This window comes from Marinicella meishanensis, assembly GCF_019931145.1.
GTDB lineage: Bacteria > Pseudomonadota > Gammaproteobacteria > Xanthomonadales > Marinicellaceae > Marinicella > Marinicella meishanensis.
The window spans coordinates 519,043-563,430 of the sequence record NZ_JAIOUV010000001.1 but is presented as its reverse complement, the minus strand read 5'-3'; the positions used below and the strand labels follow the sequence as shown (position 1 = coordinate 563,430).

31 protein-coding genes and 1 pseudogene (1 of these 32 only partly in view) are annotated in these 44,388 nt (G+C 51.9%); 19 read left to right on the top strand and 13 right to left on the bottom strand.

What is annotated here, in order from left to right; translation table 11 throughout:
• Positions 1-741: 741 nt before the first annotated feature.
• The 3 genes from K7G70_RS02430 to K7G70_RS02420 form a co-directional block, all read right to left on the bottom strand.
• Entirely contained in the window at positions 742-1,224 is a 483-nt protein-coding gene (locus tag K7G70_RS02430) for a DUF2947 family protein (protein WP_223787002.1), read from the bottom strand.
• Positions 1,211-13,936, bottom strand: a complete 12,726-nt coding sequence (locus tag K7G70_RS02425) for an RHS repeat-associated core domain-containing protein (protein ID WP_223787001.1) — start codon at positions 13,934-13,936, stop codon at positions 1,211-1,213. Before K7G70_RS02425 ends, K7G70_RS02430 begins: the two co-directional genes overlap by 14 nt.
• Positions 13,937-14,285: 349 nt before the next feature.
• Entirely contained in the window at positions 14,286-15,428 is a 1,143-nt protein-coding gene (locus tag K7G70_RS02420; protein ID WP_223787000.1) for a glycosyltransferase family 4 protein, read from the bottom strand.
• A 59-nt stretch (positions 15,429-15,487) separates the two neighbouring features.
• Here K7G70_RS02420 and K7G70_RS02415 point away from each other — a divergent pair, with 59 nt between their 5' ends.
• A complete protein-coding gene (locus K7G70_RS02415; protein ID WP_223786999.1) occupies positions 15,488-15,919 on the top strand; it encodes a VOC family protein in 432 nt (143 codons plus the stop codon).
• Here the strand turns inward: K7G70_RS02415 and K7G70_RS02410 are convergent.
• Positions 15,885-17,402 (bottom strand): Ppx/GppA phosphatase family protein, encoded by a 1,518-nt coding sequence (locus K7G70_RS02410; RefSeq protein WP_223786998.1) that lies wholly within the window; start codon positions 17,400-17,402, stop codon positions 15,885-15,887. The two genes, K7G70_RS02415 and K7G70_RS02410, sit on opposite strands and share 35 nt — an antisense overlap.
• A 365-nt stretch (positions 17,403-17,767) precedes the next feature.
• Here K7G70_RS02410 and K7G70_RS02405 point away from each other — a divergent pair, with 365 nt between their 5' ends.
• Positions 17,768-17,935: a hypothetical protein gene (locus K7G70_RS02405; RefSeq protein WP_223786997.1), complete on the top strand. Its 168-nt coding sequence runs from the start codon at positions 17,768-17,770 to the stop codon at positions 17,933-17,935.
• Between the two features lie 19 nt (positions 17,936-17,954).
• On the opposite strand, the gene K7G70_RS18135 is transcribed toward K7G70_RS02405, so the two are convergent.
• From K7G70_RS18135 to K7G70_RS02390, 4 genes and pseudogenes are all read right to left on the bottom strand, one after another.
• Entirely contained in the window at positions 17,955-18,095 is a 141-nt protein-coding gene (locus K7G70_RS18135) for a hypothetical protein (protein WP_488801365.1), read from the bottom strand.
• A gap of 609 nt (positions 18,096-18,704) precedes the next feature.
• Positions 18,705-19,958 (bottom strand): annotated as a pseudogene (rho, locus tag K7G70_RS02400) (transcription termination factor Rho); the annotation flags it as partial.
• 253 nt (positions 19,959-20,211) lie between these two features.
• Positions 20,212-20,538: a thioredoxin TrxA gene (gene trxA / locus K7G70_RS02395; RefSeq protein ID WP_223786995.1), complete on the bottom strand. Its 327-nt coding sequence runs from the start codon at positions 20,536-20,538 to the stop codon at positions 20,212-20,214.
• A gap of 170 nt (positions 20,539-20,708) precedes the next feature.
• Positions 20,709-21,431 carry a helix-turn-helix domain-containing protein gene (locus K7G70_RS02390; protein ID WP_223786994.1) on the bottom strand — a complete coding sequence of 241 codons (723 nt, stop codon included), beginning with the start codon at positions 21,429-21,431 and terminating at the stop codon, positions 20,709-20,711.
• A gap of 124 nt (positions 21,432-21,555) precedes the next feature.
• Here K7G70_RS02390 and ccoN point away from each other — a divergent pair, with 124 nt between their 5' ends.
• From ccoN to K7G70_RS02315, 15 genes are all read left to right on the top strand, one after another.
• The gene (gene ccoN / locus K7G70_RS02385; protein ID WP_223786993.1) at positions 21,556-22,989 is read left to right on the top strand and encodes a cytochrome-c oxidase, cbb3-type subunit I; all 1,434 of its coding nucleotides are present in this window, start codon (positions 21,556-21,558) and stop codon (positions 22,987-22,989) included.
• Entirely contained in the window at positions 22,986-23,600 is a 615-nt protein-coding gene (gene ccoO, locus K7G70_RS02380; protein WP_223786992.1) for a cytochrome-c oxidase, cbb3-type subunit II, read from the top strand. Before ccoN ends, ccoO begins: the two co-directional genes overlap by 4 nt.
• A 10-nt stretch (positions 23,601-23,610) precedes the next feature.
• Positions 23,611-23,775, top strand: coding sequence for a cbb3-type cytochrome oxidase subunit 3 (locus tag K7G70_RS02375; protein ID WP_223786991.1), 165 nt, complete (start codon positions 23,611-23,613; stop codon positions 23,773-23,775).
• Positions 23,768-24,652: a cytochrome-c oxidase, cbb3-type subunit III gene (gene ccoP, locus K7G70_RS02370; RefSeq protein WP_223786990.1), complete on the top strand. Its 885-nt coding sequence runs from the start codon at positions 23,768-23,770 to the stop codon at positions 24,650-24,652. The genes K7G70_RS02375 and ccoP overlap by 8 nt, the downstream gene beginning before the upstream one ends.
• A gap of 17 nt (positions 24,653-24,669) precedes the next feature.
• Positions 24,670-24,984: a hypothetical protein gene (locus K7G70_RS02365; RefSeq protein ID WP_223786989.1), complete on the top strand. Its 315-nt coding sequence runs from the start codon at positions 24,670-24,672 to the stop codon at positions 24,982-24,984.
• 3 nt (positions 24,985-24,987) lie between these two features.
• Positions 24,988-26,391 carry a cytochrome c oxidase accessory protein CcoG gene (ccoG, locus tag K7G70_RS02360; protein WP_223786988.1) on the top strand — a complete coding sequence of 468 codons (1,404 nt, stop codon included), beginning with the start codon at positions 24,988-24,990 and terminating at the stop codon, positions 26,389-26,391.
• Positions 26,388-26,579 carry a FixH family protein gene (locus tag K7G70_RS02355; protein ID WP_223786987.1) on the top strand — a complete coding sequence of 64 codons (192 nt, stop codon included), beginning with the start codon at positions 26,388-26,390 and terminating at the stop codon, positions 26,577-26,579. The genes ccoG and K7G70_RS02355 overlap by 4 nt, the downstream gene beginning before the upstream one ends.
• Positions 26,580-26,581: 2 nt before the next feature.
• Positions 26,582-28,960 (top strand): heavy metal translocating P-type ATPase, encoded by a 2,379-nt coding sequence (locus tag K7G70_RS02350; RefSeq protein ID WP_223786986.1) that lies wholly within the window; start codon positions 26,582-26,584, stop codon positions 28,958-28,960.
• 10 nt (positions 28,961-28,970) lie between these two features.
• Positions 28,971-29,189: a cbb3-type cytochrome oxidase assembly protein CcoS gene (gene ccoS / locus K7G70_RS02345; RefSeq protein ID WP_223786985.1), complete on the top strand. Its 219-nt coding sequence runs from the start codon at positions 28,971-28,973 to the stop codon at positions 29,187-29,189.
• A gap of 6 nt (positions 29,190-29,195) precedes the next feature.
• A complete protein-coding gene (locus K7G70_RS02340) occupies positions 29,196-29,909 on the top strand; it encodes a sulfite exporter TauE/SafE family protein (protein ID WP_223786984.1) in 714 nt (237 codons plus the stop codon).
• A gap of 235 nt (positions 29,910-30,144) precedes the next feature.
• On the top strand, positions 30,145-30,810 hold the full coding sequence (locus K7G70_RS02335) for an ABC transporter ATP-binding protein (protein WP_223786983.1): 666 nt from the start codon (positions 30,145-30,147) through the stop codon (positions 30,808-30,810).
• A complete protein-coding gene (locus K7G70_RS02330; RefSeq protein ID WP_223786982.1) occupies positions 30,807-31,745 on the top strand; it encodes an HlyD family secretion protein in 939 nt (312 codons plus the stop codon). The genes K7G70_RS02335 and K7G70_RS02330 overlap by 4 nt, the downstream gene beginning before the upstream one ends.
• Position 31,746: 1 nt before the next feature.
• Entirely contained in the window at positions 31,747-32,697 is a 951-nt protein-coding gene (locus K7G70_RS02325) for an HlyD family secretion protein (RefSeq protein ID WP_223786981.1), read from the top strand.
• A gap of 2 nt (positions 32,698-32,699) precedes the next feature.
• Complete coding sequence (locus K7G70_RS02320) at positions 32,700-33,908, top strand: efflux RND transporter periplasmic adaptor subunit (RefSeq protein WP_223786980.1); 1,209 nt, start codon at positions 32,700-32,702, stop codon at positions 33,906-33,908.
• Positions 33,905-35,143 (top strand): ABC transporter permease, encoded by a 1,239-nt coding sequence (locus K7G70_RS02315; RefSeq protein WP_223786979.1) that lies wholly within the window; start codon positions 33,905-33,907, stop codon positions 35,141-35,143. The genes K7G70_RS02320 and K7G70_RS02315 overlap by 4 nt, the downstream gene beginning before the upstream one ends.
• Positions 35,144-35,194: 51 nt before the next feature.
• On the opposite strand, the gene K7G70_RS02310 is transcribed toward K7G70_RS02315, so the two are convergent.
• On the bottom strand, positions 35,195-36,736 hold the full coding sequence (locus K7G70_RS02310) for a choice-of-anchor I family protein (protein ID WP_223786978.1): 1,542 nt from the start codon (positions 36,734-36,736) through the stop codon (positions 35,195-35,197).
• Positions 36,737-36,905: 169 nt separating this feature from the next.
• Here K7G70_RS02310 and K7G70_RS02305 point away from each other — a divergent pair, with 169 nt between their 5' ends.
• Together K7G70_RS02305 and K7G70_RS02300 are read left to right on the top strand one after the other, a co-directional pair.
• Positions 36,906-38,354: a TonB-dependent receptor domain-containing protein gene (locus tag K7G70_RS02305; protein ID WP_223786977.1), complete on the top strand. Its 1,449-nt coding sequence runs from the start codon at positions 36,906-36,908 to the stop codon at positions 38,352-38,354.
• 99 nt (positions 38,355-38,453) lie between these two features.
• Positions 38,454-40,967 carry a TonB-dependent receptor plug domain-containing protein gene (locus tag K7G70_RS02300; protein WP_223786976.1) on the top strand — a complete coding sequence of 838 codons (2,514 nt, stop codon included), beginning with the start codon at positions 38,454-38,456 and terminating at the stop codon, positions 40,965-40,967.
• A gap of 26 nt (positions 40,968-40,993) precedes the next feature.
• Here K7G70_RS02300 and bioD read toward each other — a convergent pair whose 3' ends face one another.
• The 4 genes in view from bioD to K7G70_RS02280 are tightly spaced (at most 23 nt apart) and all read right to left on the bottom strand, a layout consistent with a single transcriptional unit that may run on beyond the window.
• A complete protein-coding gene (bioD, locus tag K7G70_RS02295) occupies positions 40,994-41,593 on the bottom strand; it encodes a dethiobiotin synthase (protein WP_223786975.1) in 600 nt (199 codons plus the stop codon).
• A gap of 6 nt (positions 41,594-41,599) precedes the next feature.
• A complete protein-coding gene (gene rsmA, locus K7G70_RS02290; RefSeq protein ID WP_223786974.1) occupies positions 41,600-42,352 on the bottom strand; it encodes a 16S rRNA (adenine(1518)-N(6)/adenine(1519)-N(6))-dimethyltransferase RsmA in 753 nt (250 codons plus the stop codon).
• Positions 42,349-43,266 carry a 4-hydroxythreonine-4-phosphate dehydrogenase PdxA gene (gene pdxA, locus K7G70_RS02285; RefSeq protein WP_223786973.1) on the bottom strand — a complete coding sequence of 306 codons (918 nt, stop codon included), beginning with the start codon at positions 43,264-43,266 and terminating at the stop codon, positions 42,349-42,351. The genes rsmA and pdxA overlap by 4 nt, the downstream gene beginning before the upstream one ends.
• A 23-nt stretch (positions 43,267-43,289) precedes the next feature.
• Positions 43,290-44,388 carry the 3' portion of a peptidylprolyl isomerase gene (locus tag K7G70_RS02280; protein WP_223786972.1) on the bottom strand. The gene runs 161 nt beyond the window's last position, so the window shows 1,099 of its 1,260 coding nt (coding positions 162-1,260); its start codon lies off the right edge, out of view; it ends in the stop codon at positions 43,290-43,292.

The following is a 44,388-nucleotide window of genomic DNA, read 5'->3' as shown; positions in this document are numbered from 1 at the left end:
CCGACAAGCTCAACTTAATTCTGGTCAATCCAGCCAAATTCGACCAATCCCACTCTTACCTAAAGAAATCAAGTTTCAGATCCAGTAATTCAGGTTCAAATAGATAAAAAAACCAGCTCAATTTCTCAAGCTGGTCTTTTTGGTGAGTGCCTGTCCCTAAGTACCGACCGATACCTCTATTAACTGAAGAATTCAGGTTCCAGATCCAGAAAATCCGCTTCAAATATATGAAAAAACCAGCTCAATTTCTCAAGCTGGCTTTTCTAAGATGTGTGTGTCCTTTAGTAGTTGGGACTCAGGCTAAAACCGGCTCTGGAGTAGTTCCTTTCCATCAATCCCACACTTGCAGATTCTGTCTGCCACCGACAAGCTCAACTTAATTCTGGTCAATCCAGCCAAATTCGACCAATCCCACTCTTACCTAAAGAAATCAAGATTTAGGTCCAGTAATTCAGGTTCAAATAGATAAAAAAACCAGCTCGATTTTTCAAGCTGGTCTTTCTGTTGGGTGCCTGTCCCTTAGTACTTCTCGCTTTCGTTTCAAATCTGTCAATACCATCCAAATTCATGGAACAACTCACTGAACCGACATTTTCTGGCTCCAGCTACACAATATTCGATTCATTTGATAGTAAAGACCAGCTCGATTCCGCAAGCTGGCCTTTTTGGTGAGTGCCTGTCCTTTAGTTTTTTCTTAGTTTTTTTTTATATATGTCCCTTAGTATTAATTCTTTAGTTTCTTTAGTTTCTTTGTTCAATTAATACCATATCACCGCGAGAATAAAACATTATAGCTTGCCCAGGAACAGATTCAGACATAATAATTGGAGCATCATCTTCAATTGTTAAGAATTGATCCCATTCTTTCCAGAATACCTTCCAATCCGTATAAAAAATGAGACTTCTTGAAAGGATGAAGAAAACCTTACTTCTATCGAACCAACACACAGATTTTTTTAATTTCTTTGAAACAGAATCATACCTCTCAGAATTATATTCATCAATCCATTCACCAATAAACTTAAAAGAACCTTTATTAATCCAGCTCTCACCACCCAACTCAAAAAAGTGATCTTTCTCAGATCCTATCATTAATGTCCATACTTTATCTGCCTCTTTTTCAGACAAAAGAAATACTTTCTCACAAATCAAATTATCATCAAAATATTCCTTAAAATCAGTCTCTGATACTTTTAGAGAGGATTCATAATTAATTCGGGTCATTATAAAAAATATGTCCTGAGGATCGGCCGTCTTTCCATTTTATATGTTGCAAATCATTTCCTACAGCTAATTCTTCAACATTTTGATCATTATGAGCTTCATATCCTTTATTATATCGATCCTTTCTTGCTGTATATTCCTTTCTTCGATCCATATTGCCTCTTGACTCTTGTAAAAGTTTCTTGGCGTCAGTAGCAGTTGGAACTCTATAATTCGATTTTGATTTTCCTTGACTAGCAATAGCTTGAACAGCTTCGTCCCACTCTTTTGTTCCTGGATAGATGGTTTTCAAAGTTTTAGACTTGTTTTCAACAACAGCAACAATAACTGCCATAGCAGCTTCTTTGTAATGCCCTTGAATCAACTCTTTCCCTCCTTCAATTAGTCCCGTCACGATATCAACAACTCCAGCCAGACCAACAACCATCTCACCATTCACAAGCCCATTGGTCGCAACATCAATTTGTCTTGCTGCTTCTGCACCAGTACCATCAACCAGGTGCTCTTTAGGGTTGTCGATAATTTCTCCAAATCCTGAGAAAAATACACCGAATTTATAACCTAGTGTATTATGTTTTTTAAATTGTTGTTTCAAAAACTCTGGATCTTTAAAGTCTCCTTCGACACCGCTCTTGAATTTGCCTAATTCAGAATTATCACCATTTTCCTTTGAATTTGAATCAGTACCAGTTTCCCCATTATCCAATGAAACCCTTTTCAACCACCATTCTCTAGAGCCTGGCAAGGGACCTCCTGGCACACCATCATCCCAAGGACAATCTGCACCCACACATTTCTTCAAATACCCAGTCGGATCCACCCCACTCAAAGGATTATTCTGAATATATGAGTAAGGATTAATCGCCTGAGACGTAGTACCTTGTATGAATGGATCAACGCTCATAAACCTGCCATTATTAAAATCATACATTCGGCCATTCATATGTATCAGCTCGAAAGAATCCACGTGTTCATGCCCAGTGAACCCACGTTTGGTGATGTCGATGGCATAACTGTCATCCTGATCAAAATCCAACGCCGGGTCGTTCATGGGGAGCCAGTCGCCGCCATTTCTGGGTTTACCAAATGCGTCATAACTCTTTTCTGCCACCACGCCGCCTTGGGGATGGTTGTCAAAAATCAAGGTGGTTGAGCCCAGGCGGTCTTTGAGCAGGTAATGGTGCTCGAATTGGTTGATGCCAGTGCGCAAAGTGACTGACAAGTGACCGCCAATTTGTAATTTCAGTTGTCGGTTGAACAGGGTTTTGAGGTCAATCAGTTCTTCAAATTCAGGCATGCCATACAAAGTCAACTCTTCTTTGTCTTCGGCATCGTTGGCGTCTTTGGAAAACTCGTATTTGAAGTAACGGGCATTGTCCAGGCCATAGCGGTAATGCACTTCATTGTCGATGCCATTGTTGGATTTCAAGGCAAACGTCATCAAATTATTGGCATCAAATTCATAGGTGGCTATGGGTGTGCCGCCAACGACTCCCAAATAGTCATGAATGCGATTTCCTTTGAGGTCGTATTCATGATAGATGTCACCATTGGCAGTCCCCAGTGATGCATAAATGGCATTGGGTCCGGCATTTACCGTGGCATCGTGATACCTCTGATCCAATGAATAATCCGACTTCACCGTCAAATTGCCCAAACCATTGGTGCTGTATTCATAGTTAACCGCATCGATTTGAGCAAAACCATCCATGATATATGAGTCATCCAATCGTTGCAGTTTGTCGTAATTGAAGTACTCGGTGCTGATGTGCTGTGTCTGTTTGCTCAATGACTGGCGCTTGATGTTGCCCCAAGCGTCATAGGCATAATCAAAGTTTTGATGACCACTGTGGTGATCAATTTGTTGCACGGCTCCAGTACTTTCATGGTAAGCAAACTCACTGACCACGCCACCGCCCAGAACCTGCAGCTCATTGCGGCCCCAAGCATCGAACTCAATAATTTCCATCAAAGATTCCGTGGTCGGATTGCGCGTTTGTCTGTACAAGTCACCAAACACGGTGTAGTCATTGACCACTGCATAGAAGGGTGCATCCGGGTCATCTTGGATCAGCCCTGAACGGTGATAGCTGGTTTGATTGATCAGGTTATAAGTCTGATGGTAGTCATGCTTCACGGTGTACACCGGATCAGCCATGGTCAATGGCGTGATGGATTGATCTATGGGTTGGGTCAATTCCGCCCGCTGTTCCACCAGGCGACCAAACGAGTCATAAAGGTATGACTTGGTTTGATCCAAGGTGAAACTGTTGCCTTCGGCCCGTGAAGAAGCCCTGGTTTGCCCACACAAGGCCAACAAGCTGCCACAGGTGCTGCCGTCCTGCAAAGTCTCATAAAGGAAACTGTCGACATAAGCCAATGTGCCTTCACTGGGTACCAGACTGTTGGGAACATTCCAATACTGTTGGCGCAAGCGTCCCAAATCATCGTAATACATGTGATTGGCCACGCCGTCGGCAGCTTGTAGTAAATCTTGTTCAACAATCACTTCACCAAATGCATTGTACTGGAATGTTTTGGTGCCCATGTTGGGGTCGACGACCTGATTTTTGCGACCCAGTGAGTCAAATGTGGTGACAATGTCGTTGTCATCGGCATCCCTGATCACCCTTGGATTTCCGGCGGCATCATACCAATAGCTGGTGGTGTGGTTATTGGCATCCACGGTTTGGCGCAGTTGTCCATTGGCATCGTAACTGCGGTGCATGTCCAGCAGGGTGTGGTTGGTGTGATCTGCTTGATTGGCGCAATTGCCCTGAACTTGAGCGCTGACATCGGTTTGACCACGGAAGGTTTCATAACTGGTGTAGCGCCAGCAGTTGGCATCGCCAGAACTGTCCACATCACCGACCCGCATCAAACGTTCGGTCAACTGACCACGCTCGGTGTGGTTGTTGAAGGTGAAATACAGCTCACTGAACTGACTGCCATCCACAGTGAATGGATGGGTGGTCAGTTCGGTTTGACCCAATGGGTTGACCAGGTTCAACACGTAGGTGCTGCCACCGATGCTGCTTGGAAAGCCAGCGGCATGATGGGTTTGGGTTAACACCGCTTGGCCATTCTGATCCAACCAGGTGGTGACCATGGGAGCCCCTTTCTTGAAGGTTTGGGTCTGGTACATCAATTTGGGCACCCGATACCTGTAATGGGTTGGGCCATTCTCTGTGTAGAAAGTCGTATAGAAATAACCATTGCTGTCATAGACGTTGAATGGGTTGGGCACATTTTGATTCTGGATATTGGTCATGAGACCGTTCAGCAAACTTTCTTGGGTGCTGCAGTGCCTGATCGGATCACCATTCACATCCCTGCTGTAGCAGTTTTTCCAACGGGTTTGAGCCGGAATGTCCAGCTGACTACCACCGGCATCAGTGGTGGTTTGTTTTTTCAACAAACCAAACACGTCATACTCATTGCTGGTGACCACACCATTGGCATCGGTGCTGGTCAGCACTTGACCGGTTTTCGGATCATAGGTCATCTGACTGGCCAGCTCCAAACCATCGATGAGTTGTTTGATTTTGGTGGGGAAATAGCCATCGTGGTGGGTCACATCGTATTCGGTCTGGGTGACGCGGTGACTGACATTCGTGGGATCATCGGTGGTGGGGTTCCAACCAGATTGGATCAACTCAGTGATGCGGCCATGGTTATCGTAAAAGAAACTGTTTTTCACCACATCATCTCGGTCCAAAGCGGCGCCACAGTTTTGATAGTTACTGGCCAACAAACCTTGTCCCAAGGTGTACTGACACTGCAGCTTGCGGTCAGCCAACCAATTGAACACCGTGGTGGTGGTTTTGCTGTCATAAACGCCGTCAGCCAAATCACCGGTGTCTGAGGTTTTTTTCAATACCACTTGACTGTCGATGAGTTTATCGACCCACCAGGTCGATTCATCGTTGTTGTAGTTGTTGCGGGTTTCCACCTCGTTGACAGTGGTTTGAATCCCGTTAATACCAGTCTCATGATGCACCACTTGGGTGTATTGGGTGGTGGTTTCTTGGGCACACAAAATGTTGCCGTAATCGTCGATGCTGTCGACTCCTACCTGACAGTAATTTCGTTTTTCCTGCAGGGCACTCAATAAGCCATTGACTTCATCGTATTGATTTTCTGCAAAACTCCGGGTGATTTGTAAGCGCATGGGGTAGTGATACACCCCGTGATTGATCCAATTGCTCTCATTATCCTGCGACCAGTTGTATTTGGTGGTTTGGATCAAGGGCCGATCTTGGTCACTGAAGTATTGGTAAGACTTGACCGTGTCGAGTTTACCCGCTCGAGGAAACAGCTGGTGGAAGGTGGACACACTGAGAGTTTGGCCCAAGCCGGTGCTCAGACCCAGTTCTCTGCTGTGATTGGGTTCGGTCAAGACCGAAATCTTGCGGAAGCCTTGGAAGCCTCGGCCTTCGTTGTTGTAGACTGCATCTTCATAACTGTAGTGTGTGCTGTCAGTTACTGCGTATGATTCAGAGAACAAGCCACCTTCAACCAAACCCGTGGATTGGCGCATTTCTGCCACCACATACATGGAAGAGTTGAAATAAAAGTAAGATTGGATGGCTTCCAAATTACCATCAATGTAACCGTCACCACAGGTGCCAGGGTTGCTGTCACAACCATCGGCCCGCTCTGAGGTTGTGTACAAGGGAAAGTCATCTCGCCCTGGCAAGTCTGCTGAGATCGGTGTATAAATCCACTCAAACTGCTGCCCGGTGTTGGGCTTGGTGATGGCTGTGACCATGTCGGCCATGGGGTTGGTGTCTTTGATTTGGATTGATAAACCATCAGGACCTTCCAATTGGGCTTCTGAATAGCCGAATTGGCTGTTGGGGCCCAACACAGTGGTGTCCAGTATGCTGTTGTCACAACCAATCAACTCAACCCCTTCTGGTTCTCGCATACACCCCATGGGGCTGTGGAAGTCGGTCACACCATCACCGGTCAAATCACCGGGCCCACCCCAAAACAGGGTGCTGTAAAATTCGGTTTTGTCGGTTTCCTCAACGACCAATTCATTGCTGTTTTTTAAGCGGAAAGTCAACGCCGAGTAACCATACACACCCCGATCCCACAAGGCATTATAACCACCGGCTTCGTCATACATGTCGACTTCAGTGAGGCCGTTGGATACTTTTGAGCACATCAAATTGCCTGAAGTGTCCCCATAGGAAGGCGACGCGCTGAATTCTGGTTGAACATCGGGTGGGTTGACACATGACCCGGCCAAACAACTGGCACCGCCGGTTCCAAAGAACCAACTTTGGTTGGTCACAATCAATTCTATGTTCCGATTATTGACAAAGGGGTGTAAGGCACTGTGCTCCAGGGCATTGAGCATCAAGCGGTCAGTGGCCTGGATACAAGTGTCGTCATCGACGTCACACATTTCATTGCTGGGCGAGCGGTTTGATGAACTGGGGATGGTCATACAGCGGTTGAACAGCAATTGATCGTGGTCTGGATACAACAAATCCGCCACCCCATCGAAATTGATGTCACCTTGTTTCACCCCGGAACGGAACACCGGATTACACAAGCGGGCCAGTTTTTTGTACTCGGGATGATTGGTATAAGAATCCAAAGTGGAACACACATTGCCTTGTGGCAAGAAGTATGAATCGTAGGTCCCGCTGTTGCCCACTCCGGGGGTGGCCAAAGCAGAATCGATGGATGAACTTTCAAACAAATTACCCACAAACTCATTGTCGCTGGTATCGATGGGGGCACCCTGATTCAGCCGCACTTTCCAGGTTCTGATGACATCGTCATCAATGGTAAGTACATCTTGGACTTCACCACGGATACCGCGATCAAAATACAGCAGGTCTTTCAATCCATCGCCGTTGACGTCTTGAAAGTTGAAACTATTTGGTCCGAAAGCCGAACTGCTGGGGTCACTGGCTGCTTGACATGGTGTGGCCTGCAAAGCACCTTTTTTCCAGCACATGAAATTACTCAGGCCCATTTCGATGAATGATTTGGCCACCGGTGGCGTGGGTGGGTTGGTCAATTCTGTGGTGAAGTAAACGCGCTCATTGGCCACTTCTGGGATCATCGGTGCATTGGGGTCACTGCTGGGCAGGCCAAAGTTACTGATGCGCTTGACATGGACATCCAACATGCCATCGCCATTGAAGTCTTCGATGAACTCAATTTTGTCGTACACATGGGTGCGGATGCCACCAGGCTCATCTTCGCGTTCAAATTTCGGTTCCATATCACCGATCAACTCTTCTGGGTCTGCAAAACTGAGGTTGAAGTTGAATACAGGGCTTAAACTGTTGGGGTTTTCACCACCACCTGTATCTACAGTCCAGTTTGAGGTGTTTTTGAAGTAAATCAGTTTGTTTTTGACATTCCATCGATCACCTCGACTCATTGGGTTGCCTGCGGGATCAGTCCGCAACTGCACAAGAATCAGCAAATCGTCTTTGCCGTCCTGGTCATAGTCGCGGATGTAATACTCAGAGGCCAATGGATCGACTTTCATTTTGCTCAAGTCATAGATGCCCCAATCAAAATCATCATCAAGATTCACAACGCCGTTTCCATCGGTATCAAACAAGCCATTATCCAAAGTGAGATTGATTGGGTTCGATATGAAATAATCAAAAAATGAATTGGACGATCCATTCATCACGTCTTGATCGTTTTTGAGTTGATGAAAGAAAAACTGGAAGGTCTGGGCCTCATAGTCCATTTCCATGGTGATCAAGTCATTGACCCCGTCGCTGTTGATGTCGCCTGCTCCAAACTTATTGGCATATTTGAAATCGGCGTTGTCGATGTTATGAAATGCCTTTCTGACTTGTCCTAAAGCGTCAATAAACACCAGCCCAGATGCTGGAGACTGTTTGGGGTTTTTGGGTCCATATGTCAGGTCCTTGATGCCATCGCCATTGAAATCCAGACTGAGTTCCAGATTGGTGAGGTTTTCGGGTGTTGGGGTAATTTCAATTTCCAGTTTAATCCCTTCCATCAGGTCTTGATAGCTCAAAGCGGACCCGTTGGTCACCCAGTCATCATTGGACCAGGTGGCTTCGAATAAAGTGCGTGGGTTGGCACCCACCACCGATTCGGTCACACTGTTTAACAGGATTTCCTGACTGGCAATTGACACGTCGTAATTCAAATCATAGGTGCGCACCAATGAAGTGTCCACCCAGGTGCGGATTTGGTCCAGTTTGCGGGTGCTTTCACTGAATTCGCCCGCTCGGTATCCATTTGAATAGGCACTGGTGCCGTTGACTGATCGATCACCGGTGACAAATTCGACACGTCGGTTGCCCAGGGTATCACCCTCGCCCGTGTAATGAATCTCAGTCAACAACCATTCATGGGAGCCAAATTCTTGGTAGCTGTAAATGATGGAGTTGTTGTATGGGTCTTGTTCCTTCACCAACTGCCAGCTGCTTTGTTGACTGCCATGTTGTTCGTAGGTATTGGTGCGGCCTGATTTGGTTTTCACTTTAAATCCATTGGCCCCCTCTGGCGTGATCCGAGCAAATGAGTCCATCTCTGTGCGGTATTCTGCGGTTGATGACCAGTAGGCGTTGTCGGAGCTGGTATCTCCAATGTCGATGTATGGATTGCCGTTTTGTCTGACCAATACCAGGCGTTGTCCATCCAAACACAAGCGGTCTTTGTTGGAAAAATCCACGGCATGGAATTGGCCATCTTGGGCAATGGTTTTTCCACAGCGGTAAATGGCTGAGCCTGCTGAAACTGACCAACCAATGCCCATCAAGCCATTGCCGCCCTTGGATGAATAGTTGATCGACAAAGCAGGTTGCATGCCATTGCGACCCGGCGGTATGGTCAAGGGCAATTCATAAGTGGCTGCGCCGCCAGATACACCGCCTGACCCGGGTAATGGGCCAGAACCTGGTTCATGAGTCATTTCGCCGGGATAGGTACCAGCCAGCTCGGCATTCAATGTGGCAAATTGAGGGTCAGGTGTTTGGATTTGTTCTCGATCACAATCGCCCGGGATTTGACAACCGATGACTGTTAAAGGTTTGTATTGCGCGATGATCTCAGTCTCTTCGGTAGACTCGTATTGTGGCTTGTGCAATTCGAAACTGTAGGTTCCAGGTGTTTTGAAATGACACTCTAAGGTTTGTTCATAAGCCATATCCGAAGGCACTGCTCCTCCACAATAAATGTCATCGGAATTGATCAAATGAATGAGGTCTACCATACCATTGGTTGAATTGGCTGGGTCAACGGCATCCAATTGCACTTTGGGCTTCAAGTTCAAGAATTCATCACTGGTGTACCAAGTCAACAACACATCACATGGCCCTACGGAATTTTCATCACAAGTATCAACTGAAATGTCATCTACGTAGACAATGTCATAAAAGATGCCATGTAGGTTGGCCCGTTTGTTCAGATCAATCATGGAGTTTTCATCAGAACCATACAGTGAGTTGTTACCTTGCTCATCAACGGTTTTGATGAGCCTGGTATAACTACCAAGCGGGGTGCTGGTGGCCAAATTGGTATGAATTTTGACCCAGGCATTGGCCCGTTGATGGGGATCAATGTAGTTTTCCTCATCCTGTATGAAATCAAACTCAAAAGCTCGACCAAATTGGCCCACGTATTCTCTTTGTACCTCAAAAATCCACTCATTATGGGGTTGGATCAGGGGGTTGAAGCCCTGTTTAAAGGTAAATAGGGTGCTGGTTTGGGAAAAGCTTTCGGGCTCAAACTGATCAAAATAGGTGGCTGGTGGAATGGGTGACGGGTTGATCGGAGGGTTGACATCCTCATGATCAAAATGTTGATTACAAGCAGAATCTTCCTCAATTTCATCCTGCGGACAGGACTGAGAATAAGCCCAAATGGGATTGCCGGCTTGATCAAAAAAAGCAAACAATTCATTTTCCAGACCGCCTTGAATCCAAGACAAGAGACTCACTTCTGCACTGGAAATGGGTTCTGCAGGGTTTTCACCATACTGCCACAAACCTGAATAATGGTCATTGTCATTGTGTGGACTGAATCGATCCGTATCCAACATATCAAGGGCAAGGTCATTGATTTCAAGCCTCAGCATGGATGGGTTTAGCGTGTCGCGTTCATAAGGCCAGACATTTTCTGAGGTCCCCTCATCAGAAAACAGGCCATGGCTGTAATCCAAATCCAACACCAATGTGGCATGCTTGTTATCATTGCCTAACTCCAACTGGACATTACCGGTGTCAATTTCATTGATCACTGCGCCTTGTTTTTGGTGAAAATAGAGGTTGCCTTGATAATAAACACTGTTGCTGCCTTCAACTTTTTGGCTCAAACGGGCTTCATACCATGCAGGCGTCCAAATTTTTTCCTCTTTCAAATAGCGGAAAGAAAACCAGTAGCCCACCAAGTCATAAGCTTTTCCGTATCGGCCATCTTTGGCTGTTTGGCTGAGGCCATTGACCCAAAAAAAGTGCCAACCGGTGCCGCCCAAACCGGGATGCCAGAACGCGCCTGGGCTCAAAGCGCCTGGGCCTTGTGGGATTGGGGTGAATGTGGTTCCTGAGTCTGGTTCTTCCGTTTCACACATGTCACATTGAATGGATTCTGCTTCACCACAGCCCACGCCATTGATACAGGCTTTGACTTCAAACCTTCCCAGGGTTGAAGTATGGGTTGAGTCGTACCCCTCAAAAAACAAGGAGTCACATGCACCCAAAGAAGTCCACTTACTGGCATTATCCTCATCCAAACTGCTGGCATCAACCTTGAACTCTTGGTATGTGCGGGTGACGGTTTGCCATTGCACTTCCTCTCCGATTTTTTGTAATTCAACATCATTCGATTGACATGTGGGTACATTCTGTCCATAAGAGCCAGCCACTGATTCGACCAGAAAGTAGTCGGGTTTGGCTGATGTGGGATCCAATTGCCATTTGAGCTGAGAGGATTGGCTCAACTGACCTGGAGGACACCCCCTGTGATCCAAGCACTCAGTTTCCGCCGTGGATTCTAATTGTATGGGAGCTGGCAAGCTGTTTGCATTGATGTCAGTTCTGGCCAACAACAATGAGTGACCATTGGCTGCATTTGGCGGGGAGGCTTGAATACTTGAGCAAACTTCTTCTCCTGATACTTTGCGACATGACTCCAAGGTGTAATCATAATATCCCCAGGCAAATCGACTGAGCTTCAAAGTGCCATCGATTTTGTGTGTGTTGAAAGTCAACAAACTGCCTTGGGTGGGGGGGTGCCCATCGGAAATGTCCCACGATTCAATGCTTTTGGGTTGCTTTTCAGTGATCTTGATGTATTCAACCAATTCAATGTCAGCAGCTGAAGCACTGCCAAAATCCCAATTCAGAATGATTTCATCGACGCCATTGGTGGTCGCGGTGACGTTTTGCACATGGGCTATGGTTGGATCTGCTATCACGGGCTCTTCAATGATGATGGATTCATAGTGAGAACAGCCCATGTCGTCACTACAAGCCCGAACTTTGAATGCCGTTCCCATCACATTGTTGCGAGCAAGGTCAATCGTTATCCAAGGGGATTGATTGAACAGAACAGTGGCCACCAAATATGAACCATCCGCTTGCGGAAATGATGACAAAACTTCAAAGTAATCTGGATAGGCATTCACATTTGGCGGTAACTCATAATCAAATGAAATGTTGAAATACTCGTTATTGACCGACCATTGTTGATTCAAATCGTGGGGTGTCCTCAAGCCCTGGTCAAATGCTGCTGAGTCAACTTTGTTGTAGCCACAATTGTCACCAATACACGCCTGAACAAAATACTCATCAGCCTCCAGACTGTGTTCTTGCACATGTGTTGGGATGTTGCCTTGGGCGTCGTACAGCTGGGTGTGTTGATCGATCAGGGCACCATTTTTGTGGGCTTGGATCAGGTAGTGGGTGACGCCCCAGCGGTCGTAGTCATGGCTGCTGTTGGGTTGCCAGGTGATGTAGCGGCGGGCGCTGGGGATGTCTTCATAGACGGCCAGTTCTTGCACCCTGTTGGGGCGGCATTGGGTGGCGGCGGTCAATTCGGCGGCTTGGTTGATGATTGGGCATGCCGGGGCGTTGGCCACAGAACCATCAGGCATGGTGACCTGGATGCCGGTCATGTCGGTCAGGGGTGTGGCCTGGTTGTCGATGGTCTCATAATAATTGTGACACTCGACTTGATCGGAGTTGAGGAAACTGGTTTCCAAAGGGCGGTAGCTAGTGGCCGTGGTTGGCTGGATGTTTTTCAGCTCGGTGTTACTGGCCAAATTGAGGAACTGGATGGGTCGGGCCGGTTTCAACTTGGTCATTTGACTTTGTTGGATGGTCAAGGCACAAAAACCGGTGAAGTTCTCGATGTTTTGGGTGCCTGCCAGCGGCGCTCCAGACAGGTCCAGGTTGTGCAAATTGGTGACCCCGGACAGCAGGTCTATGTCGGTGGCGGCACTGTTGCGGGCACTGATGGTTTTGATTTCTCGATCAGACAGAGAGCTGAGCAAGGCGTCATTGACGGTGGGCTGACCCGCCGCTTCGTTGTCATCCAAAATCAATGAGTCAAAGGCATTGCTGATCACCGCTGGCGGCAAGGTGCCACCGGTGTTGCCAGTGATTTGGTTCAGACTCAGGTCCAGGAAATCAACGGCATCGGGCACTTCCGGGATGGCAGTCAAAGCCATGTTGGTCATGACCAGGGTTTCCAGGCTGTCAAAATGATTTTTTTGTTGTTCCAGGGCCGTGATGTCAAGCTGTGGATTCTGGCTGATGTTCAGGTATTCGAGCAAGACCAATTGCCCCAGGCCATTGATGTCGGTGACCGACGGGTTGTTGGTGATGTTTAGGGTGCTCAAGCCGGTCAGTAAATTGAGGTCATCGATGTCATCTTGGGTCATGCCACCACCGATGCAATCCACCAAATAGATGTCACTGAGGTAGGTGTTGTCAGTGGCTTTGACTTTTTGGCCATTGACCTGGGCATAACCATCGGCAATGATGCAGGCATACAAAGCGCCGTTCTGATCCAAGCCAGCCACGGTGGTGGGGTCTGGCCCGCCGATGACGCCCCCTTCACCCCCAGCCCACATGCTGCCTGAACTGGATGATTTCAGGCCAATCCCGGCTTTTTGAGCCGATTCGTTGTCACCCGTGGTTTGGTAAACAGCCCTGACTTGGACGGTGTATTGGCCGGCTTCCATGCGGCGCAGTTTGAGTTTTTGGTGTTTTCTGGGTTTGCCGTTGTTTTTGAATTTGGCTTTGACTTTGTACTTCTCAAAGGTTTGCCCGTCTTTGGACAAACTGATGCGGTAGTTTTTGAGCTTCAGGTTGGAACCATCGGGCAAGGCCTCAGGGCGCTTCCATTTGATGATCAGGTTTTGCGTGAATTGGCCCTCGTTTTGTTTGCCTTTGATTTTGACATTGCGCGGCATCGGCAAAGCGGCATCACCGCCGGTTTGTTCGCAGTTGCCACTGCAGTTACCTTGGGCGGTCAATTCGCCGGACGCTCTGGGCTGGGTCTGATCCAATTTCCACAAGCGGATTCTGGACTCGACCTCCGCTGCATCCAGGTAGCCCAACTCGGTCATCACCTGGGTGGTGATTTGGCTTTTGATGGCTTCGGGGACCACGATTTCATCAGCCTGGGTGATGAATGTGCTGAAAACCAATGTGATGATGAGGGAATAAATCAATCCGGTGCGGTGTGACATTGTGTGCTCCATGTAGGGTTCCTTGTTTACTATTTTTAATGTGGTATTTTGGCTTTTGTGTTTCTCAAATCTTGCGAAACCAAAGGCTTCATAACAGAAAACACCATCCGGCTTCAGACCTTGTCAAAAAAAATGAGATTTTTTATTTCCATGCTGATTCCATGCCATGATTGGGTCAGTGCCAAGTGAGAAGGCGGGCTCAGTCATGTGGTCCCAATGCTACCGATTCAGGCAGACAATGCAAGCTTTTGTGCATGTTTTTGCGGCAAAAATGGCGCAACTGTCATGCGTTTGTCATGAATTTTGCTGCGCAAAGGTGAATTCCTGACACACGAGCCTGATCTTTTGATCAGGATCCTGACAAACTGCGATAGGTGATTAAGGTGGCTTCCGCACAGCGCTGCCAGGTGAAGGCTTGGCTGTGTTTCAGGCCGGCTTGTTCGGCTGCCTGGCGCCAGGCGTCGTCTTCCAGCGCAGCGCGCAGGCCGACTTCGATGCTGTCGGTATCTTCGGGTTGGCACAACATGGCGTGGCCGCCGGCCACTTCTTGCATCGCTGAGTGGGCACTGGTCAGCACCGCGGTGCCCGAGGCCATGGCTTCGATGATGGGCAGGCCAAAACCTTCATACAAGGAGGGCAGGGCCAACAGCCGGGCGCCGGCGTACAGCTGTTGTAATTCGGTTTGCTTGAGGTAGCCCAGGGTCTTGATGTGGCCTTGGCTGAGGGCTTGTTTGATGGCCTGGTTGCTGGCCTGTTGTAACCACCCGGCGGCGCCGACCAACACCAGCGGATGGGCTGCACGCAGGTCAACCGGGAGCTGGGCATAGGCTTGCAGCAAGCGCGGCAGGTTTTTGCGCGGTTCGGTGGTGGCCACCGCCAACACATAACCTTTGTGGGCCAATTGATGCTGGGCCAGGGTTGGTGCAATGCTGGCCTCAGCCTGCGGTGCAAATCCGGCAGAGACGCCCAGTGGCGTGACGTGGATTTGCTCAGCCGGATAGCCGTAATGGTCAACGATTGCTTGTTTGATGAAGGCAGTGGGGGTGATCAAGGCATTGGCTTGGGCCAAAGTCTTGGGGACCTCGCGATCGAGGAACTGCAGCCGATAAGCCGGTTGGGTGTCGCGGTGGTGTACAAACGACAGGTCGTGAAAGGTGGCCACCGAGGGACCGGTGTGTGGCATCAGGATGAAATTGGGGCTGTGCAACACATGATCGCTCATGCCTTGGGTCAATTGTTTGAAACGGCGGGCGCGGCGCCGGCCATAGGCATTCAGTGCCAAAGCTTTGAACGGCACCCAGCGACGCAAACTGGCCAGCCACTGGTTGCCGGCGGCGGCCTGCTGCAGATCGCTGACCCAATGATCGGCCGAGAAAAACCGCAGTTCTTCTATGGTCTGCAGCGATTTCAAGGCATTGCCCAGGGCCAGGGTGTAGTGGCCGATGCCGGTGAGCGGGTGGGTGATGGCATCGACGTTCAAAATGACTTTCACAAGTGAATCCTGGACTGCTAAGATGGGTGTGTTGGCCATTTTAGCAAATAGAAACCACCATGACCCATCCATTTCATCTGGCGATTCCGGTGCGGAATCTGGCAGAAGCCAAAGACTTTTACCTCAACACCCTGGGCTGCCGTCCTGGGCGCAGTGCCGATCATTGGATCGACCTCGATTTATACGGCCACCAATTGGTGTGTCACGTCGACCCGTCACTGGGCGATGACGGCCAGGTGCGACAAGTCAAAAACGAGGTCGATGACCACGGCGTGCCAGTGCCGCATTTTGGGGTGGTGTTACCGATGGCCGAATGGCAGGACCTGGCCGAGCGCCTGACGGCGGCCGGAACTGAATTCGTGATTGAGCCTTATGTGCGATTCAAAGGCTTGGCCGGCGAACAAGCCACAATGTTCTTCCTCGATCCGTCAGGCAATGCACTGGAGTTCAAGGCGTTCAAAGACTTGCAACGGCTTTTTGCCGTCGATTGATCAGCAGCTCCAGATTGATCGCTTGCAGGCGTTTGACCTCGTCTTTGAGGTCGGCCTTGATCAGGGGGTGATCGACCAGCCAATCGGGATTGATGTCCAGGTGGATGGTGTCGTTGTGCCAGTGCAAGTGCTCCACCGGCACCGGTTCGAAATGGCGGTTGCGGGCAAACACCACCGACAAGCGCATCACCACCAACAAGGGAATCACCACTTCATACTGTCTCGGGGTCAAGGTGGCCAGCACCGACTTGCTGATTTTGCGGCGGTGTAAGCGCACCAAGGTGGCCATCACCAGTTTTTGTTGGTTGGAAAAGCCCGGCATATCGGCGTGGTTGATCACGTAGGCCCCGATCTTGTGGTACTGACTGTGGGCAATGGACAGTCCCAATTCATGCAGTTTGATGGCGCCATTGAGCAAGGCTTTGATGCGCTTTTTGATTTTGATGTTGAGGTGTTCCAGCAGGTCTTCGCTGTGCCGTTGTACGCTCTCTGCATGCACCGGATCAATGGTGAATTGTTCACACAGCTTGCGGATGCTGCGCTTGGTCACCGAGATGTGTTTCGGCCCATCGAGCATTTCGTACAACAAACCTTCGCGCAAGGCGCCCATCGACACGTCCATTTGTTCGATGTCAAAGGCTTTCATTAGGGCGTAGACAATGGCCAAGCCGCCAATGAACACCGGTCGGCGTTGTTCGCTGAGTCCATCGAGTTCGCTCAGTTGTTCGGTGTGGCCCAAATCCAAACAGCGCGCTTTCAATGCCTCCAAACCACTCATGGTGATGCCGGTGACCGACCAATCGTTGGCTTCCAGGATGCTGGCCGTGGCGCGCATGGTACCCGAAGCACCGACGCTGTGTTCCCAGCCTTGGTTTTTGAAGGTTTGGATGAAGGGGTTCAACTCCTGCAAGGCATGGATCACCGCTTTGTTCCAGTTGTGCTGGTCGATGATGCCGCCTTTGAAATATTTTTGCGTGTAGCTGACACAGCCCATGTACAGGCTTTCGCGTTTTTCCGGGCGCATGCCCTCGCCGATGATCAGCTCGGTGCTGCCGCCGCCAATGTCCATCACCAGTTTGCGGCTGGGGCTGTCACTGGTCGACTGGGCCACCCCCAAATACAACATCCGCGCTTCCTCGCGACCGGAGATGATCTCGATTTCGTGGTTCAGGATCTGTTCGGCCCGGGCCAGAAATTCGGCCGAGTTGCGTGCCACCCGGAGGGTGTTGGTGCCGACGATGCGGATGTGGCCATCGGGGATTTTGTCAATCCGGGCGGCCATCGATTCCAGCGATTCATAGGCTTTGTTGAGGTATTCGGGTGAGATGTTTTTCTTCTCATCCAGCCCCGCGGCCAGCCGCACCATGTGCTTGACCGAGTCAAGCGGGTAGATCTGCCCGGACTTGAACGTGGCCACCAACAAATGAAATGAGTTGGATCCCAAGTCGATGGCGGCGTATATGTTTCTCGAGGAAATGGGCATGAGATTATTGTAACCAATGGCGGGGGCTTTGTGTTCAGATTATGTGGGTGAGTCAACACTCGAGTCATTGACAAATGAGTTCTGTGTTTCACGCGCCCATGAAATACCATCGGAGCGCCGACTGCGGTCGGCGGTGGGTTGCGTGATGAGTTTGAAATTCAGACTGAAACAGCCATCAATCTTTGATTCATTGTTGATGGCTGCGACTGGCGCCTGGCCATGTCGCCGACTGAAGTCGGCGCTCCAGAGATGGCTTTTTTCGCTTATGCTCCCTGAGCTGGTCGAAGGGCTCTTGGGGTTTTTGTTGGTTCGCCAGAAAGTCAAAGGCACTTCGACAGGTTCGGTGACTATTGAGTCAGTAATTAATGACCAATCATTCAGGATTCACTGCTGAGCAGGTTTTTTGGGATGTCATCGTCTTCAGGTTTGAAGATGTACATCCTGCTGCCGTGGCTTTCGATGAATATTCGACCACACATGGGACATTGATAGATGAGCCTGCTGCCTTTGGGGTGGCTGATTGGGTTCATTAACCGGTCTATTTCGAAAACGTCAGTGGGCTTTGCCCTTCCAAATGACATCAATGGCAGCATAATACGCATCAAAACTTTGATCAGGTATGATCTCTCCTTTGTATGAAAGGTTATCGGTGCTGTCTTTAATGGTGTGTCCGCAGCGGCATCCGAATTTCATGTTTTTTATTCCTTGTGATTGTGCGAAGTTTCCATGTTATCACAGGCCGAGAATGTCGATCACTTCGACAGGCTCAGTGGGCTTGTTAGCATGGTAGCGGGGGACTGGGCACCTCGACAGGCTGACTTCGACATAATCCAGCACAGCAGCTGGGCATTAAAAACTTAAGCTCCCTGAGCTTTGCGAAGGGCACTTGGTTGATGGCGGCGACTGGCACCTGGCCATGTCGCCGACTTAAGTCGGCGCTCCAGGGGAAGCTATTATTCGCTTAAGCTGCCTGAGCCTGTCGAAAGGTGCTAGGGGGATGGGTGGTTCTATACAAGGTGAAAGGCACTTCGACAGGCTCAGTGGGCTTGTTAGCATGGTAGCGGGGGACTGGACACCACGACAGGCTGACTTCGACATAATCCAGCACAGCAGCTGGGCATTAAAAACTTAAGCTCCCTGAGCTTGTCGAAGGGCACCTGGTTGATGGCGGCGGCTTGGTGCCTGGCCATGTCGCCGACTGAAGTCGGCGCTCCAGGGGTGCTGAATGGGCTGGTGGTCCCTGGGCTTGTGGGCACAAAAAACCCCGGGCGGGCCGGGGTTTTTTTGCTTGGTGACGGGAGATCAACGCTTCATGGAGGTGAAGAATTCTTCGTTGGTCTTGGTGTCTTTGAGTTTTTCCAGCAGGAATTCGATGGCTTGGAGGTCGTCCATTGGATTCAGGATTTTGCGCAGGATGTGGGCTTTGGCCAGGAAGTCTGGATCGACGATCAGGTCTTCGCGGCGGGTGCCGGATTTGTTGATGTTCAGGGCCGGCCAGATGCGTTTCTCGGCGGCGCGGCGGTCCAAATGCACTTCCATGTTACCGGTGCCTTTGAACTCCTCAAAAATCACTTCGTCCATTTTCGAGCCGGTTTCTACCAGGCCGGTGGCGATGATGGTCAAGGATCCACCCTCTTCCACGTTTCTGGCGGCGCCGAAGAATTTCTTCGGTCGGTGCAAGGCATTGGCATCGACACCACCGGTGAGGATTTTGCCTGAGGCCGGGGTCACGGTGTTGTAGGCCCGAGCCAGGCGGGTGATCGAATCCAACAGGATGATCACGTCTTGTTTGTGTTCCACCAAACGTTTGGCCCGCTCGATCACCATGTCGGCCACTTGTACGTGGCGCGCGGCGGGTTCATCAAAGGTCGATGCGATCACTTCTCCTTTGACGGTGCGTTGCATGTCGGTCACCTCTTCGGGTCGTTCATCGATCAACAACACGAACAATTTGGCTTCCGGGTTGTTCTGCGCAATTGAAGTCGCGATGTTTTGCAGGATCATGGTTTTACCGGCTTTCGGCGGCGACACGATCAAACCCCGTTGGCCTTTACCAATTGGCGCCACCAAATCGATGATGCGGGTGGTCAAGTCTTCACGAGAACCGTCACCGCGTTCCATTTTCAGTTGCTCGGTGGCAAACAATGGAGTGAGGTTTTCGAAAATGATTTTGCCTTTGGTGTTTTCGGGCGGCTCATAGTTGATGGTGCTGACTTGCAACAAGGCAAAATAGCGTTCTGAATCTTTTGGCGGGCGGATCTTGCCGACGATGGTGTCACCGGTTTGCAGTCCAAAACGGCGGATTTGGCTGGGTGAGACATAAATGTCATCCGGCCCCGCCTGGTAGGAACCTTCCGGCGCCCGCAGGAAGCCAAAGCCATCAGGCAACACCTCCAACACCCCATCACCAAAAATGTCTTCGCCATTCTTGGCGTGCTTTTTGAGGATTGAAAAAATCATTTGTTGTTTGTGTACACGGGACCGTGTTTCGACACCAGTTTCCTTGGCGATTTCTGTCAACTTGGGCGTCGACATTTGTTTCAATTCAGATAGATTCATAAGACTTTGGTATGCGGCAGAAAGCCGCTTGGGTGATTGAGGTTTGATTTATTAAAGTTAAAAAATGCCCTTATTGAGGCCACATCAATGCATCAATGGGCATCGGTCAGTGGTTCGTTAAGGATTCAAATTTAGCGGCAAAAGACTTGCCGGAAATGATGGGGTATAAACTACCATGTCAGCGGGTGGCTGTCCAGCCTGAATATCAAAAAACGCCTGAATAGGTGTCAATTCAGGCGTTTTCTTGGGATTATGCGGTGTGTTTGCTCAAAAAGTCCATCAACTGGCCTTTGGAGACCGCGCCGACGTGTTGATCGATGACTTCACCGTTTTTGAAGACCATCAAGGTGGGGATGCCACGGATGGCCATTTTCACGGCGGTTTCTTTGTTGTCTTCGATGTTCAGTTTGGCCACTTTGACCTGGCCATCCAGTTCGGTGGCCACTTCTTCCAGGATCGGTGCAATCATGCGGCAAGGGCCACACCATTCAGCCCAGTAATCAACCAATACAGGCACGTCTGAATTGGTGATTTCGTCGAATGTGGCATCGGTTGCCTGGATTATGTTTTCGCTCATGTGTGTTCTCCATCAAGGCCTCGGTCAAAAGGCGGTCGTTAAAGCTGTCATCCCATCGGGTTGTCGGATCGGATGGTTGTAGGAATGGGTCAAGACCCTGATTGGGGTCTGAATCTTGCCTATCATTTTCAATGACACGCATTATGGGGATGAAGTTTCAAAATTCAATCTCACTCCAGCACTTGCAAGAATTTATTCATGTCCAGGATGGTGATTTGGTGATCGGCCAACACCACCACCTCACTTTTTTTCAGTTTGGCGAAAGTGCGGCTCAAGGTTTCCTCGGCCAGACCCAGATAGTTGGCCAGATCCCGTTGTGAAATCTGGAATGGGAATTGGCGCGCTGAAAAACCCCGGGAAAAATACAAATCCGACACGTCTTTGATGAAACTGACCAGTTTTTGTTTGGCGTTGTATTCACTGTGCGTGATTTCAAACTGGATGATCTTTTCGCTCATCATTTTCATCAGGCGGGACTGGATGTCGCGGTGTTTGAGGGTCAGTTCTTGTAAGGGATAAAACGGAATCACACAGTAGGACCCCGAACTGACGGCCTTCACCGTGGTTTTGTACTTGCCTTCATGGATGCCATCAAAACCCATGATCTGGCCTGGGATGAACACATCCACAACCCGCTCATCCCCTTGTGGGGTCAGGTACACCGACTTGAACATGCCGGCATGCACGGTGTACAGGTTCTGAAAAGTGGCACCGGCTTCATACACCACTTGGTTCTTTTCAATCATGATGTGCGAATCGATGATCGATTCAATGGCGTCAATTTCGCGAGACTGGATTCTGATGCGGCGGTTGTCAACGACTTTGGTACACAGTTCACAGTCTCCGCAATTGCTGCTTTTGTTTTTTTGGATGTGCGCGTTCGGGTTCAACATCTGTTGGCTTTGCTGTGCTATGTGGTGCTATGTGAATGAATCTTGACCTAGGTCAACCTTTGACCCCTGAGCCAATCATTATAATTCAAACCAATCACAAAATGGGCATCAAAGCATTGAAAATATGATTGAATTTAACGATAAAGTGGTCAAGCAATTCACCATTGCAACGATCTTTTGGGGCATCATTGGTATGCTGGTCGGCGTCATCATCGCCGTGCAACTGGCTTGGCCGGCATTCAATTTTGACATTCCTTGGCTGACTTACAGTCGCCTGCGTCCACTGCACACCAATGCGGTGATTTTCGCTTTCGGCGGCAATGCTTTGCTGGGCACCTCGTTCTACGTGGCCCAACGCACCTGTCAGGTCAAACTGTATTCCAACACCTTGGCCAGCGTGGTCTTTTGGGGCTTCCAATTGGTCATCGTTGGGGCCGCCCTGACCTTGCCGTTTGGTTTCACCCAGGGTAAGGAATACGCCGAATTGATCTGGCCGTTGGATGTGCTGCTGACCGTGGTCTGGGTGCTGTATGCCATTGTCTATTTTGGCACCATCGCCACCCGCACGGTGAAACACATCTACGTGGCCAACTGGTTCTATGCCGCGTTCATCATCACCATCGCGGTGTTGCACATCGTCAACAACCTGGCCATTCCCGTTAATTGGCATTTGTCTTATCCGGTGTTCTCCGGCGCCGTCGATGCCTTGGTTCAATGGTGGTATGGTCACAATGCGGTGGGCTTTTTCCTGACCGCAGGCTTCCTGGGCATGATGTATTATTTTGTGCCCAAACAAGCTGAACGGCCGGTGTATTCTTACCGCTTGTCCATCGTGCACTTCTGGGCCCTGGTCTCCACTTACATGTGGGCGGGTCCCCATCACTTGCAATACACCTCGCTGCCTGATTGGGCGCAATCGCTGGGCATGGTGTTCTCTTTGGTCTTGTTGGCACCCTCATGGGGCGGCATGATCAACGGCATCATGACCTTATCCGGTGCCTGGGACAAACTGCGCTCGGATCCCATCATCAAAATGATGATCGTGTCCTTGTCTTTCTACGGCATGAGCACCTTCGAAGGGCCGATGATGTCGATCAAAACCGTCAATGCCTTGTCGCATTACACCGACTGGACCATTGGTCACGTGCATTCAGGTGCCCTGGGTTGGGTGGCTTTGATGACCATGGCTTGTATGTACAGTTTGGTGCCCAGACTGTGGGGCCGTGATGGCATGTACAGCACCCACCTGATCAACGTGCATTTCTGGATCGCCACCCTCGGCATCGTTTTATACATCGCCTCGATGTGGATTGCTGGGGTGATGCAAGGCCTGATGTGGCGCGAAGTCGATGCCAATGGCTCTTTGGTTTACAGCCATGTGGAAAGCATTGAAGCCACCTTTCCATACTATGTGATTCGGATCATTGGTGGGGTGTTGTTCTTCATCGGCATCTTGATCCAGGCTTACAACACCTGGAAAACCATCAAAGGTGCGCCCAGGCCTGAGGCCCGGGCGAGCCAAGTTGACACTGCAAACGCTGTGGGAGAAGGCGCATGAGCAAGCATGAAAAAATTGAAAAGAACATCGGCCTGATGGGCGTGTTGGTGGCCATCGTCATCAGTTTCGCTGGCATCGTGGAAATCGCCCCATTGATGACCCAAGCCAGCGTGGTCGAACCGGTGCCTGGATTGGAACCGCGCAATGCTTTGGAGCTGGCCGGACAAAACATCTATGTGGCCGAAGGCTGCTACAACTGCCACTCCCAACAGGTGCGACCGTTTGTCGATGAGACTTTGCGCTATGGTCACTATTCGGTGGCCGGAGAGTCGGTTTATGACCGGCCCTTCCAGTGGGGCTCCAAACGCACCGGACCGGATTTGGCTCGGGTCGGTGGTCGCTATTCGGATGAATGGCATGAGATTCACTTGATCGATCCGCGTGCCGTGGTCCCCACCTCCAACATGCCGGGTTATCCGTGGTTGGCCGACACCCCGGTCGACATCGAAGAAACCGTGGCCAGCATGGAAGTGTTGCAAATGTTGGGTCATCCCTATTCGGATGATGAGATCGCCAACGCCGCCGCCAGTTTGACCGACAAAACCCAGCTGGATGCCTTGGTGGCGTATTTACAGGACTTGGGCACCGCCATGCCCAAGAGCTATCAGTGAGGACTGCAGCATGATCAGTGGAATATATACCGGCCTGTTGCTGGTGGTGTTTTTGGCCATCGTGGTGTGGGCCTGGAGCCGACACAACAAAAACAAGTTTGATGAAGCGTCTCGCGTCGCCTTGAAAGATGACGAGCAAATCAAAGCAGAAACCGAGGAGAAGATCCATGAGTAATTTTTGGCATTGGACAGTAATCATTGTGGTGGTCCTTCACCTGATTGCCTATTTGTGGTTGTTGTTTGCGACTTCGAAAAAGAAAACCGAAAAACGCGCCGACAACACCACCGGACATGTTTGGGACGGTGATTTGCGGGAATGGGACAACCCCATGCCCCGTTGGTGGCTGTGGTTGTTCATCCTCACCATCATATTCACCGTGGTTTATCTGTATTTGTATCCCGGTTTGGGCAACTACAAGGGCAGCAAAGAATGGACCCAAATCAATCGTTTTGAAGCCAACTATGCGGCCAACACCGAAGCGCGAAACCGGTCTTTTGCTGGCTTCATCAACAAGCCCATTGACCAGCTGATCCAAGACGAGCAGGCGATGCTGATTGGCCAGCGCATTTTTGCCAACCACTGTGCCCAGTGTCATGGCTCGGATGCCGGTGGGGCGGTGGGCTTTCCCAACCTGGCCGATGACGACTGGAACTGGGGCGGTGATTACCAAGCCATCCTGACCACTTTGAACAACGGCCGCATTGGGGTGATGCCCGCTTTCGCACCGGCTTTGGGTGAAGACGGCACCCAACAAGTCGCGGCCTATGTGCGCAGCTTGTCAGGCATTGACCACGATGCCGCTTTGGCCAGCGAAGGTGAAGCCAAATTTGGCATGTTCTGTGCCGCCTGTCATGGCCCACAAGGCCAGGGCCTGGACATGTTTGGCGCCCCCAACCTGACCGATGACATTTGGTTGCACGGTTCGTCTGACGTGATCGAGACCGCCTTGTATGAAGGTTTCAACAACCAAATGCCCGCACAACAAGACATCTTGGATGAAAACCGCATCAAGCTGGTGGCGGCTTATGTCTATTCATTGAATCAACGCTGATCGAGCAAAGCAAGCACATGAGCACCGAACCCATCAGTCATAACCGCGATTTCAACGAGCGCCAACTGAAACGAATTTTTTGGCGGCGCATTGGCATTGTGCTGTGGGTTTCATTTTTTTGTGCCGCGGTGGAGTCCATGGTGTTTTTCGCCTTGTTTGATCCGGCCTATCTGGGTCAATTGTCCAGTTTTGCCGTGGACCTCAGCCCTTGGCAGGGTTATGCCTTGGGCTTTGCCTTTTTTTGGGCTTTCACCTTCCTGGCGGCGTTGTTCGCCGGGGTGGTGCTGGCCCTGCCCCGAACCCGTTTGGCCAAACGCAACCCACACACCTGACCCATGTCCAAGCAAGCCGAAACCAACAGCCCAGACGAAACCATCGAACTGAGCTTGTACAAAGCCCATGAAAAAGTGTACCCCAGAGAAATCAAGGGCCGCTTTCAGTTCAAACGCAAACTGGCTGTGTGGGTGCTGTTGGGTCTGTTTTATGTGTTGCCCTGGATCACTTGGGGCGAGCAACAAGCCATCTTGTTCGACCTGCCGCAAAGGCGTTTTTACATCTTCGGCCTGACCCTGTGGCCACAGGATTTCATCTTCTTGGCGTTGATGCTGATCATCGCCGCCTTTGCGCTGTTTTTCTTCACCGCCCTGGCCGGCCGGCTGTGGTGTGGCTATGCCTGCCCGCAAACGGTGTGGACTGAGGTGTTCATTTGGCTGGAACAATGGACCGAAGGCAACCGCAACAAACGCATGAAGCTGGACAAAGGACCATGGACCCGGGAAAAGATCCTGCGCAAGGGCAGCAAACAATTCCTCTGGATCACCTTTGCCTTGTGGACCGGCTTCACCTTTGTTGGGTTTTTCACCCCCATCAAAGAACTGGCCGAGCACATCTGGCAATGGACCATGGGCCCGTGGGAAACGTTTTGGTTGTTTTTTTACGCCCTGGCCACCTATGGCAATGCCGGGTTTTTACGGGAACAGGTGTGCCTGTACATGTGCCCCTACGCGCGCTTCCAAAGCGCCATGTTCGACAAAGAAACGTTGATCATCTCCTATGATGAGCAACGCGGTGAACCGCGCATGCGCGGCAAAAAACGCCGCGAAAGCGAGGCCCCAGGTGACTGCATCGATTGCACGATGTGTGTGCAGGTGTGCCCCACCGGCATCGACATCCGCGATGGCCTGCAATACGAATGCATCGCTTGCGCCGCTTGCATCGACGCCTGTGATGAGGTCATGGAAAAAAGCGGCATGCCCAAGGGGCTGATCAAATACACCACCGAAAATGCCCTGCAAGGCAAGCCGACCCACATTTTGCGACCCAGAACCCTGATATATATGGTCATCTTGCTCGGCTTGGTGACTGCTTTTGGGGTGTCACTGGCCAACCGCAGCGCCATAGACATGAATGTGATCCACGATCGCAACAGCTTTTACCGGGTGGTGGATGCAAACACCATTGAAAATGTGTACACTTTAAAAGTGATGAACAAAGGCACCGAAGCCACCGAATATGCGGTCCAGGCCACTGGGCTGGACGGCCTGGAAGTGGTGTTGGGCTTGGCTGATCAAACGGTGTCTGCGGCACCGGGAGAGTTGGTCATCGTGCCGATGAAAATCCGCGCCAGCAAACAAGTGGCCAACCAACGCATTCACGGCATCACTGTGACGGTGAGTGACGTGGCAGCCAGCGGTGAAAACACCTCCGAAAACATCAAATACTTTGGGTATAAAAAATGAACCAAATCTCACCCTCAAACACCTCACCCAAAAAACCTTTGCCCTGGTACAAACACCCATGGGTTTGGTTTGTGATTTCACTGCCGGCATCGGCGGTGGTCGCTGGCTTGTACACCGTCTATGTGGCCCAACAAAACGCGCCCCAAGTCATCGTCAAACAGAATAAATTTCAAATCGAAAAAGACTGACCATGACCGCCTGTTTTCACTGCGGTGAAACGGTGCCCAAAGGCGTCCACTTAACCGCCCAAATAGCCGGTGAAGAACAACCCATGTGTTGCATCGGCTGCCAAGCCGTGGCCCAATTCCTGGCCGCCAACGACCACGACGTGTTTTACCAATACCGCGCCGATCAAACACCCGGTGAGCGGGTCCAAGACACCCGCGCCGATCAATGGCAACACCTGGATGCGCCGGAGGTGTTTGCTGCCATCACCCAAGCGGTCGATGGGCAACACCGACGGATCACCATCAAGATTGAAGGCATGTACTGCAGCGCCTGTGGCTGGCTGTTACAAAAGGTGTTGGGCAACTGGGCCGGGGTGGCGGACTTGCACATCAATGCGGTGACACAAAACATGCAGGTGGTGTTTGACCCCGAGCAGATTCAATTAAGTGAACTGTTTGCCCAAATCAGCGGCTTGGGCTACCACCCCATGCAACAACAAGCATCTGAAAACAGCGCCGATGCCGAACGCAAATCGCAATTGAAAAAAATCGCGGTGGCGGGTTTCGGCATGATGTTCATCATGACCCTGGCGGTGCCGCTGTATTCACCCGACGCCTTCACCGTGGCGCCCCACATCCAACGCTTCTTCCTGATGATCAGCCTGCTGATCGCCACCTTGGTGTATTTCTATGCCGGCAGTGGCTTCATCAACAATGCCATCCGGGATTTGAAAAACCGACATTTGGGCATGGACGTGCCGGTGGCCTTGTCCATTTCACTGGCCTACTTCGTCAGCTTGTATTTGAGTTTCAAACAACAAGGTCACGTGTATTTTGATTCGATGGCGATGTTTGTGTTTTTCTTGTTGTTGGGACGCTACATTGAATCGCAAGTGCGGCACAGGGGCATGAATGTGCGGGAGTCTTTGTTTGCCTTGGTGCCGGTCAGTGCCGAACGACTGGATGCCCAGCAACAAGTCCAAACCGTGCCTTTAAACCAAATCAACAAAGGCGATCTGCTGTGGGTCAAACCCGGGGATACGGTGCCTTGCGATGGCCTCATCACCACCGGATCAGGCCGGGTCAATGAGGCTTTGCTGACGGGCGAATCCAAAGCGCTGCACAAAAGCGTCGGTGACTTGTTGTATGCCGGTTCCGGCTGGGAAAGCGGCCACATCACACTGCGCACCACGGTCAACAACGAGGACAGTTTTTTGGCCAAACTGGCCGATCTGATGGAACAGGCCCAAAGCAAAAAACCGCGCAGTTTACAATTGGTTGATCAGATCGCCAGTTACTTTGTGGCTGGGGTGCTAGTGTTGGCCTTGGCCACCGCTCTGTGGTATGGAATCAACCAAGTGGATGGTTTGATGACCGCGCTGCTGGCGGTGCTGATCGCCACCTGCCCCTGTGCTTTGTCATTGGCCACGCCGACTGCATTGACGGCCGCCGGGGTCAATTGGCTGCACCAAGGCGTGCTGGTCAATGACACCGAAGCCATCACCCAGCTCAACCACATCGACCACTGGTTTTTTGACAAGACCGGTACCCTGTCCAGCGAACAATTAACCGTGGTCAAAATCCATGAACACCAAACCGGCCATGCACTGGCCGACATCACCCACTCCTTGCAACAAATCAGCAACCACCCCATCGCCTCGGCCTTCACCGATGGCACGGTGTTGCCGGTTACCGACGCCCTGGCGGCCACCGGTCGCGGGGTGGCTGGCACGCTGCAAGGCCGGCGCTGGATGATGGGTTCGCTGGCCTGGCTGCAGGAGTCAGGTGTGGCACTGAGCCCAGTGGCGATCGACCCGCAAAATACGGGAGTGTATCTGGCCTGTGATGACCAGCTGGTGGCGGTGTTTGAGTGTCAGGTGGCGGTGCGTGATGGGGTCAAAGCCTTGTTGCAATGGCTGCGTGAGCACAACAAAGAATTGACCATCCTCAGTGGCGATCACCCTGACACCGTGGCCCATTGGCAACAGCTGTTGGGCATTGATCGGGCCCATGGCGGCCTCAGCGCCGAAGACAAGATCAACCACCTCTCTCAACGCCAACAACAAGGCCAACGCTGTGTGATGGTCGGTGATGGGGTCAACGACGCGCCGGTGTTGTCGCAGGCCGATGTCTCCATCAGTTTGAAACAAGGCGCTTACCTGGCGCATTCGGCCGCGGACTTGATCGTGCTGGGTAAATCGTTGCAGCCCTTGATTCAGGTCGCCGAAGGCTCACGGCGGACGCAATCGATCATCAAACAGAACTTGATATGGTCCTTGGTTTATAATGTCAGTGTCACCCCGATTGCCATGATGGGGCTGTTGGCGCCCTGGATGGCGGCCATCGGCATGTCGTTGAGCTCGTTGTTGGTGGTGCTGAATTCACGGCGCTTGTTGTCTTAGGAGTTGCTTCATGAACATGGTATTTGTCTTGGTTTTGCTCAGCCTGGTGCTGGCCGGTGTGGCCGTGTGGGCCATCTTTTGGGCCATCAACAAAAACCAATTCGATGATTTGGACAGCCCGGCCTATGCCATCTTGGAAGACGACCCCAAGCCGAACCAGCCCACCGAAACGACGCCCCCAGATGAATCCAAGGTGGCCAAGACCGAAACCCAATCTGATCAGGACTGAGCCTTGATGTCGGCCATCACCCCGTTGTTGATTGGCTTTTTTTCAGGCTTTCATTGCATCGCCATGTGCGGCGGTTTGTGTGCCGCCATTTGCCAACAACAAAACACCCGCCAAACGATGTTGACCAACCTCGGCCGCGTGCTCACTTACACCCTGTTGGGAGGGCTGTTTGCCGGGGTGATCCAAGGCGCCAGTTTGCGCTTGGAGCTCGGGGTGTGGGGCACTTTTTTGCGCTTGCTGATGGGTGGCATGTTGGTGCTGTCGGCCATGGTGATCTTGTTCAAAAACAAAGCCCGATGGCTGGTGGTGCAAAAACCCCTGCCCTTCTGGCCCAAAGTGGCGGCCCGATTGCAACGCATCCAACAGGCCAACAGCCCTGGCCAAGTGCTGCTCAAAGGCATGCTGTGGGGACTGATTCCTTGTGGCTTGTTGTATGGCATGTTGATCATTGCCGCCACCACCGCCGATGTGCTTCGCGGCGCCAGCTTCATGCTGTTTTTTGGCTTGGGCACGGTGTTGCCTTTGTTGTGGTCTCGCCAGTTGCTGCAACGCTGGCTGCAAAGCCCCCAAGCCACCTGGTTGCGCGGTGCTGCCGGGCTGTTCATATTGATGTTGGGGGTGTGGATCATGCTGGCGCCCTGGTGGTCGCATGGCTTGCTGCCAAGCGACAACCGTTTTTTCACCGAATTGCAGGCGGTGTTGGCGCTGTGTATTCCCTAGGCGGTCCCTAGGGCCTGTTAACACGGTCCCTTCACAATTCATGCACAGTCTTGCCGTAGAATGAATGAACTTTGTGGCCCATTGGTGGCCCAAAGTGATGAGCGTATAGGTAGCAGAACCGGCCACCCCTGGATGAAAAATGGGATCTGGCATTCGGCCAATGCTGACTTTTGACACTGTTGATCATGGCCAGTAATGGCTAGGCTAAGCATATTTTTGAGGGGCATGTGCACGGATGTTGGAGTTAACCAAAATTTCAAAAATTTACCAAACCCAAGGAGAAACAATCACGGCTTTGGATGCCGTTGATTTGACCATCGACACCGGTGAATTTGTTGCCATCATGGGCCGTTCAGGGTCCGGCAAATCCACCATGCTCAACATCCTGGGGTGCATGGACAAACCCACCTCTGGCCACTACACCCTGGCCGGACAAGACGTCAGTTCACTGGATGACGACGCCTTGTCGAAAATCCGCAATGACCACATCGGCTTCGTGTTTCAGGGCTTTCACCTGTTGCCTCGGCTCAGTGCCCTGGAAAACGTGATGGTGCCCTTGCGCTTTGCATCGCCGGCCAAACAACGCGGCGGCGAAGAACGCGCCAAAGACCTGTTACATCAAGTCGGCTTGGGTGAACGCCTGCACCACATGCCCAATGAAATGTCCGGTGGCCAAATCCAACGGGTGGCCATTGCCCGTTCCTTAATCAACCAGCCAGCGGTGTTACTGGCCGATGAGCCCACCGGTAATCTGGACAGCGCCATATCGCAACAAATCATCGACTTATTGGTGTCGCTCAACCAAGGCGGCCAAACCATCGTGATGGTGACCCACGAACCCGACATTGCAGAAAATGCGGGGCGCACCATCCACTTTTTAGACGGGAAGATCATCGCATGAAAACTCTGTTAGCCATCAGCTTACTGATCATCAGTTGGCCCAACCAAGCGGCCATGTTCACCGGGGTGGTTGAATCCAGCCAAACCCAAATCATCAACATGCCCCAAGTCCGCTCCTGGCAAGGCAAAATCAGTGAAATGGTGGAAGAAGGCACCTTCGTCGAACCCGGCGATTTCCTGGTGCGCATCGACGGCAGTGAACTGGACAGCACCATTGAAAGCAAGGTGGAACAATTGGATGTGTTCAAAGCCAGCGCCAAACGCGACATGATCCAACTGGACATTGATCTGAACAACGCCAATCTGGCCTTCGAGAGAGCCAAAGTGGACCGCCAGGTGGCGCAGCTGAAGGCCGATGTGCCGGTCAACTTCATCGGCGAACTGGAGTACAAAGAACGGCAATTGACCTTGAAAAAATCGATCAAGGACTTGGATGATGCGGAAAATGAACTGGCTGCCACTCAACAGAAAAAACAAGAAAAGATGTTGGAATTCGAATTGGGGTTGGAACAAAAACAAAACGACCTGGCCCACTGGCAGTCCGAACTGGAGTCATTGAGCATCAAAGCCACCCAAGCCGGTTATGTGATATATGGCTCCCACCCGTTCACCGGCAGCAAATTTCAGGTCGGCGACCAAGCCAACAGCGGCATGGAAATCATGCGGGTATCCAAGAAACAAAACATGCGCGTCAAAGCCTGGGTCAATGCCATCGACCTGCCGAAAATCACCACCGGCAAAACCGTCGATGTGTCGTTTGATGCCTTACCCGATGCCCGCCTGATCGGCGAAATTTCTGACATCTCATCCGGTGGCAGGGACAAAAAAGAATGGGGTGATGGCTTGTATTATGAAATTGAAATCAGCCTCGATGGGGCCGATGACATTGGTTTGTTACCGGGCATGAGTGCCCTGATCAACCTGCAGGAGGTGTGAAATGAAAACAACCTATATGATGGGATTGTTGTTGCTGTTGGCCTGGCCTGCCGCGCAGGCGACAGACTTCAGTGCCAATGGCGAATTGAAAGCCTTGGAAACCGACAACTATTCACCCCCCAAAATTCGCCGCATTTGGCAATACACCATTGCCTTCATGGCCGAAGATGGGACCCAAGTCAATCCCGGACAACCGGTGTTGATGTTCAAAACCGATCAACTCAAAGAACGATTGTTGGACAAACAAGGTGAATTGAACATCAAACAATCGGAGTTGCGCAACACCGAGGTGGGCATGGTGGAGACCATTCAAAACAAAGACCTGGCTGTCGAAGAGAAAAAAATGCTGTTGGACAAAGCCCAGCGCAAAGCCGATTTGCCCAAAAGCGTGATTGCTTTGAATGAATACGAAGAAAACCAATTGAAGCATGAATTGGCCAAGCTGGAATTCCAACACGCCTTGGACGACCGCCGCCTGACCGAGGACAAATTGAACACCGAAATCGACATCCTCAAAGCCAACATCACCAAACTGTCGGCCGAAGTGGACGAGTTGAATGATTCCATCCAACGCATGCGCATCATGTCCAAACGCAAAGGCATTGTGATGCACAAAACCGATTGGAACAACAACAAATACGCGGTGGGTGATTCGGTCTGGGGTGGCGCCCGGGTCACCGAAGTGGCCGACTTGGAAAAAATCATTGCCCAATTGGAAATCAAGGAGAACGACATGTCGCGGGTGGCCGAAGGCCAGGCCGTGAAGTTTGTGCTGGATGCCTACCCTGACCTGGAGTTCACCGGCACCATCGAGTCCTTGTCCAAAGTGGTGCGCACCAAGTCCAAAAACCAACCTTCCAAAATCCTTGATGCGGTGGTGGCGATTGATGATCTGAACCTCGAGATCATGCGCCCTGGCATGAGCATCAAGGCAACCATAATGTCGGAGTGAACATGATCAGAACAGGCATCCTCCTCGGACTCGTCGCCCTGCTCAGTGCCTGCGGCGAAGAAACCGGCAATTCAACCCCAGTGATTCAAGTGGCGGCCAGTGAAGTGGTGTTTCAAATCCACGCCGAAGGCGAATTGGAAGCGGTCAAATCCACCCCCATCACCGCCCCGGCTGCGTCGCGCCGACCCCAAACCCTGGCCTGGATCATGCCACAGTTTTCCCAGGTCAAAGAAGGCGAAGTGGTGGCCCGCTTTGATGGCAGCAACTTCCAGTTGGAAGTGGATGAAACCAACTTTGAAATTCAAAAAATCATGTACTCCATGCTGGCCAAGGACCGCGAAATTGACAACACCCAATTCAGTTTTGATGCCGAAGCCCAGGTGATTGATTACGAATACCAACTGGCCAAACAATTCAACATCGACGACCCCTTGTTGTACACCAAAATTGAAATGATCGAAGCCGGCGACAACGAAGAATTCCTCAAAGCCAAATCGAATCACATCGAGAAAGTGGAAGAAAACTACGTGGAAAAATCGGCTTCCGAAAAAGCGGTGTTGGAAAGCTCCAAACAAAAACAAGTGGCGAAGCTGGAAATGAACAGTGCCAGTTTGAGCGCTTTGGAAATCAAGGCGCCGCATGATGGCTTGTTTGTGCTCGAACCCAGTTGGGATGGCTCGTTGCCGGAACCCGGCAAGTCAGTGTTCCCTGGTGCCAAGCTGGCCAAACTGCCAGACTTGAGTGAAATGCAGGCCAAGGTGTTTGTGCCCGAAGTGGAAGCCATTGGCATCAAAGAAGGGGTCGGGGTCAGCGTATCCTTGCACGCCTATCCAGGCAGTATGTTTGAGGGGCACGTCAAATCCATCAGCAAAACCGCCCAACCCAAGGAACGCGACAACCCCGTGAAATACTTCACCGTGACGGTGGCTTTGGATACCAAAGATCCGGACAAACTGAAGCCCGGTCAACGACTCAATGCCAGCATCCGGGTGGTGGAACAAAACCGCGGACTGGTGGTGCCGATCCAAACCGTGTTCCGGGTCGATGACAACACCTATGTGTTTTTGCAGGAAGGCGATGATTTCAAACAACAAGCGGTCAACACCGGTTTTTGCAGTTCCAGCATGTGCACCATTGAATCCGGTCTGGCCGATGGCGACGTCATCGCTTTGACCCAACCCGCGAACACCATTCTGGAGGCCAGACTTTGAACACGCTCAGCATCAACCTCAGGCACGCCATCTCCGAAATGATGCACCACAAACTGCGCACGCTGTTGACCCTGCTGGGCATGGTGTTTGGCGTCGGCGCGGTGATCGCGATGCTCAGCATCGGTGAAGGGGCCCAGGCCGAAGCCACCCGTTTGATCGAAAAAATGGGCCTGCGCAATTTGGTGATCGAAGAAAAAACCTTCGATCAGGAAACCCTCAAAGAGGTGCGTGAAGACACGCTGGGTTTGTCGATGAACGATGTGCGGGCGATCCAAACCAGCCTGCCGTTTGTGGAACAAACCTGTGGTGAAAAAACCCTCAAGACCTGGAGCCTGTTTTCGGTCAATGCCAATTCAGACGGTGCGGTCAAAGCGGTCTCGCCCAATTGTTTTGCCATGTCCAACCTGGAAGTCTCTGACGGTCGCTTGTTCAATGCCGATGACAACGACGCTTTTGCCCAAGTGGCGGTGATTGGTTCGGAGGTGGCCGACCAGCTGTTCCCGGGTGAGAACGCCATGGGCCAACGCATCAAAGTCAACCACTTGTGGGTTGAAGTGATTGGCATCCTGCGCAAAGACGAGTTGAGCAAGGATGAAATTCAAGGCATCAAACTGGGGGCCGAACACAACCAAATCTTCATCCCGGTGGAAACCGCCTTCAAGCGTTTGAAACTGGAGATGTTGGAAAGCCAGTTGGACACCATTCGGGTGGGACTGGATGAATCGATCAAGCCACAATTGGCCTCGGTGGCCATCGACCGCTTGCTCAAACGGCGCCATGGCAACATCGATGATTACCAAATTGTGGTGCCCGCCTCGTTGTTGAATCAACAAAACCAAACCCAACAAATCTTCACCATCGTGATGTCCAGCATCGCCGGCATTTCGCTGTTGGTGGGCGGTATAGGCATCATGAACATCATGTTGGCCACGGTGCTGGAACGGACCAAGGAAATCGGTTTGCTTCGGGCCCTGGGGGCGCGCAAAGCCGACATCAAAAATCAATTCTTGATCGAGAGTGCCACCATTGCCGCCTTTGGTGCAGTGCTCGGCATCATCATGGGCATCGCCTTGTCGTTCTTGATCCAATCCTTTGCCGCCTGGCCGGTGGCCTGGAGCATTTTCTCCATCATCCTGGCCGTCGGCGTGTGTCTGTTGACCGGCATCGCCTTTGGTTATTATCCGGCCAAACAAGCCGCTGATTTGGACCCGATTCAAGCCCTTCAGAAAAACTGATCTAATCCGAGCAGCCCCGCTTCCCTGCGGGGCTTGACGAGACCCGGTGGTTTATTCGAAGTTATTCTTAAAGATCACATCCAACACCCGAAACACCCCAATGGTGCCGGTGTCTTCATAACTCACCAACAACAAGTCGGTGCCGCTGCCATTGTTGGCGCCGGCAATGAACAACAAACCTTCAGGTGCCACATCGCCATCGCTGGCGGGGTGGTAACTTTCAAATTCGGCCAAAGCCGGCTCTGAAATGTCATAAACCATGACCCCACCGACCCGTTCCAAACCAATGAAGGCGATGTGTTTTTGACCCACTTGGGCGGTGGTGATGCCTTCGGGCTCGGCGCCTTTGTTGTCGCTGCGCTCATCGAAGTCACTGGGTGACGAATTGTTGGCATTGAACAGTTCGGGCGTTAATTCGGCAATCTTGAAGGCAATTTCACTGCCCGAATCAAACACCTGGGCACCGGTACTGCCATCCCAAATGGAAAAAGAACGGCCCCCATAGACAAACAATTCGGTGAAACCTGATGGCGAACCACCCAAGTTGGTTTGGGCATCCAGTCGCCCCAGCTGCTCATCCAATTGCAGGGTGGCGGCATTGGGGAAAGCGGTGGGGTCCAACAACAAATTGCCGATGCGGTCGTCTTCATCCCGGGCATCACCCTCGTTGGCAGTCAAGTAGTAATCGCTGCCGCCCACATTCACCGCCGCAATGGCATCGGGCATGTAAATGCCTTTGACTGGCCAGTTGTTGATGTTGATCGCCCCGGTACCACCCGGTCCATCGCGGTCACTGGGGTCCAGTTCATTACCCACCAAACTGTGGTCTTTGAAGCCCAAGGCCAGGATGCTGGAAATGGCCGGGGTGGTCAGATCAAGCACCGCCACCGCGTTGTTTTCTTGCAAGGTGACAAAAGCCTGACTGCCGTCTTCACTGATGGCGATGTATTCGGGTTCCAGATCTTCGGCCACCGCTTGACCCGGGGCAATGATCACCGCAGACGGCAATTCACCATGACGTGGCTGGCCCACATTGAAAGCGGTGAAGTCCAGGGTGTTGACCGTGGCCGCAGCCACGCCACTGCTCAAGTCGATCAAGCTGACCGAACCCAGTGGGTTGATGCCACCATCCGGTTCACCCTCATTGGCCACCAGCAGTTGATTGCCATCAGGGGTGAAGGTCAACATGTCAGGCAAGGCACCGACGGTTAAGCTTCTGAGGTGGTTGCCTGAGGTGTCAAAAAATTCCACGGTGCCGGCATCGGTCACGGTGTTGGCTTCCACCGCCACGGCCACCACGCCGTTGTGACTGGCGATGCTGTTGGGACCGGCGCCAAAAGAAGACAGGTCAATGCCGGTGCCGGTGCTGGCCTGGGTCGGATCGGTGAAGTCAAAAATGCTGAATGAAGCAAAGCCGGAATTGATCACAAACAGTTGCTGACTGCCGGGATCGTAACTGATGATTTCGGCCGAGCCTTCACCCAAACCGGTGCTCAGTGTGTTGATTTTTTCCAAAGTCACTTGGGCCTGGCCGATGCCGCTATAAGCCAACAAAGCGCCCAATTGGCAGGTGGTTCGAAAGTTGAATTTCATGGGGTCCTCTGATTCACAAAGCGCGGCTGGCGCCGCGGTTAAAAAGCCCACAGCTTACCCAGCCAAAATGAGGATTCGGTTGCGATTGGATGACAATCTGGTGACTTGAACCAGGGCCCCACAGCACCCACGAAAACGTCTCAACCAAGCCGAATGGATCAGCGGTTCATTGCAATTGAATGGCCATTTCACCGATCACCAATGGCAGTTGGGTTGGCATCACAGCAACCACCAATTTGAGCAGGTGGGGCGCAATTTTTTCTTGCATGAAGCGACCTTGGCGGCAGTGGAGTCCGGTGCCTTTGACTTACAAGCATCCCCGGCCAGCCAAGCCGGTGTGCTCGATGCATTGCGGGTCACGGCATACCGCGAATCGCGGCATGACCAACAGTCTTTGTACGGTCAATACACCCATCAAGGCATGACCCTGTCCGGTGGTAATTTGACCCTGACGGCCAAAGCCGAATACCGGCAAGAGAAGTACCACGATGTGCATGACCCCTTGAGTTTGGCGGGACAGCTCAACGGTGGCTTTGATGCCGTTCGCAACCGCCATGGCAAGCAATCCATCGCCGATCTGTCCTTGCTGATGCAAGCCCCCATTCACACCCAGCTGACATTGGATGCGGGTATCCGTTACAGTGACAGCAATCGGTTCAAAGCTGCCCATGCGGGCCATTTGAGCATGACCTACCAACCTTGGGATTCGCTGCAAATTCATGCCGCCTACAGCCACGATTTCAATCGACCGTCCTTGTACCAAAGCCCCAGCAATGACGACATCACCACCGAAGACATCATCTATCCACCCATTTGTTTGGGGGCGCCACAACCCATGGACTGTTACTTGCGTGATGTGACTGTCATTGACCGTTTCAATGCCTCATTGAAAGCCGAACAAGCAGACCAGTGGAGGTTGTCAATAAACTATCAACCCACCAATCAATCCCTTATACAGGTCAGTTATGTGGACAGCCGCATTGAAGACGTCATTCGCGACATACCGGCATCCTATGTGGTATTTGCCAACGATGTACCCGACATCATCATACCCTCTGGCATGGGATGTGCTGATGGGGTTTGTGTGGTGGGTTTTGGCAATGTGGGACAACTAGACCACCAGAGTGTGTTGTTGGCAATGGGATTTCAAGCCGATGTATTTGGCGGCACTTATGCGACCAACTGGCAGTCAGTGCATGTGCTGGAAGACCGCTATGTGGGCCTGTTACCACTGAGTTCTGAAAATCCCCGTTATTACCCAGAGCCTATCCAAGACAGCGGCAATCGGGTGGGCGGCCTGAATCAGCCCAAACACCGGTTGCAATGGCGTCACAGCTTCGGTAAGAACAACTGGCAACTGCATCACCAGATCAACCTGGTTGGTCAACAAGACCAACTGGCCTATGTGGTCACCAGCCGCACCCCAACCTGGGTCACCCATGACGTGCAATTCAACCACCACAACGCCTGGCAAGGTCAGCTCACCTTAGGCATTCAAAACCTGTTGGCCAAAGCACCACCATTGGGTCAAGAACGGTTCACTGCTGAGCGCTATCAAACAGAGTTGTACAACCCCTTTGGCCGCATTGTGTATGCCCGGTACACGCAAGAATTTTAATGGGCCCAAATTTGTTTTTTTTGGGCCCATTTCTGCTCATATGAAAGCAGATGATGGCTTATCATGGCGTCATCCCATTAATGACAATTAGAAAACAATATGGAACGAGAGAAACAGTTCAACAAACCGAGTGTGCTGCTGGCGTTGGCCCTGACCGCCGCTGGCTTATTGCCTGCAACCGATGCCGACTCAACCACAGTGCAATCACGCCTGACAACCACCGCTGCAGACCCTGCCAGCAACGTTCAGATTTACACCCGCGAAGACATCCTGTTGAGCGGCGCCAGTCATGCGGCCGACTTCATTCGCCATTTGCCCAGCAATTCATTCGGCTCTTACCGACCGAAAACGGGATCCACCGCGCAAGCTGATGCCGCCGTGTCGTTGCGGGGCAGCGGGGCAGGCCTGACCTTGGTGCTGGTCGATGGTCGGCGTTTACCCAAATCCCCGCATGCGCCAGCTTGGCAAAACTTGAACCTGCTGCCCTTGGGTGCCATTGAGCGGATTGAAGTGATGACCGAAGGGGGCTCGGCCTTGTACGGTGCCGATGCCGTCGGTGGGGTGATCAATGTGGTGACCCGCGACGATTTTGAAGGGGCTGAATTGATGCTGGGCACGGCCGATGTTGGTTACCCCAGGGCCGGTGGCGAACGCGAAGAAGGCTCCTTGGTGTTCGGTGCCCGTTCGGACCGCTCCCGTGTTTTGGCTGGGGTGTCATGGAATGACCGGGAATTGATCGCGGAAAATGATTTGCCTAATGATGTGTCCAGCGCTTCGGTGTTTGGCAACAGCTTCACCACCCTGAGCTTTGGGGCCGATGAATTCAATTGGACCTCGTTTAACACCGGATGTGACAACCTGGGTCCCGGTTTTTCCTTGGTTCCCAACAGCTCATCATTGAATGGCAGCCGTTGTGCTTTCGACCCATCCATCATCGCCTCAGATGAACCGGCTTTGGAGAACCGGTCCCTGTATGTCAAAGCCACCCACCAAATCAATGACACCTGGCAGCTGTGGGCCACCAGTGCATTCAGTCAGGCCGAATCGTTTGGACTGTTGGCACCCGTTCCTGACTCATCATTTTTCTTCAGCCCCCTGCCAGCTGACAGCCCCAACAACCCCACCAATCCCAACAGCCCATTGTTCGATGCCAGTTTGGGTTTGGACCCACAGCCCGTGAATTGGTGGCATCGTTTTGCTGCCTTGGGTAACAGAGAATACAACGTGACCCATCAATTGCTCGATTTTCAGGTCGGTAGCCGGGCCGAATTGTCAGGGGCAGACCTTGAAGTGGGATTTCGTCACAGCGACAACCGGGCCAGTGATGTGAGCCGAAACTTTTTACTGCGCGATGTGGCAGAAGCCTACATCGCCGACGGCACCTATGATCTGGGTAACCCATTCAATAACCCAGAGAACGTGTTAAACGCCATGAAAGTGACGCTGTTTCGAGAAGCCAAATACGATCAGGACGAGTGGTTTGGCACCCTGCATTTTGGCCCTTCAGAGTGGTTCGGCAAACCCTTGAACCTGGTGGTTGGCGCCGCTCACATGGAAACGGAATATTATGATCAATATGACCCACAATCGACTGCCGGACTGGTGGGCGGTACGGTCGGGCGGTCGGCCGGTGGCGATCGCAACACCACCAGTCTGTTTTTCAAAGCCGGCATGGCCATCCATGAGCAGCTGACATTCAACCTGGCTGCCCGATATGACGATTATTCGGATGTGGGCAGTGAGGTCTCAAGCAAATTCACTGCCGTGTGGCAACCACAGTCCGGTTTGACGGTGCGCGGAACCTACAGCCAGGATCACAGCACGCCAGACTTGCGCAGATTCAACTCAACACCAGAACCCCCAGAAATTTCCATCATTGATCCCTTCGATCCCGTATCCATCAGCGAGGTCAACCCGTCCCTGCAATCTGAACAAATCGAACAATTCAACATCGATATCAGCTACGAATTTTCTGACCATTGGCAGTTGGGCTTGGGTTTTTGGGACCTGGCATTGAAGGATCGCATCCGCAACTTTGGCACAACCGGATTGATCTCCTTGATTGAAAACAACCGCCCCATTCCTCGGGGCTTAGGCTGTGAGCCGGATGGCCAAGGAGGCTACAGCCAATGTGCGGTGGGCTATGGCAATGGCGGTTCATTGGACCTGTCCGGACTGACCCTGGATGTCCAAGCTGAATATGAAGTTTTTGGTGGTCAATTCAACAGCCAATTACAGGCCATGTATTTGGATGAATACCGCTTTGACGGTTCCGGTAACGCCATGCGTGGCCGCGGAACCCCCAGAGTCCGAAGCCAGTTGAACAACCGTTTTGCCATCGGTGATTGGGTCTTCGCTTACCACATCAATCACATCGCTGGTGATGGTGACAATGATGACTTTTTCTATGCACCCAGCTGGACCAGCCACGACGTACAAATCAATTACCACACCCCATGGCAAGGCGTGTTCACTGTGGGGGCACGAAACCTGGGTGAAGAATTGCCTCGATTCTCCTCGCAAATCAACCCCAGCTCCAACGACGAGTTCAACAGCTTTTTGTTTGATACCTATGGCCGCAACGTCTATGCCCGTTACACACAAACATTCTGATGTTTTGGCGTTGACCGCCGCTGGCTTCAGCTGCGGTCAATGATGGCTTGGATGTTGGCTTCGGCATCATTGAAGTCGGGGTCGATGCGGTTGGCGATCCAACCATGATACAGGTCGGTGTCTTGCCGGATTCGGTCGATGGTTAACAGGCTGTGGTTGATGCAACCCAAGCCAATGCGGGCCACCATCACCACCGGCAAATTCATGGCTTTGACCAGATCAACCAACATCAGTTCTTCATTCAAGGGCACACACCAACCACCCACGCCCTCGACCAATACCCGGTCATAATTGGCCAACAACTGCCGGAAGTGAGTCAAACAGGCATCCATAGCAAAAGCACCGTCAACATCGGCGATGTGCGGTGAGGCCGGTGCTTCGAAGGTGTAAGGGTTGATCTCAGCCAGGGGCTGTTTTGTCACGGCATGCAAAGCCAATGCGTCTTCGCTGACCAGCTGACCGTGTTGCCAAATGGCTCCAGAGGCCACGGGTTTGTAGGCCGCTACTTTGAGCCCTTGTTGTTGCCAGGCCTTGAGGATCTGACAAGACACGAACGTCTTACCGGCATCGGTGTCGGTGGCGGTGATGAAACAACTGGGCAAGTCTTGATGGCGGGTGATCTGCATGCGGTTTTATGCGTTGAGCAACAACACCAACTGTTCATATTGGGCCAGCGAAATGGTTTCGGCCCGTTGTCCCGGATCAATGCCCACCTGTGCCAGTTGTTCGTTGCTGACCCCTTTTTTCAGGTTGTTGCGGATGGTTTTGCGGCGCATGGCAAAGGCCTGTTTGACCAATTGTTCTAAGGCCGGCAGGGGCAAGTCAGTGGGCTTGGTCTTGGGCGTCAGCAGCAAGATTTGCGAGTCGACCTTGGGTTGTGGGATGAAGGCGGTGGGCGGGATGTCCAAGTGCGCCGAACAATCAAAGCGGTGTTGCAGCATCACCGACAAGCGGCCGAAGGTTTTGTCTCCCGGCTCGGCACAAACGCGTTGCACCACTTCTTTTTGTAACATGAACACCGCTGAATGGATGTGGGCGGCTTGATACAACAAGCGAATCAACAAGGGCGATGAAATGTTGTAAGGCAAATTGCCGACCACTTTGACTGGCTCCCCAGACAACACCAACTGCAAGGCATCCATGTGATCAATCTGTACGTTGTCAGCTGTGGCGTAACGCTGCTGCAGCTGAGGAATCAAGTCACGGTCCAACTCAATCAAGCGCAATTGCGCGCCACTGGCCTGCAAATGATCGGTGATGGCGCCTTGGCCCGGACCAATTTCGATGATCGACTCGCCGGCTTGTGGGTGAATCAACTGAATGATGCCATGAATCACTGCCTGGTCTTGCAGGAAGTTTTGGCCCAGAGACTTCTTGGCTTTCATGCCGCGGTCCGGGCCACACAAGATCGGGCCAAGTCGATGGCGGCTTGCAGGCTGCCGGCATCGGCCAAACCCCGGCCGGCGATGTCCAAGGCGGTGCCATGATCGACACTGGTGCGGATGATGGGCAAGCCCAAGGTGATGTTCACCGACCGGCCGAAGCCGGCATATTTCAAAGGGGCCAAACCCTGATCATGGTACATCGCCAATATGGCGTCGTGGTGTTTGACCTGTTTGGGTGTGAACAAGGTGTCAGCCGGTATCGGGCCCACCAGGTCCATACCGGTTTGGCGCAAGGCGTCCAAGGTGGGGATGATGGTGTCCAGCTCTTCGCGGCCCAAGTGGCCGCCTTCACCGGCATGCGGGTTGAGACCACAGACCCCTATTTTTGGCTGTTTAAGGCCAAATTTTCGCCCCATGTCTTGGTGCAAAATCTGAATCACTTGGCTCAATTCAGCGGCCGTGATCTGGGCCGACACGTCCTTCAATGGCAGGTGGGTGGTGACCAAAGCCACGCGCATCACTTCATTGAGCAACATCATCACCACCTTGGGGGTGTCGGTCAATGCAGCCAGGTATTCGGTGTGTCCTGAAAAGGGGATGCCGGCTTCATTGATGATGCCTTTGTGAATGGGCCCGGTGACCATGGCGGCAAAACGCCCGCTTTGACAGCCGTCGGCCGCCACCCGAATGGTTTCTAACACGTACTCGGCATTGCGCTGGTCCAATTGACCCGGTACGGGTCGGGTGGCCATGGGCACATGCTCAACATTCACCTCGGCGACATCGGGCAAGGCGTCGCGGATCCAGTTGGCATCTCCCACCAACACGCAATCATCCAAGGCCCGCTGCATGGCCAGTTGTGCCACCAGCTCGACCCCGATGCCGGCGGGTTCACCCAGGGTGATGGCGATCATCTGGCGTCTCTGAACCGCAGGGATTAAATTCTGATTTCAACAAAAGCTTCGCCGCGGATTTCCCGAATCCACGATTCGATCAGCTCTTGCACTTTGCGCGCGCGGATGGCGTTGGAGGCCTGGGCCCGTTGAAACTCTTCGGTGACATCGGCTTCCTTCTTACCCATGAACTTGATGATGTGCCAACCGGCTTCGGTTTGGAAGGGTTCGGACACCTCATTGACATCCAGGGACTGGATCACTTCACCGATGCGTTGGCCATACTGGTTGATTTGAAACCAACCCAAATCCCCACCCAAGGGAGCCGATGAATGGTCATCAGAATGCTCTTCGGCCAGTTGCGAAAAGTCATCACCGGCCATGATTTTGTCATACAGGTCATTGGCCACATTCATGCCTTCGCGCGGCGCCATCACTTCATTGGTTTCCACCATGATGTGCAGCGCATTGTATTGATCAACGGTTTTGGTGGTCTCGCTTTTCTTGTCCAACAGTTTGATGATGTGAAACCCGCTGGGTGAACGGATCGGGCGGGTCACTTCACCGGCGCTCATCAATTTCACCTGCTCGGCGAACAACGGTGGCAACTGATTCACAGGGCGCCAACCCAGGCGACCGCCTTCCAGGGCTTTCTGACCATCGGAGTACTTGGTGGCCAAGACCGCAAAGTTCTCGCCGTTCTGGATTTTTTCAAACAGCTCTTCGGCTTCGGTGCGGGCCGCTTCGGTGGCGGCGGCATCGTTCTCAGCACTGGTGGCTATCAACAGATGCTGGATGTCGACTTCACCCTGATCCAGTTCATTGTCGGCCAAGAACAAATCGATTTCATGATCGGAAATTTTCACGCTGGAATTGGCATAGGCATAGCGCACGCGTTCAGCCTGCATGTCGCGCTTCATGTCGCGACGAAAATCGGCAAAACTGAAGCCATCTTGTTCGATGGTTCGTTGCATTTGTGCCAAAGTCATGCCGTTTTGTGAGGCGATGTTACTCAAAGCCGCATCCACTTCGGCATCGGCCACCCGAATGCCGACCAATTCGGCGCGGTTGATTTGGATTTCCTGCACGATCAACCGTTCCAGCACCTGTGAATTGAGGATGTCAGCCGGTGGCACTTGGTTG

What these genes read in the sequence shown, in the direction of transcription:
- K7G70_RS02430 (WP_223787002.1), bottom strand. Translation starts at nt 1,224, where the DNA reads ATGACCCGAATTAATTATGAATCCTCTCTAAAAGTATCAGAGACTGAT.
- K7G70_RS02425 (WP_223787001.1), bottom strand. Translation starts at nt 13,936, where the DNA reads ATGTCACACCGCACCGGATTGATTTATTCCCTCATCATCACATTGGTT.
- K7G70_RS02415 (WP_223786999.1), top strand. Translation starts at nt 15,488, where the DNA reads ATGACCCATCCATTTCATCTGGCGATTCCGGTGCGGAATCTGGCAGAA.
- K7G70_RS02410 (WP_223786998.1), bottom strand. Translation starts at nt 17,402, where the DNA reads ATGCCCATTTCCTCGAGAAACATATACGCCGCCATCGACTTGGGATCC.
- K7G70_RS02405 (WP_223786997.1), top strand. Translation starts at nt 17,768, where the DNA reads ATGACCAATCATTCAGGATTCACTGCTGAGCAGGTTTTTTGGGATGTC.
- K7G70_RS18135 (WP_488801365.1), bottom strand. Translation starts at nt 18,095, where the DNA reads ATGAAATTCGGATGCCGCTGCGGACACACCATTAAAGACAGCACCGAT.
- trxA (WP_223786995.1), bottom strand. Translation starts at nt 20,538, where the DNA reads ATGAGCGAAAACATAATCCAGGCAACCGATGCCACATTCGACGAAATC.
- K7G70_RS02390 (WP_223786994.1), bottom strand. Translation starts at nt 21,431, where the DNA reads ATGTTGAACCCGAACGCGCACATCCAAAAAAACAAAAGCAGCAATTGC.
- ccoN (WP_223786993.1), top strand. Translation starts at nt 21,556, where the DNA reads ATGATTGAATTTAACGATAAAGTGGTCAAGCAATTCACCATTGCAACG.
- ccoO (WP_223786992.1), top strand. Translation starts at nt 22,986, where the DNA reads ATGAGCAAGCATGAAAAAATTGAAAAGAACATCGGCCTGATGGGCGTG.
- K7G70_RS02375 (WP_223786991.1), top strand. Translation starts at nt 23,611, where the DNA reads ATGATCAGTGGAATATATACCGGCCTGTTGCTGGTGGTGTTTTTGGCC.
- ccoP (WP_223786990.1), top strand. Translation starts at nt 23,768, where the DNA reads ATGAGTAATTTTTGGCATTGGACAGTAATCATTGTGGTGGTCCTTCAC.
- K7G70_RS02365 (WP_223786989.1), top strand. Translation starts at nt 24,670, where the DNA reads ATGAGCACCGAACCCATCAGTCATAACCGCGATTTCAACGAGCGCCAA.
- ccoG (WP_223786988.1), top strand. Translation starts at nt 24,988, where the DNA reads ATGTCCAAGCAAGCCGAAACCAACAGCCCAGACGAAACCATCGAACTG.
- K7G70_RS02355 (WP_223786987.1), top strand. Translation starts at nt 26,388, where the DNA reads ATGAACCAAATCTCACCCTCAAACACCTCACCCAAAAAACCTTTGCCC.
- K7G70_RS02350 (WP_223786986.1), top strand. Translation starts at nt 26,582, where the DNA reads ATGACCGCCTGTTTTCACTGCGGTGAAACGGTGCCCAAAGGCGTCCAC.
- ccoS (WP_223786985.1), top strand. Translation starts at nt 28,971, where the DNA reads ATGAACATGGTATTTGTCTTGGTTTTGCTCAGCCTGGTGCTGGCCGGT.
- K7G70_RS02340 (WP_223786984.1), top strand. Translation starts at nt 29,196, where the DNA reads ATGTCGGCCATCACCCCGTTGTTGATTGGCTTTTTTTCAGGCTTTCAT.
- K7G70_RS02335 (WP_223786983.1), top strand. Translation starts at nt 30,145, where the DNA reads ATGTTGGAGTTAACCAAAATTTCAAAAATTTACCAAACCCAAGGAGAA.
- K7G70_RS02330 (WP_223786982.1), top strand. Translation starts at nt 30,807, where the DNA reads ATGAAAACTCTGTTAGCCATCAGCTTACTGATCATCAGTTGGCCCAAC.
- K7G70_RS02325 (WP_223786981.1), top strand. Translation starts at nt 31,747, where the DNA reads ATGAAAACAACCTATATGATGGGATTGTTGTTGCTGTTGGCCTGGCCT.
- K7G70_RS02320 (WP_223786980.1), top strand. Translation starts at nt 32,700, where the DNA reads ATGATCAGAACAGGCATCCTCCTCGGACTCGTCGCCCTGCTCAGTGCC.
- K7G70_RS02310 (WP_223786978.1), bottom strand. Translation starts at nt 36,736, where the DNA reads ATGAAATTCAACTTTCGAACCACCTGCCAATTGGGCGCTTTGTTGGCT.
- K7G70_RS02300 (WP_223786976.1), top strand. Translation starts at nt 38,454, where the DNA reads ATGGAACGAGAGAAACAGTTCAACAAACCGAGTGTGCTGCTGGCGTTG.
- bioD (WP_223786975.1), bottom strand. Translation starts at nt 41,593, where the DNA reads ATGCAGATCACCCGCCATCAAGACTTGCCCAGTTGTTTCATCACCGCC.
- rsmA (WP_223786974.1), bottom strand. Translation starts at nt 42,352, where the DNA reads ATGAAAGCCAAGAAGTCTCTGGGCCAAAACTTCCTGCAAGACCAGGCA.
- pdxA (WP_223786973.1), bottom strand. Translation starts at nt 43,266, where the DNA reads ATGATCGCCATCACCCTGGGTGAACCCGCCGGCATCGGGGTCGAGCTG.